The sequence below is a fragment of the Bradyrhizobium sp. USDA 4454 genome (assembly GCF_054822705.1).
This window is the reverse complement of the sequence record NZ_JBTRCN010000001.1, coordinates 1,762,435-1,818,027: the sequence shown is the minus strand read 5'-3', so window position 1 is coordinate 1,818,027 and position 55,593 is coordinate 1,762,435. Positions and strand designations below refer to the sequence as shown.

53 protein-coding genes, 1 tRNA gene and 3 pseudogenes are annotated in these 55,593 nt (G+C 64.0%); 24 read left to right on the top strand and 33 right to left on the bottom strand.

Annotated features, from left to right (window positions below; translation table 11 throughout):
- Window positions 1-104 precede the first annotated feature (104 nt).
- Window positions 105-425 carry an NIPSNAP family protein gene (locus ACVIW0_RS08195; protein ID WP_461351852.1) on the top strand — a complete coding sequence of 107 codons (321 nt, stop codon included), beginning with the start codon at window positions 105-107 and terminating at the stop codon, window positions 423-425.
- Window positions 426-477: 52 nt separating this feature from the next.
- Here the strand turns inward: ACVIW0_RS08195 and ACVIW0_RS08190 are convergent, their stop codons facing one another.
- From ACVIW0_RS08190 to ACVIW0_RS08175, 4 genes are all read right to left on the bottom strand, one after another.
- Entirely contained in the window at window positions 478-1,770 is a 1,293-nt protein-coding gene (locus ACVIW0_RS08190; RefSeq protein WP_461351851.1) for an NAD(P)/FAD-dependent oxidoreductase, read from the bottom strand.
- Between the two features lie 86 nt (window positions 1,771-1,856).
- Window positions 1,857-2,588 (bottom strand): amino acid ABC transporter ATP-binding protein, encoded by a 732-nt coding sequence (locus tag ACVIW0_RS08185; RefSeq protein WP_461351850.1) that lies wholly within the window; start codon window positions 2,586-2,588, stop codon window positions 1,857-1,859.
- Window positions 2,585-3,238 carry an amino acid ABC transporter permease gene (locus ACVIW0_RS08180; protein ID WP_461351849.1) on the bottom strand — a complete coding sequence of 218 codons (654 nt, stop codon included), beginning with the start codon at window positions 3,236-3,238 and terminating at the stop codon, window positions 2,585-2,587. The genes ACVIW0_RS08185 and ACVIW0_RS08180 overlap by 4 nt, the downstream gene beginning before the upstream one ends.
- A 171-nt stretch (window positions 3,239-3,409) precedes the next feature.
- A complete protein-coding gene (locus ACVIW0_RS08175) occupies window positions 3,410-4,177 on the bottom strand; it encodes an ABC transporter substrate-binding protein (RefSeq protein ID WP_461351848.1) in 768 nt (255 codons plus the stop codon).
- A gap of 164 nt (window positions 4,178-4,341) precedes the next feature.
- Here ACVIW0_RS08175 and ACVIW0_RS08170 point away from each other — a divergent pair, with 164 nt between their 5' ends.
- Together ACVIW0_RS08170 and ACVIW0_RS08165 are read left to right on the top strand one after the other, a co-directional pair.
- The gene (locus tag ACVIW0_RS08170) at window positions 4,342-5,055 is read left to right on the top strand and encodes a cupin domain-containing protein (protein ID WP_461351847.1); all 714 of its coding nucleotides are present in this window, start codon (window positions 4,342-4,344) and stop codon (window positions 5,053-5,055) included.
- Between the two features lie 202 nt (window positions 5,056-5,257).
- Window positions 5,258-6,247: pseudogene (locus tag ACVIW0_RS08165) on the top strand (IS30 family transposase); the annotation flags it as partial.
- 55 nt (window positions 6,248-6,302) lie between these two features.
- On the opposite strand, the gene ACVIW0_RS08160 reads toward ACVIW0_RS08165, so the two are convergent.
- The 3 genes from ACVIW0_RS08160 to ACVIW0_RS08150 are packed head-to-tail and all read right to left on the bottom strand — an operon-like array spanning window position 6,303 to window position 10,114.
- Window positions 6,303-8,570, bottom strand: coding sequence for a xanthine dehydrogenase family protein molybdopterin-binding subunit (locus ACVIW0_RS08160; protein ID WP_461351846.1), 2,268 nt, complete (start codon window positions 8,568-8,570; stop codon window positions 6,303-6,305).
- A gap of 3 nt (window positions 8,571-8,573) precedes the next feature.
- Window positions 8,574-9,620: an FAD binding domain-containing protein gene (locus tag ACVIW0_RS08155; RefSeq protein ID WP_461351845.1), complete on the bottom strand. Its 1,047-nt coding sequence runs from the start codon at window positions 9,618-9,620 to the stop codon at window positions 8,574-8,576.
- Entirely contained in the window at window positions 9,617-10,114 is a 498-nt protein-coding gene (locus ACVIW0_RS08150; protein ID WP_461351844.1) for a (2Fe-2S)-binding protein, read from the bottom strand. The genes ACVIW0_RS08155 and ACVIW0_RS08150 overlap by 4 nt, the downstream gene beginning before the upstream one ends.
- A 155-nt stretch (window positions 10,115-10,269) precedes the next feature.
- Here ACVIW0_RS08150 and ACVIW0_RS08145 point away from each other — a divergent pair, with 155 nt between their 5' ends.
- The gene (locus ACVIW0_RS08145) at window positions 10,270-10,908 is read left to right on the top strand and encodes a TetR/AcrR family transcriptional regulator (protein WP_461351843.1); all 639 of its coding nucleotides are present in this window, start codon (window positions 10,270-10,272) and stop codon (window positions 10,906-10,908) included.
- Window positions 10,909-11,045: 137 nt separating this feature from the next.
- Here the strand turns inward: ACVIW0_RS08145 and ACVIW0_RS08140 are convergent, their stop codons facing one another.
- From ACVIW0_RS08140 to aptA, 4 genes are all read right to left on the bottom strand, one after another.
- The gene (locus ACVIW0_RS08140; RefSeq protein ID WP_461351842.1) at window positions 11,046-11,405 is read right to left on the bottom strand and encodes a hypothetical protein; all 360 of its coding nucleotides are present in this window, start codon (window positions 11,403-11,405) and stop codon (window positions 11,046-11,048) included.
- 163 nt (window positions 11,406-11,568) lie between these two features.
- Window positions 11,569-12,021, bottom strand: coding sequence for a GNAT family N-acetyltransferase (locus ACVIW0_RS08135; protein WP_461351841.1), 453 nt, complete (start codon window positions 12,019-12,021; stop codon window positions 11,569-11,571).
- Between the two features lie 21 nt (window positions 12,022-12,042).
- Window positions 12,043-13,308, bottom strand: coding sequence for a D-amino acid dehydrogenase (locus ACVIW0_RS08130; RefSeq protein WP_461351840.1), 1,266 nt, complete (start codon window positions 13,306-13,308; stop codon window positions 12,043-12,045).
- A 106-nt stretch (window positions 13,309-13,414) separates the two neighbouring features.
- A complete protein-coding gene (gene aptA / locus ACVIW0_RS08125) occupies window positions 13,415-14,743 on the bottom strand; it encodes an omega-aminotransferase AptA (protein ID WP_461351839.1) in 1,329 nt (442 codons plus the stop codon).
- Between the two features lie 147 nt (window positions 14,744-14,890).
- Here aptA and ACVIW0_RS08120 point away from each other — a divergent pair, with 147 nt between their 5' ends.
- From ACVIW0_RS08120 to ACVIW0_RS08110, 3 genes are all read left to right on the top strand, one after another.
- Complete coding sequence (locus ACVIW0_RS08120) at window positions 14,891-15,439, top strand: cupin domain-containing protein (protein WP_018273259.1); 549 nt, start codon at window positions 14,891-14,893, stop codon at window positions 15,437-15,439.
- A 67-nt stretch (window positions 15,440-15,506) separates the two neighbouring features.
- Complete coding sequence (locus tag ACVIW0_RS08115; RefSeq protein WP_461351838.1) at window positions 15,507-17,033, top strand: lysozyme inhibitor LprI family protein; 1,527 nt, start codon at window positions 15,507-15,509, stop codon at window positions 17,031-17,033.
- A gap of 95 nt (window positions 17,034-17,128) precedes the next feature.
- Window positions 17,129-17,533: a DUF4864 domain-containing protein gene (locus ACVIW0_RS08110; protein WP_461351837.1), complete on the top strand. Its 405-nt coding sequence runs from the start codon at window positions 17,129-17,131 to the stop codon at window positions 17,531-17,533.
- Here ACVIW0_RS08110 and ACVIW0_RS08105 read toward each other — a convergent pair.
- The 3 genes from ACVIW0_RS08105 to ACVIW0_RS08095 form a co-directional block, all read right to left on the bottom strand.
- Entirely contained in the window at window positions 17,511-18,692 is a 1,182-nt protein-coding gene (locus tag ACVIW0_RS08105) for an alpha/beta hydrolase (RefSeq protein ID WP_461351836.1), read from the bottom strand. The two genes, ACVIW0_RS08110 and ACVIW0_RS08105, sit on opposite strands and share 23 nt — an antisense overlap.
- A gap of 459 nt (window positions 18,693-19,151) precedes the next feature.
- Window positions 19,152-19,553, bottom strand: a complete 402-nt coding sequence (locus ACVIW0_RS08100) for a MarR family winged helix-turn-helix transcriptional regulator (RefSeq protein ID WP_461351835.1) — start codon at window positions 19,551-19,553, stop codon at window positions 19,152-19,154.
- Between the two features lie 588 nt (window positions 19,554-20,141).
- Complete coding sequence (locus ACVIW0_RS08095; RefSeq protein ID WP_461351834.1) at window positions 20,142-21,695, bottom strand: porin; 1,554 nt, start codon at window positions 21,693-21,695, stop codon at window positions 20,142-20,144.
- A gap of 314 nt (window positions 21,696-22,009) precedes the next feature.
- Here ACVIW0_RS08095 and ACVIW0_RS08090 point away from each other — a divergent pair, with 314 nt between their 5' ends.
- Window positions 22,010-22,501 (top strand): MarR family winged helix-turn-helix transcriptional regulator, encoded by a 492-nt coding sequence (locus tag ACVIW0_RS08090; RefSeq protein WP_461351833.1) that lies wholly within the window; start codon window positions 22,010-22,012, stop codon window positions 22,499-22,501.
- 43 nt (window positions 22,502-22,544) lie between these two features.
- On the opposite strand, the gene ACVIW0_RS08085 is transcribed toward ACVIW0_RS08090, so the two are convergent.
- Together ACVIW0_RS08085 and ACVIW0_RS08080 are read right to left on the bottom strand one after the other, a co-directional pair.
- Complete coding sequence (locus ACVIW0_RS08085) at window positions 22,545-23,792, bottom strand: MFS transporter (protein ID WP_461357275.1); 1,248 nt, start codon at window positions 23,790-23,792, stop codon at window positions 22,545-22,547.
- Between the two features lie 98 nt (window positions 23,793-23,890).
- Window positions 23,891-24,436 carry a hypothetical protein gene (locus ACVIW0_RS08080; protein ID WP_461351832.1) on the bottom strand — a complete coding sequence of 182 codons (546 nt, stop codon included), beginning with the start codon at window positions 24,434-24,436 and terminating at the stop codon, window positions 23,891-23,893.
- 142 nt (window positions 24,437-24,578) lie between these two features.
- Between ACVIW0_RS08080 and ACVIW0_RS08075 the strand changes: the two genes are divergently transcribed.
- The 4 genes from ACVIW0_RS08075 (at window position 24,579) to ACVIW0_RS08060 (ending at window position 28,146) form a co-directional block, all read left to right on the top strand.
- A complete protein-coding gene (locus tag ACVIW0_RS08075; RefSeq protein WP_461351831.1) occupies window positions 24,579-24,788 on the top strand; it encodes a hypothetical protein in 210 nt (69 codons plus the stop codon).
- Between the two features lie 96 nt (window positions 24,789-24,884).
- On the top strand, window positions 24,885-25,181 hold the full coding sequence (locus ACVIW0_RS08070; protein WP_461351830.1) for a hypothetical protein: 297 nt from the start codon (window positions 24,885-24,887) through the stop codon (window positions 25,179-25,181).
- 312 nt (window positions 25,182-25,493) lie between these two features.
- Entirely contained in the window at window positions 25,494-27,626 is a 2,133-nt protein-coding gene (gene flhA / locus ACVIW0_RS08065) for a flagellar biosynthesis protein FlhA (protein WP_461351829.1), read from the top strand.
- Between the two features lie 319 nt (window positions 27,627-27,945).
- Window positions 27,946-28,146, top strand: a complete 201-nt coding sequence (locus ACVIW0_RS08060; RefSeq protein ID WP_229188127.1) for a hypothetical protein — start codon at window positions 27,946-27,948, stop codon at window positions 28,144-28,146.
- A 220-nt stretch (window positions 28,147-28,366) separates the two neighbouring features.
- On the opposite strand, the gene ACVIW0_RS08055 is transcribed toward ACVIW0_RS08060, so the two are convergent.
- From ACVIW0_RS08055 to fliI, 4 genes are all read right to left on the bottom strand, one after another.
- Complete coding sequence (locus tag ACVIW0_RS08055; protein ID WP_461351828.1) at window positions 28,367-29,341, bottom strand: anti-sigma factor; 975 nt, start codon at window positions 29,339-29,341, stop codon at window positions 28,367-28,369.
- Window positions 29,342-29,344: 3 nt separating this feature from the next.
- Entirely contained in the window at window positions 29,345-29,890 is a 546-nt protein-coding gene (locus tag ACVIW0_RS08050) for a sigma-70 family RNA polymerase sigma factor (protein ID WP_461351827.1), read from the bottom strand.
- A 235-nt stretch (window positions 29,891-30,125) separates the two neighbouring features.
- A complete protein-coding gene (gene fliJ, locus ACVIW0_RS08045; RefSeq protein ID WP_016848565.1) occupies window positions 30,126-30,545 on the bottom strand; it encodes a flagellar export protein FliJ in 420 nt (139 codons plus the stop codon).
- Between the two features lie 105 nt (window positions 30,546-30,650).
- A complete protein-coding gene (gene fliI / locus ACVIW0_RS08040) occupies window positions 30,651-31,976 on the bottom strand; it encodes a flagellar protein export ATPase FliI (protein ID WP_461351826.1) in 1,326 nt (441 codons plus the stop codon).
- 367 nt (window positions 31,977-32,343) lie between these two features.
- Here fliI and ctrA point away from each other — a divergent pair, with 367 nt between their 5' ends.
- The 4 genes from ctrA to ACVIW0_RS08020 all read left to right on the top strand — a co-directional run bounded on the left by ctrA (window position 32,344) and on the right by ACVIW0_RS08020 (window position 35,227).
- Window positions 32,344-33,045, top strand: a complete 702-nt coding sequence (ctrA, locus tag ACVIW0_RS08035) for a response regulator transcription factor CtrA (RefSeq protein ID WP_016848562.1) — start codon at window positions 32,344-32,346, stop codon at window positions 33,043-33,045.
- A gap of 143 nt (window positions 33,046-33,188) precedes the next feature.
- Window positions 33,189-33,593 carry a DUF350 domain-containing protein gene (locus ACVIW0_RS08030; RefSeq protein WP_461351825.1) on the top strand — a complete coding sequence of 135 codons (405 nt, stop codon included), beginning with the start codon at window positions 33,189-33,191 and terminating at the stop codon, window positions 33,591-33,593.
- A 15-nt stretch (window positions 33,594-33,608) separates the two neighbouring features.
- Window positions 33,609-34,037, top strand: coding sequence for a hypothetical protein (locus ACVIW0_RS08025; protein ID WP_461351824.1), 429 nt, complete (start codon window positions 33,609-33,611; stop codon window positions 34,035-34,037).
- 32 nt (window positions 34,038-34,069) lie between these two features.
- Window positions 34,070-35,227, top strand: coding sequence for a glutathionylspermidine synthase family protein (locus ACVIW0_RS08020; protein ID WP_461351823.1), 1,158 nt, complete (start codon window positions 34,070-34,072; stop codon window positions 35,225-35,227).
- A 170-nt stretch (window positions 35,228-35,397) separates the two neighbouring features.
- On the opposite strand, the gene ACVIW0_RS08015 is transcribed toward ACVIW0_RS08020, so the two are convergent.
- The 6 genes from ACVIW0_RS08015 to chpT all read right to left on the bottom strand — a co-directional run bounded on the left by ACVIW0_RS08015 (window position 35,398) and on the right by chpT (window position 42,030).
- On the bottom strand, window positions 35,398-36,270 hold the full coding sequence (locus tag ACVIW0_RS08015; protein ID WP_461351822.1) for a CheR family methyltransferase: 873 nt from the start codon (window positions 36,268-36,270) through the stop codon (window positions 35,398-35,400).
- A complete protein-coding gene (locus tag ACVIW0_RS08010; protein ID WP_461351821.1) occupies window positions 36,267-37,433 on the bottom strand; it encodes a protein-glutamate methylesterase/protein-glutamine glutaminase in 1,167 nt (388 codons plus the stop codon). The genes ACVIW0_RS08015 and ACVIW0_RS08010 overlap by 4 nt, the downstream gene beginning before the upstream one ends.
- 75 nt (window positions 37,434-37,508) lie before the next feature.
- On the bottom strand, window positions 37,509-37,874 hold the full coding sequence (locus ACVIW0_RS08005; RefSeq protein ID WP_021081912.1) for a response regulator: 366 nt from the start codon (window positions 37,872-37,874) through the stop codon (window positions 37,509-37,511).
- A 54-nt stretch (window positions 37,875-37,928) separates the two neighbouring features.
- Window positions 37,929-38,399 (bottom strand): chemotaxis protein CheW, encoded by a 471-nt coding sequence (locus ACVIW0_RS08000; protein WP_461351820.1) that lies wholly within the window; start codon window positions 38,397-38,399, stop codon window positions 37,929-37,931.
- A 23-nt stretch (window positions 38,400-38,422) separates the two neighbouring features.
- Window positions 38,423-41,179, bottom strand: a complete 2,757-nt coding sequence (locus ACVIW0_RS07995) for a hybrid sensor histidine kinase/response regulator (RefSeq protein ID WP_461351819.1) — start codon at window positions 41,177-41,179, stop codon at window positions 38,423-38,425.
- A gap of 203 nt (window positions 41,180-41,382) precedes the next feature.
- Window positions 41,383-42,030, bottom strand: a complete 648-nt coding sequence (chpT, locus tag ACVIW0_RS07990; RefSeq protein ID WP_461351818.1) for a histidine phosphotransferase ChpT — start codon at window positions 42,028-42,030, stop codon at window positions 41,383-41,385.
- 151 nt (window positions 42,031-42,181) lie between these two features.
- Here chpT and cysQ point away from each other — a divergent pair, with 151 nt between their 5' ends.
- A complete protein-coding gene (gene cysQ, locus ACVIW0_RS07985; RefSeq protein WP_461351817.1) occupies window positions 42,182-43,006 on the top strand; it encodes a 3'(2'),5'-bisphosphate nucleotidase CysQ in 825 nt (274 codons plus the stop codon).
- Here cysQ and ACVIW0_RS07980 read toward each other — a convergent pair whose 3' ends face one another.
- Entirely contained in the window at window positions 43,007-43,471 is a 465-nt protein-coding gene (locus ACVIW0_RS07980) for a YHS domain-containing (seleno)protein (RefSeq protein WP_461351816.1), read from the bottom strand.
- A 153-nt stretch (window positions 43,472-43,624) separates the two neighbouring features.
- On the opposite strand from ACVIW0_RS07980, the gene ACVIW0_RS07975 reads away from it, so the two are divergent.
- From ACVIW0_RS07975 to ACVIW0_RS07965, 3 genes are all read left to right on the top strand, one after another.
- A complete protein-coding gene (locus ACVIW0_RS07975; RefSeq protein WP_461351815.1) occupies window positions 43,625-44,227 on the top strand; it encodes a DUF1134 domain-containing protein in 603 nt (200 codons plus the stop codon).
- 146 nt (window positions 44,228-44,373) lie between these two features.
- Window positions 44,374-45,669, top strand: coding sequence for a hypothetical protein (locus ACVIW0_RS07970; RefSeq protein WP_461351814.1), 1,296 nt, complete (start codon window positions 44,374-44,376; stop codon window positions 45,667-45,669).
- 108 nt (window positions 45,670-45,777) lie between these two features.
- Window positions 45,778-45,852 (top strand) — tRNA-Val (locus tag ACVIW0_RS07965).
- Between the two features lie 1,420 nt (window positions 45,853-47,272).
- Here ACVIW0_RS07965 and ACVIW0_RS07960 read toward each other — a convergent pair.
- Window positions 47,273-47,791 (bottom strand): hypothetical protein, encoded by a 519-nt coding sequence (locus tag ACVIW0_RS07960; protein WP_461351813.1) that lies wholly within the window; start codon window positions 47,789-47,791, stop codon window positions 47,273-47,275.
- A gap of 125 nt (window positions 47,792-47,916) precedes the next feature.
- On the opposite strand from ACVIW0_RS07960, the gene ACVIW0_RS07955 reads away from it, so the two are divergent.
- From ACVIW0_RS07955 to ACVIW0_RS07945, 3 genes are all read left to right on the top strand, one after another.
- Window positions 47,917-48,546, top strand: coding sequence for an FMN-binding negative transcriptional regulator (locus ACVIW0_RS07955; protein WP_461351812.1), 630 nt, complete (start codon window positions 47,917-47,919; stop codon window positions 48,544-48,546).
- 664 nt (window positions 48,547-49,210) lie between these two features.
- Entirely contained in the window at window positions 49,211-49,891 is a 681-nt protein-coding gene (locus ACVIW0_RS07950) for an HAD family hydrolase (protein ID WP_461351811.1), read from the top strand.
- Window positions 49,892-50,137: 246 nt separating this feature from the next.
- On the top strand, window positions 50,138-51,046 hold the full coding sequence (locus tag ACVIW0_RS07945) for a TauD/TfdA dioxygenase family protein (RefSeq protein ID WP_461351810.1): 909 nt from the start codon (window positions 50,138-50,140) through the stop codon (window positions 51,044-51,046).
- 176 nt (window positions 51,047-51,222) lie between these two features.
- Here the strand turns inward: ACVIW0_RS07945 and ACVIW0_RS07940 are convergent, their stop codons facing one another.
- Window positions 51,223-51,459: a DUF2274 domain-containing protein gene (locus tag ACVIW0_RS07940; RefSeq protein ID WP_461351809.1), complete on the bottom strand. Its 237-nt coding sequence runs from the start codon at window positions 51,457-51,459 to the stop codon at window positions 51,223-51,225.
- Between the two features lie 4 nt (window positions 51,460-51,463).
- A pseudogene (locus ACVIW0_RS07935) lies at window positions 51,464-51,901 on the bottom strand (TraB/TrbI/VirB10 family type IV secretion system protein); the annotation flags it as partial.
- A gap of 435 nt (window positions 51,902-52,336) precedes the next feature.
- Here ACVIW0_RS07935 and ACVIW0_RS07930 point away from each other — a divergent pair.
- Window positions 52,337-52,509: pseudogene (locus ACVIW0_RS07930) on the top strand (DUF736 family protein); the annotation flags it as partial.
- On the opposite strand, the gene ACVIW0_RS07925 reads toward ACVIW0_RS07930, so the two are convergent.
- The 3 genes from ACVIW0_RS07925 to ACVIW0_RS07915 all read right to left on the bottom strand — a co-directional run bounded on the left by ACVIW0_RS07925 (window position 52,424) and on the right by ACVIW0_RS07915 (window position 55,219).
- Entirely contained in the window at window positions 52,424-52,798 is a 375-nt protein-coding gene (locus ACVIW0_RS07925) for a hypothetical protein (RefSeq protein WP_461357555.1), read from the bottom strand. The pseudogene ACVIW0_RS07930 and the gene ACVIW0_RS07925 overlap by 86 nt on opposite strands.
- Before the next feature lie 60 nt (window positions 52,799-52,858).
- Window positions 52,859-53,782 carry a DUF2493 domain-containing protein gene (locus tag ACVIW0_RS07920; protein WP_461357274.1) on the bottom strand — a complete coding sequence of 308 codons (924 nt, stop codon included), beginning with the start codon at window positions 53,780-53,782 and terminating at the stop codon, window positions 52,859-52,861.
- Between the two features lie 375 nt (window positions 53,783-54,157).
- A complete protein-coding gene (locus ACVIW0_RS07915) occupies window positions 54,158-55,219 on the bottom strand; it encodes a DUF7146 domain-containing protein (protein WP_461351808.1) in 1,062 nt (353 codons plus the stop codon).
- Between the last annotated feature and the right edge of the window lie 374 nt (window positions 55,220-55,593).

Sequence of the window (55,593 nt, the reverse complement as noted above, 5' to 3'; positions counted from 1 at the left end):
CTGTGAATCAGACACCGCTGCGTGGTGAGAGCTCCGCCGCCGCGCTATAGTGAGAGGCCTTGATAGTGAAATATCCTGGTCAACATGCGCTGGAGCACCGCGGAATGATTACCTGTTACGTGCGCTATGAGGTCAGGCTGGGCAAACTCGCCGAGTTCGAAGCTTACGCGGCGATGTGGCTTGACCTGCTGCCGCGGTTTGGCGGCATCCATCACGGCTACTTCCTGCCGTCCGAAGGCGCGAGCGACGTCGCGCTGGCGATGTTCAGCTTTCCGAGCCTTGCGGCCTATGAGCAGTATCGAAAGGATTCCGCCGCCGATCCGGACGTGCAGAAGGCGATCGCCTTCGCAAAGGAGACCGGCTGCTTCACGCGCTATGATCGGTCGTTCTTCCGGCCGTTGTTTCCGAAGACGGCTGAGGTCTGAGACATCTGCTGCGCGATCATTCGCGCCGATCGATCGCTCCGCCGACGATCGCCTACACCCCGAGCTTGTCCCGCACCCGCCCTGTCAGCACCGCGGCGGCGACGCCGACCCGCCAGAATGCGTGCATCGGCATCGGCTTGATGCCGGTCACGGGCATGTCGATCTCGGCCTTCGACCCGCCGATCAGGCGGCGGGCGAGTTGCGCGCCCATCGCGGTCGAGAGCGCGACGCCGCGGCCGTTGCAACCGAGCGAGATCAACAGATTCTCCGCGGGCTCGTGGACATGCGGATAGTGATCGGGGGTGATGGCGAGGCGGCTGTTCCAGCCGTGAGTCCAGGCCGTGCCCTTGAGCTGCGGCCACAGCCGCTCGGCATAGCGGATCAGATAGGCGACGTCGGTCGGCTTGCTGATCCAGCGCATCGGACCGCGGCCCCCCATCAACAGCCGGTTATGCTGGTCGATGCGGTAGTACACCGTGATGTACCCGCTCTCATAGAGCACCGGGCGGCCCGGCATGATCGCACGCGCGACCTCCTCGGACAGTGGCGCCGTGGCTGCGATCGAGGAGAACACCGGCACGATGCTGCGGCGAAGCGCGGGCCAGAGGTCGTCGGTAAAGCCGTTGGTCGCGAGCAGCACCTTGTCGGCATGCACGATGGCGCGAGGGGTCTCGATCCGCCAACGGCCGCCGTCACGGCGGAGCCGCAGCGCCGGCGTCTCGCCATGGACGGCAACGCCGGCCCCGATCGCGGCGCGCGCAAGGCCGCGGGCGTAGCTCAGCGGATGCAGATCGCCGCCGCGGGCATCGAGCATGGCGCAGAGGTAGCGGTCGCTGCCGGTCATCGCGCGCAGCTCGGCGGCGTTGAGCAGCTTGACCGGCATGCCGCGCCGGATGCACTGCTGCGCCGTGGTCCCGATCGCCGCGGCACTGGCCTCGTTGTAGGCGGCACGCAGCGTACCGTTCTGCCGCGCCTCGCACGGGATCTGGTAGCGGCGGATCAGGTCATGCGTGAAGTTCGTCGTGCCGTAGGAGAACTCGATCATGCGGCGGCCGAGATCGGCGCCGAAATCCTGCTCGATCTGGTCGGGGTCGTGCTTCAGCCCGGGATTGGTCTGCCCGCCATTGTTGCCGGAGGCGCCCCAGCCTGGCTCCTGCGCCTCCAGCACCGTGGCGAGCACGCCCTGCTCGGCAAGATGCAGCGCGGTCGACAGGCCGGTGAAGCCGCCGCCGATGATCGCGACCGGCACGCTCTTGTCCGACACCAGCGGTGGTGTCGGCGTCGCCTCCACCGCGGTGTCGGCGTAAAGGCTCGGTGGGAGAGGAAGGCGGGTGGGCGTGGTCATAACGAGAGCTCAGGTTTCACCTCTCCCACAAGGGGAGAGGTAGATCATCGATGCTGAAACGGCTTTGACCAAGCATCACTAACCGATCACAGCGGATGCAGCACGCGGCGCAGGAAATCCTGGGTGCGCGGGTGCTGCGGTTGGTTGAGGACGGATTTGGCGGCGCCCTGCTCGACGATGACGCCGCCGTCGATGAACAGCACGCGGTCGGCGACGTCGCGGGCAAAGCCCATCTCGTGGGTGACGACGACCATGGTCATGCCGTCATCGGCGAGCTTGCGCATCACCGACAGCACCTCGCCGACCAGCTCCGGATCGAGCGCGGAGGTCGGCTCGTCGAACAGGATCGCCTTCGGCTGCATCGCCAACGCCCGCGCGATCGCGACGCGCTGCTGCTGTCCGCCGGAGAGCTTTGGCGGATGCACCTCGGCCTTGTCGGCGAGCCCGACTTGCGCGAGCAGCGCGCGGCCGCGCGCGATCGCCTGCTCGCGCGGCTCCTTCTTTACATAGAGCGGCCCTTCGATGACGTTCTCGAGCGCGGTGCGATGCGGAAACAGGTTGAAGCGCTGGAACACCATCGAGACCTGGGTGCGGATCGCGACGATCGAGCGGTCATTGCTGTCGACGCGCGCGCCCTCGACGCTGATCTCGCCGCGGTCGTAGCTTTCGAGCCCGTTGATGCAGCGCAGAATGGTCGACTTGCCGGAGCCGGACGGGCCGATGATGCAGACCACCTCGCTCTTGCCGACCGAGGCGGTGATGCCCTTCAGCACCTCGACCTTGCCGAAGCTTTTGTGGACGTCGTTGAGCTCGATCATTTGCGGTTCGCCTTGTTCTCGAAGTGCCGAACCAGCAGGATGAGCGGAATGCTCATGGTGAGGTACATCAGCGCCACCAGCGTGAACACGCTGGTGTTCTTGAAGGTCGATGAGGCGATCAGCTTGCCCTGCAGCGCCAGCTCGGCGACCGTGATGGTGGAGGCCTGCGAGGAATCCTTCAGCATCATGATCATGATGTTGCCGTAGGGCGGCAGGATGATCCTGACCGCCTGCGGCAGCACCACGCGGCGCATGGTGAGCCACCAGCCCATCCCGATGGTCTGCGCCGCCTCGATCTGGCCCTTGTCGATCGCCTCGATGCCGGCGCGGAAATTCTCCGCCTGATAGGCCGAATAGGCGATGCCGAGCCCGATGATCGCGGCCTGCAACGCCGAGAGCGCGAGGCCGAAATCGGGCATCACGAAATAGATGTAGAACAGCAGCACGATGATCGGGATGCCGCGGATGACGTTGATCAGCGCGGCGCTGAGGCCCGTGAGGATGCCGATGCCGGACACCCGCATCAAGGCCCACAGCAGCCCGAGCACGGTCGACAGCACCAGCGAGCCGATCGTGACGACGATGGTCAGCCAGACACCCTGCAGCAGGATCGGCACGAACTCGACGGCGTCATGGAAGAATTTTTGCATCGGCTCAAACGTATCCAGTCCCGACACTATTCGAACGTTACCTCCGTCATCCTGAGGAGCGGCGTCTTCGCCGCGTCTCGAAGGATGTACGGCCCGGCTGGTGGCCGTCGACCCTTCGAGGCTCGCTTCGCTCGCACCTCAGGGTGACGGATCACTTCGGGACATGAATACTCACGATGCGTTGGCCTTCTGGCCCCACTTTTCTAAGATCTTGGCGATCGTGCCGTTCGCCTTCAGCTTGGCGAGCGAGGCGTTGATCTTGGCGAGCAGTTCCGTGTCGCTCTTGCGCACGCCGATCGCGACGGTGCCGACGGTGACCGGCTTGTAGCCGTCGACGAGGCGCACGTCGGCGAAATTACCCTGCTGCAGATTGTAGGCGAGGATCGGATAGTCGGCGAAACCGGCCTTGAGGCGGCCGGCATTCACATCGCGCAGGATGTCGGGAATGGTGTCGTAGACCTTCACCTCGCTGAACAGCCCGGTCTTCTTCAGCGCGTCGACAAACGCAGTGCCGACCTGGGCGCCGACCACCGTGCCCTTCAGATCCTCCTGCGAGGCATAGGCCTTGGTGTCGGACTTCGGCACCACCAGGCCTTCGCCATAGGTGTAGACCGGCTCGGAGAAGTCGATCACCTCCTTGCGCGCGGCGGTGGCGAACATCGCGGCCGCGATGATGTCGATCTTGTTCGCAGTCAGCGAAGGGATCAGCGCCGAGAACTGCATCGGCTCGATTTGCACGGTAAAGCCGGCGTCCTTGCCGATCTCGGTGGCGAGATCCACCATGATGCCCTGGATCGAGTTGGTCTTGGTGTCGAGGAAGGTGAAGGGGATGCCGGTCGGCGTCGAGCCGACCTTGAGCACCTGCTGCGCCGGCGACGGCGCGCTCACGGCAAGGGCAAGCGCCGCGACCGCGGCCTGGACGAAACGCTGAAAGGACATCGCACCACCTCCCAAGATCGGCCCCGGTGCCGCTGCGCCCGCTGTGTCAGCGCTTTGGGTTGCGGGCGACGCCGTTCCGGCCTATTTTCACCAATATGAAATTGTGGCCACGAAACCGCGGCCAATGCAAGCGATTTTCATGCACATGAAGGAAGCGGACTGACGTGAGCGGCAGCAGGAGATTGCGCAAGGGCGCGGCAGCGAAGCCTGCGACGGCACGCCGCGTCGCCGGAAAGCCGGCCAAAAAACCCGCGAAGAAACCTGAGAGGAAACTGAACAACAAGTCGGCCAAGAAGCCGGCCGAGCCCGCGATGGATCTCGCGGTCGGACGCCGGATCCGCGACCTGCGCCGCGACAAGGCGATGTCGCTGGAGACGGTTGCCGCGCGCACTGAGCTCTCGATCGGCTTCATCAGCCAGATCGAGCGCGGCCTGTCGTCGCCCTCGCTGCGCGTGCTGGCGACATTGGCCGACGTACTCGGCGTCGGCATCGCCGCGCTGTTCGGCGCGACGCCCAGGGATGACGGCGCCGGCGGCATCGTGACCCGCGAAGTGCAGCGCGCCGAGCTGAAACTGTGGCGCAGCGGAATCTCAAAGCAGCTGCTGAGCCCCGCCGGCAGCGAGAGCCGGCTCAACCTGTTCCTGGTGCATCTCGACCCCGGCGGCAGCACCGGCGACGAGTTCTACACCCATGACGGCGAGGAAGCCGGCCTTGTGCTCGAAGGCGAGATGACGCTGACGGTGGACACCGAGACCTGGACGCTGAAGCAGGGCGACAGTTTTAGATTTGCCAGCCGCCGCCCGCACCGCTTCTCCAATCCGACGCGCGATGGCAAGGCCGTGGTGCTATGGGTGAATTGCGTGACGGCGGCGGGGTAAGGCCCCGCTCTCTCCCGCGTCGTCCCACGTCGTCCCGACGAAGGCTATCCTGCGTCGTCCCGGCGAAAGCCGGGACCCATTACCACAGGGCTGTGTTGTGAAGAAGGCTGCGGCCCCAGCGTCGCGCAGCAACTCACATTCGTGGTTATGGGTCCCCTGAGTTCACAAACGAAGTGCAACACTTCCGACTGGAGGTGTTGCGATGGGCCGGACTTACAAGCAGCTGTCACTGGACGAGCGATGCGAGATTGCCAGACTTTCGGCCAATGGGGCCTCGATCCGGCAAATCGCTGCAGCTTTGGATCGCCCGCCATCAACGATCTCTCGGGAGATGAACCGTAATCATGGCGTTCAGGCCGGCTACAAGGCCGACTATGCCCAGCAACGGATGCGAGCGCGGCGCTGGACGGGCGGACGCCTCGAACGGGAGCCCGTCCTGCGCCGCGCGGTGTTGGATGGCCTTCGCCGTGGCTGGTCGCCCGAACAGGTCGCCGGCCGGCTGGCCATCGAGCATGGACGCAAGGTGATCTCCTACGAGAGCATCTACCGCTTCATCTATGCCCAGATCAGACGCACCACGGACGGCAGCTGGCGGCACTATCTGCCACGCGCCAAGAGCAAGCGCGGCCGCCGTGGCAAGCGGGGCGGAAGTCCCGCAAGCTTCATCGAAGGCCGTGTTTCCTTGGATAAACGGCCCGTCGAGGTCGCCGATCGCAACACTCCCGGCCATTGGGAGGCCGATCTGATGATGTTCTCCAAATACCGTCAGCAGATCCTGGCCGTGCACGAGCGCACCTCCCGCCTGCTGCTCGGCGTCCGCCTCCCAAGCAAGCTCGCTTCCGGTGTCGCAAGCTATCTCGTGCGTCTGTTCAAGGCGCTGCCAGAGCAGATGCGCCAGACCGTCACCTTCGACAACGGTACCGAGTTCGCATCTCACCTTTCCTTGCAAAGCCTCTTGATGAAGACCTTCTTCTGCGATCCGCACGCCCCCTGGCAGAAAGGTGGCATCGAGAACGCCATCGGTCGCATGCGACGCTTCATCCCGCGCAAAACCGATCTCGACAAGCTCCCAACCCGACGCCTCAGCAAGTTCATCGCCGCATACAACAACACCCCGCGCAAATGCCTTGACTTCAGGACCCCAGCGGAGACCTTTGCTGCTCAAGTGTTGCATTTCGAGTGTGAATCCACCTCCCGGCCTTCGCCGGGACGACATCGTTTGTGCCGAGCCCTCGCGTCAGACCGCATCACCTCAGCCCCATCACCACTTCCTCGATCTTGATCGGGAAATTCCGCACGCGGATGCCGGTGGCGTGGAAGACGGCGTTGGCAACGGCGCCGGCGCTGCCGGTGATGCCGATCTCGCCGACGCCCTTGATGCCGAGCGGGTTCACATGGGGATCGTGCTCGTCGACCGTGATCACCTCCATCGGCGGCACGTCGGCATTCACGGGCACATGATACTCGGAAAGGTTGGCATTCAGGATGCGGCCGGACCGCTTGTCCATCACCGCCTCCTCGTGTAGCGCGAAGGAAAGGCCCCAGATCATGCCGCCGCGCAGCTGGCTCTGCACCATCAACGGATTGATGATGCGCCCTGCGGCGAACGCGCCGACCAGCCGCGTGGCGCGGATCTGGCCGAGCTCCGGATCAACCTTCACCTCGGCAAAGACAGCGCCATGCGCGTGCATCGCATATTGCGATTGCGCCGCCGGATCGGCCGCACCCGTGCCGGAGGCCTCGACCTCGGCAACGCCGGCGCGCGCCAGGATCTCGGCGTAGCTTTCGCTGCGCGCATCATCGTCGCGGCGATGGAGCCGCCCGGCCCGCGCCACCACGCCGGCATTGCCAGCGCCGAACAGCGGCGAGCGCTGGTCCGAGGTCGCAAGCTCGGCGAGTTTTGCGATCACCGCCGCACCGGCATTGTGGATCGCGGCACCGACCGTTGCGGTGTGCGCGGAGCCGCCGGCGATGCCGGCATCCGGCAGGTCCGACGTGCCCGACAGGAACGAGATCTGCTCGAGATCAAGCGCCAGCGCATCGGCCGAGATTTGCGTGAGCGCGGTCCAGGCGCCCTGCCCCATGTCATGCGCGCCGCTCTCCATCACGCCGCGTCCGTCGGCGCGGATCACGGCCCGGGCATTGCCCTGGAACATCAGCGCCGGGAATGTCGCGGTGCCCATGCCCCATCCGACCAGAAAGCCGTTCTCGTCACGCATCTGCCTTGGCTGCAGCGGACGCCCCGCCCAGCCGAAACGTTCGGCCGCCTTGGCGTAGCACTGGCGCAGCGCTTTGGAGGAAAACGGCTTGCCGGTGGTCGGCTCGACCTCGGCATAGTTCTTCAGCCGGAATTCCAGGGGATCGATGCCGCAGGCGAACGCCGCCTCGTCGACCGCGCTTTCCAGCGCGATCGATCCGGTGGCCTCGCCCGGCGCGCGCATGAACAGCGGCGTGCCGGTGTCGACGCGCACCGCTTCATGCGCGGTGCGGATCGCGGGGCTGGCATAGAGCGTGTGCGAGGCGTCGGCGGCGGGTTCGTAGAAATCGTCGAAGCTCGACGTCGTGATGCGCGCCTCATGATCGATCACGGTCAGCCGGCCTGCATCGTCGCTGCCGATCCTGATGCGCTGCCTCGTCGCCGAACGATGGCCGACCGGGCCATACATCTGGCTTCGCCGCAGCACCAGCTTGACCGGACGCCCGACCAGCTTCGCCGCCATGATGCCGAGCACCTGCGGCCCGGAAACCAGACCTTTTGAGCCGAAGCCGCCGCCGAGGAACGGGCTGTTGATGTGGATGTTGCCGGGCGGAATTCCGAACAGCCCGGCGATCCGCATCTGCGCCATCGCCATGCCCTGGCTCGGCGTATCCAGGAACAGGCGGTCGCCATCCCACACCGCGACGATGGCGTGCGGCTCCATCGCGTTGTGATATTGCGCAGGGGTCCGGTAGGTCGCGTCGATCCGTTTCGAGGCCGCCGCGAAGCCCGCATCGATGTCGCCATGGCGGACTTCGGCGGGATTGCCGATCCCGACCACCGGCGGCGCATAGGCCTCGGTGGCGTCGAGGCCGACGCGTGCGATCTCGACCTGGTAGCGCGGCGACAGCAGCGCGGCGCCTTCGGTGGCGGCCTCCAGCGTCTCGGCGATCACCACCGCGATCGCCTGGTTGGCGTAGCGCACCTCGTCGCTCTGCAGCAGCTCCATGCGGAACGCGAACGGATTGCCCTTGGCGTCGGGGTCTTCCGCGAGCGGCGGCTTGTGCGCCGGCGTCATCACGTCGATCACGCCGGGATGGCGCTTGGCGGCGGCGACGTCAAGCGATTTGACGCGGCCGCGCGCGATGCAGCTGGTCGCGATCACGGCATAGACCATGCCGGGCGGATGATTGTCGGCGGCATACCGCGCCTTGCCGGTCACCTTCAGCACGCCTTCGCTGCGGGTCAGCGGCTGGCCGATATTCGAGCCATGGCGGAGATGGGCGGGGTCGCGGGTCAGATTGAGTTCAACCGTCATGCGTTACGCTCCTGCAACGGATGAGAAGGGAGAGCCCGGCAGCGCGGCAATGCGATCCGGCGTGCCTGCGGCAGCAAGGGTGAGGGCGCGCACGACGATGCGCTGCGCGAGCTCGATCTTGAAGGCGTTGTCGCCGGACGGTTTTGCCTCAGACAGCGCGGTGCGCGCCGCCTCGCGGTAAACCGCGGCATTGGGCGCAGCGCCTGCGAGCACCTGCTCGGCGTCGCGCGACCGCCACGGTTTGGCGGCGACGCCGCCGAGCGCCAGCCGCGCCTCGCGGATCTTGCCGTCCTCGATGCGCAGGCTAGCTGCGGCCGAGACCACGGCGAAGGCGTAGGACGTGCGCTCGCGGACCTTGATGTAGCGGGCATGCCCGGCGAAACCTTTCGCATCGGCCGGCAGCCGCAGCGCGACGATCAGATCGCCCCGCTCCAGCGCGGTCTCGCGCTCCGGCGCATCGCCGGGCAGACGGTGCAATGCTTCGAGCGGCAGCTCGCGCCGGCCGCCCCTGCCCTCGATCTCGACGATCGCATCGAGCGCCACCAGCGGCACGCAGAAATCCGACGGATGGGTTGCGATGCAGCCCTCGCTCCAGCCGAGCACCGCGTGCAGGCGGTTCTCGCCCTTCAGCGCGTCGCAGCCGGCGCCCGGCCAGCGCCGGTTGCAGGCGCTGCCGGCGTCGTAGAAATAGGCGCAGCGTGTCCGCTGCATCAGGTTGCCGCCGACGGTCGCGGCATTGCGCAGCTGGGCGGAAGCACCCGACAGCAGCGCCTCGGCGACCGCCGGATAGTTGCGTGCGAACTCGGCGTGATGCGCGAGATCGGCGTTACGCACCAGCGCGCCGATCCGCAAGCCGCCGTCGGCCAGATGCTCGATGCGGTCGAGCCCCGGCAGACGCGTGACGTCGACGAGAAGGCTCGGCCGGCTGACGCCGCCCTTCATCAGGTCGAGCAGATTGGTGCCGGAGGCGAGATAGCTCGCGCCCTTCTCGGATGCCGCCGCGATCGCGTCCGCGACGCTGGCCGGCCTGACATAATCGAAGTTCATCATGCGGAGCGCCTCTGCTTGGTCGCGTTGATGTCGGCCTGCGCCTCGAGCACGGCCTCGGTGATTCCTTGATAGGCCCCGCAGCGGCACAGATTGCCGCTCATGCATTCCCGCACGCGCTCCGGATCGTCGCCGGCCTGGCCTTCCTGGATCAGGCCGATGCCGCTCATGATCTGGCCCGGCGTGCAGAAGCCGCACTGGAAGCCGTCATGGGCGATGAAGGCGGCCTGCACCGGATGCAGCTGGTCGCCGCGCGCGACGCCTTCGATGGTTGTGATCTCGGCGCCGTCATGGCTGACGGCAAGCGCGAGGCAGGAATTGATGCGGCGGCCGTCGACCAGGACGGTGCACGCGCCGCACTGGCCGCGATCGCATCCCTTCTTGGTTCCGGTGAGGTCGAGCCGCTCGCGCAGCAGGTCGAGCAGCGTGACGCGAGGGTCGTCGAGGACCATTTCCCGGCGGACGCCGTTGATGGTGAGACTGAGTGGGAGATTCATGCAAGGCGCTCCGATCCGTGTATGGTCGGGTTGAATCGAGGCAACGCGAACCCGTGGCCGCCGATCCAGGGATCGGCGCGCCTTGTCAGGCCCGGTGCTGGTCGCCATATACGGAGGCATCCTCCGTTTACAAGGGAGGGTGAAAAGAAAAAGCGATGGCCGCTCGATCACCAGAAATTGCACGCAAGCCCCGCGCCGATGCGGTGCGCAATCGCGAGCGTGTGCTGGAAGCGGCCAAGGCCGTGTTCTCGGCCGGCGGCAGCGAGGCGAGCCTGGAGGCGGTGGCGCGCCATGCCGGCGTCGGCATCGGCACGCTGTATCGCCACTTCCCGACCCGCGAGGCGCTGTATGAGGCGGTCTATCGCCGCGAGGTCGAGCAGCTCGGCGACCTGGCCGAGCAGTTGCAGAACGCGCCCGAGCCGGTCGCGGCGCTGCGGCGTTGGCTGCGCGCCAATGTGGAGTTCGTCGCCACCAAGAAGGGCATGGTCTCGGCACTCGCGCTGGTCGCGGCCGGCTCGACCGAACTGCACGCCTATTCGTTCGACCGCCTGACCAAGGCGATCGGCACCCTGCTCGCGCGCGCGGTTGCGGCCGGCGCGATCCGCGACGACATCAGCGCCGAGGACGTGCTGCGCGCGCTGATCGGCATGTGCTACATGCACGACCAGCCGGGCTGGCAGACCACCGCGCTCAGGCTATTGGATGTGTTCGTGGATGGTCTGCGCGTGCAGCCGGCGGACAGGGCGACAAGGCCAGCGAAGAAGGCCCGCCCAAAACCAGCGCGCCAAGCATAACCCGCAATCCGTTGACGCTCACGACATGCCCCAGATATCGCTGCGCTCATCCGGGCTACACTTGCGGTGCCGGCCGCCCGCTTGCGTCAGCGGAAGCGGCAAACGAAAAGCCCCGCGCGAGGCGGGGCCGTTCGCAATCAGCGCGGATTGGTTCGCGTTCCACTGTTGTTGCCGGGCAGATTCGATGTCCCGGTCCCGGTCGCGGGATTGTTATTCGGATCGCTCGAATAGTTCGGCGTCGAGGTGCCGGGATTGTTCATGTTGCCGGTGGTGCTGCCGGGCGGATTGCTCATTCCCGAACCCTGGCCCATGCCGGTGGTGCCGCCGGCACCGGTACCGGTTCCCGTGCCCGAACTTCCCGTTCCTGCGCCTGCACCCGCCCCGCCCGCCGATCCGCCGCCGGCGCCACCGCCACCTGCGCCGCCGCCCTGAGCGAACGCGAGCGACGTGGACAGCGTCATCGCCGCAGCCAAACCAATCGTTACTAGTTTCTTCATCTGGGGTCCTTTCCTGGTTGGACCCGGAGCAACGTGTCCCGCAAGGCGAGCGTTCCTAAGCCGTGAGATCACACCGTTCGACGGGTTGTCGTACCCGCATGAGCGAAGCGACATCCGGGACGAGGAACCCCGGACATCGCTGCGCTCATCCGGGTTACATGCGCTACACTTGCGACAAGCGGTAGATATCCGGCCGGAGAATCTCCATGAAGCGCGACGGGCTGCCGATCGGCTCGAAGCCGAACTGGCTGTACAATCCATGGGCGTCCGAGGTCAGCAGCAGGAAGCGCCGCAGGCCCTGCAGCTCTTCATGCTCGACCACGCAGCGCATCAGCCGCTTCGACAGGCCCCTGCCGCGGTGGGCTTCCAGGATGAACACGTCGGCGAGCAATGCGAAGGTGGCCTTGTCGGTGACGACACGCGCAAAGCCGACCTGCGCCGTACCGTGATAGACACCGAAGCACAGCGAATTTGCGATCGCGCGCGCCACGGTCGATTTCGGAATGCCCTGCGACCAATAGCTCTGCTCCGCCAGAAAGGCGTGAATGACGTCGAGGTTCAGGCGCTCTGGATCGGCCGATATCTCGTAATCGGCAAGCTCGTGCTGCAGCGGCATTCGCGCCTCCTTATCAGGCCATCACCCGAAACGATGATTGTAGCGGGTGATCGACAGCTCCTTGGTGTCGATCTCAGGCGTCTTCCCGGAGAGCATGTCGGCCAGCACCCGGCCCGAGCCGCAGGCCATGGTCCAGCCGAGCGTGCCGTGGCCGGTGTTGAGATGCAGATTGGCGTAGCGCGTCGCGCCGATCACCGGCGGGCCGTCCGGCGTCATCGGGCGCAGGCCGCACCAGAAGGTGGCCTTGGCAAGATCGCCGCCGCGCGGGAACAGATCGGTGAGCGAGTGGTCCAGCGTCGCGCGCCGCGCGGCATAGAGCTTGGTCGAATAGCCTGAGATCTCGGCGGTGCCGCCGACACGGATGCGATCGCCGAGCCGGGTGATCGCGACCTTGTAGCTCTCGTCCATCACGGTCGATTCCGGCGCGCCGGACGCGTCCTTGATCGGGACTGTGATCGAATAGCCCTTCACCGGATAAACCGGCAGCGAGATGCCGAGCGGCCGCACCAGATGCGGTGAGTAGCTGCCGAGCGCCAGCACATAGGCATCGGCGGTCATCACGCCGGCGCTGGTCGCAACGCCGGTGATGCGGGTCGCATCGGCGTTCAGCCCCTCGATGCCGACATTGAAGTTGAAGCGCACGCCGAGCTTCTCGGCTTCCAGCGCCAGGGCCTGCGTGAAGATGTGGCAGTCGCCGGTCTCGTCATGCGGCAGCCGCAGCCCGCCGGCGAACTTCTCCTTCACGCCGGCGAGCGCCGGCTCCGCCTTGATGCAGCCCTCGCGGTCGAGCACCTCGAACGGCACGCCATATTGCTTCAGCACCGCGATGTCGTCGCCGGTGCCATCGAGCTGCGATTGATAACGAAATAGCTGCAGCGTGCCCTGCGCGCGCTCGTCGTAGCGGATGCCGATCTCGCTGCGCAGCGCCTGCAGGCAATCGCGGCTGTATTCGGCGATCGGGATCATCCGGCTCTTGTTCACCGCATAGCGCGGTGTGGTGCAGTTGCGCAGCATCTTCAAAAGCCACAGCCACATCACCGGATCGAGCTTGGGACGGATCACCAGCGGGCCGTGCTTCATCAACAGCCACTTCACCGCCTTGACCGGCACGCCGGGGCCGGCCCAGGGCGACGAATAGCCCGGCGACACCTCGCCGGCATTGGCAAAGGAGGTTTCCAGCGCGGGCTTCGGCTGACGGTCGATCACCGTCACCTCGTGTCCGGCACGCGCAAGATAATAGGCCGAAGTGACGCCGATCACGCCACTGCCGAGAACAAGGACCTTCACTTTTCCTCACATCCTGCAGCGAAAACGCAATCGCCGCTGCGAAACCACTCTGCTTCGCAACGGCGACAGCAATTTGTAGAGCTAGCGACTATCCAGCTAGCAATTATCAGGCCACGCGCTTGATCGAGTCGCCGAGGATCGAGACGATGTCGTCGATATGCGACTTCTCGACGATCAAAGGCGGCGACAACGCCAGCGAGTCGCCGCTCATGCGGAAGTAGAGGCCGCTGTTGAAGCAATCGACCATGACGTCGTAGCCGCGCACGCCGACCACGCCGTCACGCGGCGCGAGCTCGACCGCGCCCATCAGGCCCTGGTTGCGGATGTCGACGACGTTCGGCACGCCCTTCAGCGAATGCAGCGCATCGCGCCAGTACTCGGCGATCGAAGCGCCGCGAGTCAACAGACCCTCGTCCTTGTAGATGTCGAGCGTGGCGAGACCCGCCGCGCACGCCACCGGATGCGCCGAATAGGTGTAGCCGTGGAACAGCTCCATGGCGTTGTCGGGGCCGACCATCAGGCCGTCATGGACCTGGCGGCTGGCGAACACCGCGCCGCATGGCACGGTGCCGTTGGTGATGCCCTTGGCGGTCGTCATCATGTCGGGCGTCACGCCGTAGAAATTGGCGGCGAACGGGGTGCCGAGACGGCCGAAGCCGGTGATGACCTCGTCGAAGATCAAGAGGATGCCGTGCTTGGTGCAGAGCTCGCGCAAGCGCTGCAGATAGCCCTTCGGCGCCGGCAGCACTGCGGTCGAACCCGGCACCGGCTCGACGATCACGGCTGCGATGGTGTCGGCACCATGCAGCGCGACCATCCGCTCGACATCGTCGGCGAGCTCGGCGCCATGATCCGGCTGGTCCTTGGCGAAGGCGTTGCGGGCGAGGTCATGGGTATGGCGGATGTGGTCGACGCCCGGCAGATGGGTCGCGAACTGGCGGCGGTTGGCGACCATGCCGCCGACCGACATGCCGCCGAAGCCGACACCGTGATAGCCGCGCTCGCGGCCGATCAGACGGGTGCGGGTCGGCTGGCCGGCGGCGCGGTGATAGGCCAGCGCGATCTTCAGCGCGGTATCGACCGACTCAGAGCCCGAATTGGTGAAGAAGATCCGGTCAAGCCCCTTCGGGGCGATCTCGGCGAGGCGCTCGGCGAAATCGAACGCCAGCGGGTGGCCCATGTTGAACGAGGGCGCGAAGTCCAGCGTCGAGAGCTGCCGCTCGACCGCGGCCGCGATCTGCGGGCGGCCATGGCCGGCGTTGACGCACCACAGACCGGCGGAGCCGTCGATCACCTGCCGGCCGTCGACCGAGGTGTAGTACATGCCCTTGGCTGAGGAGAACAGCCGCGGCGCTTTCTTGAACTGCCGGTTGGCCGTGAAGGGCATCCAGAACGAGTCGGTCTTGATGGTGTTCGGAATCTGATGAACGGTCACGGCGGCGCTCCATTATGGGTTTCCATAGTCGGACCACGCTTCCCTGCACTCAACAAGTCCTTTTCTGCCGCAGCACAAGCCATTGATCTTGTTGAGGCGGTCTGCGAATATTTGTTCGATCCGCAACACCTGCAACAGGGACTTGTCATGAGCGTCGATATCGGCGGACGGCTGCGATTCATCCGCGCGCGGCACAAGCTGTCGCAGCGCGAGCTCGCCAAGCGCTCCGGCGTCACCAATTCGACGATTTCGCTGATCGAATCCAACCAGATGAACCCGTCGGTCGGCGCGCTGAAGCGGATCCTCGACGGCATCCCGATGGGGCTCGCCGAATTCTTCGCGATCGAGCCGGAGCGGCCGCGCAAGGCGTTCTACCGCGCCGACGAGCTGACCGAGATCGGCAAGAAGCCGATTTCCTACCTGCAGATCGGCGATAGCCTGTTCGGACGCGCGTTGCAGATCCTGAAAGAGCGCTACGAGCCCGGCAGCGACACCGGGCGGGTGCCGCTGGTGCATGAGGGCGAGGAAGGCGGCATCGTGGTCTCGGGCCGGCTCGAGGTCACGGTCGACGACGAGCGGCGGGTACTCAACGCCGGCGACGCCTATTATTTCGAGAGCCGCCGCCCGCACCGCTTCCGCTGCATCGGCGCCAAGCCGTGCGAGGTGATCTCGGCCTGCACGCCGCCGACATTTTGAACCCGGCGCGCACGCCCGGCGACCCAAGGCGCAAGAGCCGCGTGGCGCGGCCTCGCGGGTGACGACGATGCCTTGCTCCTTACGGCTTGCGGCCGCCGTGGCGGCCATCGCGGTCCTTGCCTCCGGCCCGTCGCTGGCGATGGACGATGATCTGCGCGCCTCGAGCAGCGCGCCGACCGCGATCAGGCTGTGCGGCAATAGCGGCGATGATCGGATCAAGACCGCCGACTGCAAGAAGGCCGGCACCGACAAACTCGTGGCGCAGATCGACAAGGCGTTCGACGCCGCACTCGGCAAGCTGCCGGCGAACGTCAGGCCGCTGCTGAAGCGCGACCAGGCCTGGTTCAACGAGATGATCATCGATGCCGCAGAGGTGCTGGCGGACGCCAACGAGGACGAGCTGAAGCAGGCGTTTGCCGAGGCGTTGCGGCGCCGGGCGGCAGCCCTCAATGGAATCGTATCCGGCCGGCCCGGCCTGTCCGGCACATGGGTCAACGCCTTCGGCAGCATCACATTGACGCCGGCCGATGGTGGCGGCTATCGCCTCGCCGCCGATCTGCGCGGCGATTATGGCGGCGACCGCCGGCGAAACTGCAAGCTGACCGCCGCGTTGAAGCCGTCGCAGACTGGCTGGCTGTCCGGTCCCGTGGTGATCGAAGCGGACGCATCCGCCGACAAAGCGAAGACGGACACGGCGGCAGCTCCCACCAAGCCGCCGTCATTAAAACTGCGCCGCCAAGGCGAGACCTTGCGGATCGTCGGGAGCATCGATGACGAGGACTTCGACGGGCTCAACGACTGCTCGTCGATGTGGCAGATCACCGGCAGCTATTTCGCCGCCGGCAAGGACAATGCATCCGACAAGGCCGATACCACCTTCGTCGCCCCGACGTTCGACTGCACCAGGCCGGAGAGCGCGACCGACGAGGAGATCTGCGCCGATCCTGATCTCGCCGACAACGACCAGCGGCTGAACCGCGCCTGGAAGGCGCTGCAGCCGCGGCTCGACGACGCGACCCGGCGCGCGCTGATCGACGACCAGCGCAACTGGGTGAAGAGCCAGACTGCGCAATATCCGGAATTCCTGCACCCGGCCTGGAACAAGCATTCATCGCAGGTCCACTTCACCGTCGACGCGCGCGATCACGTCAACGCCTTGCAGCGCGAACGGCTGGCGCTGCTCGAGGGCTTTGACGACAAGCGCAGCGGGCTTGCCGGCATCTGGCTCGCCTACAACGCCATCATCAAGGTCACCGCCGACACGGACGGCGCCGTCAAGGCGGCGGGATGGAAGTGGGACCAGGGCGACTGGAAGGCCGGCTGCGACTACGAGATGACTGGCAAGATGGTCGGCGGCGCCTTCCGCTCCGACGAGCAGCGCAAGAACCCCGACACGCTGGAGCGCGACCACGCCATGCTGATCGTCAACCGGCAGGACGACGCCTTCGCCAGGAAGCGCACCGGCAAGGACGGCAGCGAGGACGGCGCCGACGAGGCGAAATGCAGGCGCCGGCTCGACAATTCCTCGACCGCACGGCTGTTTCCCGCCCGCCCCTCGCCGGACATCGACAATTTCAAGGGCTCGATCCGCTGAGGAGGTAGCCGGCGCGCCGCCTGGGATCATCTCAGCCGACGGAAACCGCCCTGTGATAGGATGCGTATCTGCCGGTATCCGAGATGGAGTCCTGCATGCGCGCGATCGCCCTCATTGCCGCCATTCTGTTCGCCCTCGTCTCGTCTGCCGTGGCCGACGACATCGGTGCCGCGCAGGACGTGATCCGCGCCCAGGAGCAGGCGTTCGGCCGCGACGACGCCGCCGGCGCCTATTCCTACGCCGCGCCCGCGATCCGGCAGATCTTTCCGCAGGCCGACATCTTCATGTCGATGGTGCAGAACCAATACGCGCCGGTCTATCGGCACCGGAGCTTCGAATTTGGCGAGGCGCAGAGCGCGGGCGACCGGATCGCGCAGCGCGTCCACATCGTCGACGCCAATGGCGAGGCGTGGGAGGCGCTTTACACGCTGGAGCGGCAGGCGGACGGCAGCCTGAAGATCACCGGTTGCTCGCTGCTCAAGGCCGGCCAGGCGGTGTGATCGCGGGATCGGATCGTTGCGCGAGGCCCTTTCGAAGGCCGAGCCTGTCCTCGAGCCAGTCGAAGATGACCTCATTGGCCAATGTCGGGTTGTCGATATGTCCCTGCATGGCGGCGGTTTCGCCACGCCGGAACAGGATCAACCTGGCGTCGCGATGGATGCTGCTGAGCTGGTCGCCGAATTTGGCCAGAGCACCCGGCAACAGCCAGCCGGCTTCACCGGCCGTGACGAGCAACGGGCAGTCGATGCCTCGTGAAATCGCGTTGGCTTCTTCGATCCAGCACATCTGCCTGTCGGCGCCGGCCTGCCGATGGAAGAAGCTTCTCTCGTGCAGGTCCCACATTCCGGCGTCGCAAACCGCCGCGGCAAACCGGGCATCGCTGGCCGCCGCACGTGCGACGAGGGAGGAATTGCAGGCATCCGCCACGATCGCGATCCGCGTGCGATCGACGCCCGGCATCTCGGAAAGAAAGTCCAGCACACGGCTCATCGCGGCTTCGAACTTGTGGCCCTCGAGCCGTTCCGGCGGCAAGGCCGTCTGGGTACCCAGCAGATCCACCGCGAGCAGCGCGAAGCCGCGCTCGTTGGCGTGCGCAGCGTATTTGGTGATCAGCTCTTCCTTGTAGGAGCCCGGCTCGCCGATGCAGACGATGACGGGTCCATCGTCGCGAACAGCCGACGGCAGATAGCAGGCCTGAAGCGACAGGTCGTCGGTCCAGGGAATCGAGAGCAGCCGGCCGGCGGGAACGCGGTTCTCCAGGAACTTGATCGCGCTTCGCCGCATGCCGTCGACGGCACGTTTCAACAAATCGTTGGAGTAGCCGGGAGGCCTCGCGGCGGCATGAAAGTAAGTCGTGGCGCGAAGCCAGTTGCGACGGGCGGTTATCATGTTGCCGCTTCGCGCCGAATGTTCGGCTCTCGCCTCGTTCAGCTCCGCGGTCTTGATCCACTCTGTCGACCACGAGTTCTCCGAAGCGAGGTCGATCTTGCTCAACGTCAACCAGCATTCGGAAACCGTCGAGCCGCCCTCCTGTGCTGCGGCCAGCAGCTTGATGAATTCCGCCGACAGATCCTCGCGATCCGGCCAGGCAGGCCAGCCCTTGTCATCGAACTCGACGCCGCTTGACGAAGCGCCCCGCGCCTCATGGTGGTCATGCATATTTCGTCAACTCGTTCACACGCGGCTCTGCTGCCGGTACGCGTGATCGATACGAGTCCGCCAATTCGTTTCGACGATTCGCTGCTTCGGCTGCCGCGCGACGCTGGCGGCGAAATCGCAAACGCCAGTCACCCAGCTCTCCCAAGAAATTATTCCAATACGGCTTCATTTAATTGAAGTAATTCGGCGCCAGCAATCGTTGATATGGCGGCGCAGGAATGCATTGCGCTTATGCCTGAGGGGCCGAATGTTGCTGCGGCAATCATTTGCCTAGCGGATGCTCAGTAGACCGCCCCTGTGTTGTCCAGTTCGCCTGTCGCGTGTGGCGAACTGCTCTCGGCGCAGGCACGCTCACGGGATCGCGAGAATTGGCAGGGCTCCGGTCACTCGACTGTGACTCCGACACGCAAGCGGCACCGACGCGCGACGGCATGGCGCCGTTCGATCAGCACCCGACAGCTAGAACGCGACGGCGTCGTTGTCCTTGACGAGGTAGCCTTGCACCGCCAGCGCGCGATCGCTCGATTTGATGAATCGCTCGACGAGATCAAGAAAGATCGAGAACTCCTCATCGTTCATGCAATCGAGCCAAACGTCATTGACGTCGGATTGCATCGGCCCGAGCGAGTCGAGAAGGACGCAGCCGGCGGGCGTGACGGTCAGCTTGGTCCGGCGCCGATCAGCCAGATCACCGGCCTTCTCGACCAGCCCAAGCTCGCTCAGGTGCTGGATCGCCTTGGTGACACCCGCGCTGGTCAGCCGGAGATAGGCAGCGACCGTGACCGGGAAGACGTCGCCCCTGGTCTCGAGGTAACGGATCGTGGTCAGGATCGTGTACTGAAATGCCGGCGATGCCGGCACGCGCCGCATAACCCTGGGTCAGGTGGTGGTGGCGCGACGACAGCGAATGCAGGCAACAGGTAAGGCGCTGCAATTGCAGCTCGGTCGTCTTCGCGGAAAGGCCCACCGAAGGTCTGCGATGGTGGTTTGATCTAGCAACTGCCTTCGGCATACCGTGCCTACACTCCCGATCAACCTCAATTAGATGACATAGTCATATAATATTTTTCGCGTGTCGCGCATCACGATGCGGAGCAGTTTTCGATCCGGGCTTCACGAGTACGTGCGTCGCGGCAGCGACAGTTTTGCACCGTGGGATCGCTGCGCATTCCCGAAGCGGGCGATCGGGTCGCTCAAACGAAGAACCTCCGGCAGGGCATTGCCGGAGGTTCTGGAGGTTAGTTCATGAAGATGTGTAATGTCTCCTCATCATCATGGTCGGCAGAGCAACCGACGTCTAGTTTGTATACTAATGTTAGTAAATCATACAACAGACTCTTCTTTCAAAATCGCAAGCCGCCTTCAAATCGAAAGCCGCTTTCAAAATCAAAGCCCCGAGAGTTTCCCGTCGAGGCTTTGCTTGGCGATCAAGTTTGGATCAACCGGATATTACCAGTTGCGCTGCGCGCGGAGCAGCAGGGTCAAGGTGTCCTGATCCTTCAGCTCGTACACCGCTGCCGGCTTGCCGATCGAGGCGCTGCCGGGGAAGGTGATCGTGCCGGCGTACTTCTGATCGAGATGGGTGTAGGTCAGGTCTGCCGAGAAGGTCAGGTTCTTGACCGGTGTCCACTGCGTCTGCGTGCCGATCTGCGCGATGTTGTAGTCCGGGTTACACGAGGTCAGGCCCGCGGTGCCGAACACGGCGCCGAACGAACCGCCAACGCCGCTGCCGGTTGGTCCACAGATCGCAGACTTCGACGTATCGTTGTAGTGAATGCCCGCGTAAGCACCATAGATGCTGGTGTTCCAGTTGGGGCTCCAGTTATGGATATACGCACCGCTCATGCCCCAGGTCTGGATCAACTGCTGCTGGCCGCCGCTGACGAACACGCTGTCCGGAGCCATGCCGAAGCCGATGCTCTGATAAGCGCCGGGAATGTTGGTCCCACCGAAGTAGGTGACAGCACCGGAGATCGACAGATCCTGGATGTTGTAACGGGTTGCACCGTCGGTATAGACGCCCTGGATGTTGATGGTATCGCCGGGTCCGGTCGGGATGTTCTTGATCGACAACGCCAGCTGAGCAGCCCAGCCCCACTTGTCGTCCGGATGACCGGTCAACTCGGTGCCGCCATAGTATGCTGCGTGGTTGTCATGCGCCGCGAACGACGCCTGGAACAGACCCCAGGCCTGGTCGACACGGAGAGCCGCGACGAGGTCCGGAGAAATCGTGCCGGCATAGTCGCTTGCGCCATAGGCACCGAGAGCACCGCTACCCAGCGTGCCGAGATTCTGCACGCCGGCCTGATAGTACTGGGTCTGATCCTGCGCCGACAGGGCCAGCGACACGCCGTTGCCGAACTGCGCGGTGTAGGTGAACTGGTTGACACCCGTGACCGTGCCGCCGCCGCCGACGAGACCGTCGAAGTTGTTGCCCGGATAGTTGGTCCACGGCGTCGAGAACTGCGAGACCGCCTTACCGATGGTGAAGCCCGCGAACTGGATGAAGGCGTAGTAGACGCCAAGCGTACCGGCAGCAACGCCGCCGGAGGTCGCGTTGTTCGGAGCAGCCGCCGTCCCGATTGGCGAGTAAACGGTCGCGCCGTTGCCTTGCCCACCGTAGGTGTCCGACGTCCAGCTGAAGGTCAGGTCGACATAGGTGCGAACCACGCCGTACTCGGTCGCGGTGCGGGTGTCGACGTTCAGATCTTCACGCGAGCGCCACGTGTAGCCGTTGGTGAAGCGATTCTGTGCGCCACCGGCGCCTGACGTGTTGCCGGAGGCGTCCGAGTTCGTGTTCGCGAGAACGTCGGCGCGCAAATAGCCGCCCAGCTTGATGCAGGTGTCGGTGCCGGGGATGAAGTAGAAGCCCGGACCATAGAGCGAGCAGACCTTCACGTACTCGACTGCCTTGGCCTTGACCGGAAGGTCGGCCGCCATGGCGCCGCTGCTTGCGACGAGAGTTGCCACCGAGCCCAACAAAAGGCCCTTAACGATCTTCATGCTATCCTCCAAGTGATGCCTTGCACTGTTGGCAAAGCGACAAAAGTTCCCGTTCCCGAAAACCGCTGCCGCGCAGCCATTTTCAAGATGCTCGTGGTCAACTCGGCCACTGCAGGCGTGAGATGGTGGATGCCCCCCATCTACGATGCGGAACAATGCAATTGGGCAGTCACATATTCAACTTATATTAGTTAGTCATTCTATGTTTGCGCACCCCCTGTGTCATTCAGGCAACGCACCAGCCAACATTTTTGTCAGGCCAGCTTCAAAAATCGCTCGATATCTGTGAAGATGAATTTTTGTTAAGGATCGTCATGAGCGAGCGCAAATCGACCGACAAACTACAGGACGCAGCCGAGCGATTGGCCTGGGAGATCGTGTCGACCAGCATCCGGCTGGATGAACTGCGCAGCATCTGGGCCAAGATGATCGGAATCACCGGTCCGCAATGGATGATCATGACCGTGCTGGCGAATGCCGAGGACCGCAATGTCGGCCTGCCCGTCGGCGCGGTGTCGCGGGCGCTGCGCGTCGATCAGTCGTTCGTGGTGACGCAGTCAAAACTGCTCGAAAAGAAGAATCTGCTGCGCCGGAAGAGTTCGACCGAGGATGCCCGGGTCGTGAACCTGTCGCTGACCGAGCACGCCAAGAAACAGATGGCGAACCTGTCCGCGCAGCGCAGGGAGTTGAACGAGTTCGTCTATGCCGACCTCGATTTGCGCGAGCTGCTGCAACTGACCGGCAAGATGGATTCGATCAAGAACCGCCTGGAAAAGGCGATCGCAAGGATCTCGGTCGACCTTTAGATCATGATGCGTTTTCCACTTTTCCGGATCATGCTGTAGTGGATCAAGCGACCGCCAGCCGCTGCCGCGCCCGCATCAAGAGCAGCAGGATGATGCTGACATTGAGCAGGTTCCAGGCGAGGCCATTGGCGAAGGCTGCGGCATAGGAGCCGGTGGCGTCGAAGATCACGCCCGAGATCCAGCCGCCGAAGGACATGCCGAACACCGAGGCGAAGATCACGATCCCGATCCGGGTCGCGGCCTCCGAGGCCGGCATCGCCTCGCGCACGATGATGGCGTAGCTCGGCACGATGCCGCCCTGGAACAGGCCGAACATCGCCGAGATGATGTAGAGCGAGGTCAGGCTGTCGAAGAACAGATAGAACAAGAGAGCCGCGCCCTGCGCGATCGAGCCGATCAGGAGCGTGCGGATGCCGCCGATCCGGTCGGCGAGGAAGCCGGAGCCGATCCGGCTGATGATGCCGAAGCCGAGCATCAGCGACAGCATCTCAGCGCCGCGCGCCACGCCGTAGCCGAGATCGCCGCAATAGGCGACGATGTGCACCTGCGGCATCGCCATCGCCACGCAGCAGGAGATCGACGCCAGCGACAGGATCGCGGTCAGCGCATTGGTGGACAGGCGGAGGTCGATCCGCGGCGGCGCCGCGTTGGCATGGCTGCGCCGGGTCGCCGCCCCCATCAACACACGCAGCACCATGAGCGCGAGCGTCATCGTGACCACGGTGAAGATGCCGATCGCGATATGGGTGGTGCGCCATCCGACGCTCTGGATGCCGAAATTGACCAGCGGCGGCCACACCGTGCCGCCGACATAATTGCCGCTGGCGGCAATCGCGACCGCGAGGCCGCGGTAGCGCTCGAACCAGTGCGAGGCTTCAGCCATCAAGGGGCCGAAGGTCGCGGCTGACGACAGGCCGATGGCGAAATGCAGCAGGATGAAGGCCCAGACCGACGGCGCGTAGCCGGCACCGACATAGCCGAGGCCGAGGATGCCGATCCCGGCGCCGATCGCGGCGACGATGCCGTAGCGATCGCTGATCTTGCCGGTCACGACCTGGCCGATGCCGAAGCCGAGCATCACCATCGTGAAGGCGAGCGAGGCCGTTCCGCGGGTCGCGCCGAAATCGGCTTGCACCACCGGCAGCGCCACCACCACCGACCACATGCCGACGCTGCCGAGCGAACCGATCACCACGGCGACGACAAGGCGCAGCCAGGCCCGGCGCGAGTCGGGAATGAACGCAGCGGTAACGGGGGAAAATTTAGAAGAACCTTCCACGGCGCGCGCAATTTCGTCGGCAATTGCCTCCCGGTCAAGCGGCATTGCTGAGAGATTAGGCATGCAGCAGCAGGGGGGCCAGCGGCGGCCTTGCGGGCATGCGCGACGGTTCAATTGCCGAAATTCGGATCCTGCGACTGGAACGGGCCGCACTTGACGTGTTTGGCGAACCGCTGGTCGAAGTCGACGGTGCCGCCCGCGACCGGAATGCGGGTCGGCGGCAGACCCCGGAGGTACTGATCGACGGTCACGCTCTTCTCGTCCGCGCTCAGGGTGACGCGTACCGGCTCAAGCGGCTTGCCCTTGTTCACATCAGTCAAATCGAGCGTGTAGTAGCCGATTGCCGATTGTCCGCCCCGCATATGGCGATCGAGCGATTGCGGCAAATAGACCTCCATCCGGACGCCCTCGCCCTCGCAAGCCAGCATGCGGATCATCACCGCCTCGGCGCCGGGTGGCTTTGCGGCCGCGGCTGTCGCAACGCAAAGAGAAACGGCTGCGACGAGGCTGCACGGCACCAGCCCGCGCCTGTCAGTCACTGCAATGGTGCGGCGCATCCAGCATCCCCGAAACGAAGTCCAATCTGCATTAGGTCGGGCGGCGGGCCCGGCCAGTTCAATCGTGCCGCGCGCAGCGAGTTTGGGAATATCGGCCATCGCACCGCGATCCATTCTGACGAGAAAACTGCTACAATGCGAGCCGGTTCACACTGGCGGCTCGCCACCGGACCTATCATCCCGCCGGATGGCGCGTAGCTCGCACGATAAGGATCAAAGCGCATATCGTTGGAGGATCGTCATGCATTCGTCGTCAGCAGAGTGGTTACCCGTTGCGTCGGCGCCATCGGACCGTGAGCTCGAAGTCTGTGTCCTCGATTATGATGGCATGGTGCATGCGCTGATGTTCCCCTGCCACCGGGATGGCGCCGAATGGGTCGACCATGCCGGCAGCAAGCATCTCGACATCCAGCCGACGCATTGGCGCAAATGGATGGAATCGGCCAATTGAAGATCGACCCGAGACGGCCATCGACGATCTCGCGCCGGTTCGGATATTGAGCTAGAATTGCCACGCGAGGTTCAAGGGTGGGCCAGGAGGCTCGTCATGGAATCACACGTGATCCCTTTTGAAAATCGCTGGGCCAATGGCAAGCATGCCTGGGAGTGGCATTGCGAGCTCGAGCGGCTTGGTGTGCCGGTCGTTCGGACGATGTATTGCGAGCATGAGACGCACCGCCGCAACAAGTCGACGGTGGTGTTCGATATCCCTGCGGGTTTTGTCCACGACTGGCTGGCCTTCCACGACCGGCGCGACGCCCGGCGGCAATTGCTGTGGCGCGCCAGCGTGATCACGCTCGGCCTCATCGCCGCGTCGGGCGCCGTGCTCGGTGTGCTGAGATAGGGGCCGCGATCCCGCCCCCCGGAACAGCCGGACGGTCCGCCCCGCCCTTTCCGGCCAGGAATCCTTGTGCCAATCCCCCTGCCCGAACGCCTGCGACGTCCCGCGTGGCCCTTCCACGGCACTTATTAACCCTTTGCTAACCATACACCCGGCAAGAATTGCCGAGTGAAGTCGAGTGTCGTCGAACGCGTCTAACGGGCGGAGATCCCCGTGAACGCCAGCGCGGTGCCTCACTTTCGGAACGGCGGCCCTGCGGCCGTCGCGCAGACGCTTGGCGGCCGCAGCCGCCAGTCGCGGGGGAGAGCGGCTAGCATGGTCGACGTCACGGCGGGTCAGGGCACGGCAGGCAAGAGCGGATTGCCGAGCCTCGGCGAGATCGGCGACATCTTAAAGCGCGGCGACATCGCGCTGGCGATCGGCGTCCTCACCATCCTGGTGGTGCTGATCCTGCCGCTGCCCTCGATCGTGCTCGACCTGTTCCTCGCGGTCTCGATCACGGTCTCGATCCTGATCCTGATGACCTCGCTGTTCATCCAGGCGCCGCTGGAATTCTCGTCGTTCCCGACCATCCTGCTGATCTCGACCATGCTGCGGCTGTCGCTGAACATGGCCTCGACCCGGCTGATCCTGAGCCATGGCCACGAGGGCACGGCCGCCGCCGGCCACGTCATCGAGGCGTTCGGCAACTTCGTGATGGGCGGCAACTTCGTGATCGGCATCATCGTGTTCGCGATCCTGGTGATCGTGAACTTCGTGGTCATCACCAAGGGTTCGGGCCGCATCGCCGAAGTCGCGGCGCGCTTTCAGTTGGACTCGATGCCCGGCAAGCAGATGGCGATCGACGCCGATCTGTCCGCCGGTCTGATCGACGAGAAGGTCGCCAAGGAACGCCGCAAGGCGCTGGAGGACGAAAGCGGCTTCTTCGGTGCGATGGACGGTGCCTCGAAATTCGTCCGCGGCGACGCCATCGCGGGCCTTTTGATCGTCGGCATCAACATCGTCGGCGGCATCATCATCGGCGTCGCCCAGCAGGGCCTCTCCTTCAGCGAAGCCGCCCGCACCTACACCGTGCTGACGGTCGGCGACGGCCTCGTCACCCAGGTGCCGGCGCTGATCGTCTCGACCGCCGCCGGCCTGCTGGTCTCCAAGGCCGGCATTACCGGCGCCGCCGACAAGGCGCTGATGCGCCAGCTCTCCGGTTATCCGCAGGCGCTCGGCATGTCGGCCGGCGTCATGCTGGTGCTGGCGCTGCTGCCGGGCATTCCGACGCTGCCGTTCCTCGCGCTCGGCTCCGGCGCTGCGATGCTGGCCTGGAACGCGCGCAACCAGAAGCGGGCGGCGAAGGCCGCCGAAACAGCGGCAGCGGCCGCACCGGCTGCGGCCGCAGCGGCAGCCGCTGCCGCCGCGGAAGAGCCGATCGCCGCCGCGCTCAAGATCGACGACCTCAAGATCGAACTCGGCTACGCGCTGCTGCCGCTGGTCAACGGTCCCGACGGCACCGACCGCCTCACCGAGCAGATCAAGGCGCTGCGCCGCTCGCTTGCGATCGAGATGGGTTTTGTGATGCCGGCGGTGCGCATCCTCGACAACGTCCAGCTCGAGGCCAACAGCTATGTCATCAAGATCAAGGAAGTCGACGCCGGCACCGGCAAGATCTGGCCGAGCCAGTTCATGGTGATGGACCCGGCCGGCAATCAGGTGCAGCTGCCCGGCATCCACACCATGGAGCCGACCTTCGGCCTGCCCGCGACCTGGGTCGATGCCGGCCTGAAGGAAGAAGCCGCGCTGAAGGGCTACACCGTGGTCGATGCCGCCACCGTGCTGTCGACCCATCTGACCGAGCTGCTCAAGACCAACATGGCGGATCTGTTGTCCTATGGCGAGGTGCAGAAGCTTCTGAAGGACCTGCCGAAGGAACAAGGCGAGCTGATCAAGGACATCGTGCCGAGCCAGGTCACGGTGTCGGGCATCCAGCGCGTGCTGCAATTGCTGCTCGCCGAGCGGATCTCGATCCGCGACCTCTCGACCATCCTCGAGGGCATCGCCGACGCGCTGGCGTTCTCGCGCAACCCAGCCACCATGGTCGAGCACGTCCGCGCCCGGCTGGCGCGGCAGATCTGCGCCCAGAACACCTCGCCGAACGGCTATCTGCCGCTGATCGCGCTGTCGGCGCGTTGGGAGCAGGCGTTCGCGGAATCGATCGTGGGCCAGGGTGACGACCGCAGCCTGGCGATGCAGCCGTCGAAACTGTCGGAGTTCATGACCGCCGTGCGCAATGCCTTCGAACAGGCGGCACGCGAGGGCGAGGCGCCGGTGCTGGTGACGTCGGCCGCAATCCGGCCGTTCGTTCGCTCACTGGTGGAACGGTTCCGCTCGCAGACCACCGTGCTGTCGCAGGCCGAGATCCATCCCCGGGCCCGGCTGAAGACCGTCGGCAGCGTGTAGAGTCCGCAAATCATTTGCGTTTTCGCCTGTGTTTTCTCGCCACAGGCAACTGATTTATGTGGAACAGCCCGGATCGGCCCCATCTGGGATGCAGCATTCCAGCGCCGGTTCAAGATACTGATATTACGAACCTTTAATACGATGCGGGATTACCAAAAGGTCATTTCGATCGCGACTGATCACGTCTCATCACGGCCTTGTGATGGCCTCTAGGGAACGGAATCGGCAAATCCTACGTTAGCGAGGCACGAGACGTTGAACCGGGCAACAGACCAGACCGACAGATTTACTGAGAGTAGGAAGCCGGCAGGAGACTTCCATGAACCACTCGATCTACAGCGCTGATCGTACGACACACCTGAAAATTGTGGTCGTGGCGTTGGTCGCCGGTATCCTGGTCGCTGGTTTCGGCATCTCGGCGCACAATTCGTCGGACGAGGGTTACACCCAGACGGCACGTGTCATGAAGGCCGGCAAGCCGGTCGCGATCACGAGTTCGGGCACGTCGCTGGTCCGCTAACAGGAGAGATTCACGAATTCACGTGGTGTTCTTTACAGCCCCCCAAAGTCGCCACGTGGATATTTAAGACCCCCAACTACCCCCAAGTTGACTATCGAAAACGCCCGCTCCCCACGGGCGTTTTCTTTTTGTGCGGGGTGGCCGATCAGACTCACTCCTGCGCAACGCGCAGCTCCACGTCATTGCGAGCCAACCGGTCGGCGCGAGGGAGCGGCAACGTCTATCGCGGCGTGTTCGATGCGCCCGGCACGGTCTCGATCAGCTTGCCGGTGAAGATCGGCGCCGAGGTCGGCTGGCCGTTCGGCGAACCGCCGGCCTGCTCCACCGTTACCGCGTAGGTCGCGCCATTGACCACGTCGGGGTCGTAGCCCGAGAGGACGGGCCGCGCGGTGAAATCGTCGGCGCCGATCACGCCGAGCGAGCGCGGCTGCGGCAGCTTGTCGGAGATCAGCCAGAGCTCAAAGCTCTTGCCGGGCTCGGAGGTGGCGCCGACCTTGCGGACGGTGAAGTTCTTGGTCGCGCCGTCGATGGTCATGATGAAGGCCGGCCCGCCATTCGGCCCCTGCAACAGCGCGACATATTGTGCCGACGGCGTGAGTGCCGGCGCCGGCGTCTTCACTTCCACGGTCTGGATCCGCGGCTTCGGCCGGATCGCATTGGGCAAGGCGTCGGGCTTGTAGATCTGCAGGCCGAGCGTCACGAGCAGTGCTGCCGCGATCGCGGTCGCCGCCGACGCGATGCCGCGCCAGCGCCTCACGCGGCTCGCCAGCGCGATCATGTTGGTGCCGTCGTTGACGCCAAAACGTGGCTGGACCGGTGGCCGCCTGATCTCGGCCGGCTGCGGGATTTCTGATGACTGAGCAGGCTCCGGATCGAACGCCGAGCCGAATTCGGGATCGTCGGCGAGCGACGGCGGCGTGGTCGTCGCGGCCGGCATCTCGGGCAGCACCAGCGGCGCCTGCGGCGCGCCGGCATGGCCGATCGCCGCCCTGATGTTCTCCCAGACCACCGGACGCGGCTCGACCAGGCCGACCATCTGGTTCAGCGGCCCCAGCCTGAACTCCCAGGCCTGCACGAGCGCGGCGAACTCGCTGTCGACGGCCATCATGGCCTCGACCTGCGTGCGCTCATCGGCATCGAGCGTACCGAGCGCATATTCTGCGGCGAGCGCGATATGGTCTTCGCTAGTGGCCATCAATCAGAGTCCAAGACACTCCCGGATATCCATCAGGCTGCGGCGCAGCCAGGTCTTCACCGTGTTCACCGGTGTCTCGAACTTTACGGCGAGTTGCTCGCGGCTCCAGCCGTTGTAATAGGCGAGCAGCACGAGCTTCTGACGATCCGGCTCCAAACGACCGACGCACTCCAGCAATCGCTTCAACTCTTCCGTCATCTCACGCCGCGCCAGGGGATCGGGCTGCTCGGCGGCAACCTCCATCGCAGTCGGCTCTTCCTCCAGCGAGGTTTCGCCACGCTTGCGCACCACGTCGATGGCGCGATTGCGCGCGATCGACGTCATCCACGTGATCGGGGAAGCCAGCGCCGGATTGAACTGCCCAGCGCTGTTCCAGATCTTGACGTAAGCCTCCTGAATGACCTCCTCGGCGAGGTCCTGTCGCCGCAAGATACGGAGCACGACACCGAAGAGTTTCGCGCGGGTCGCGGCGTACAGCCGCTCGAAGGCGGCCTCATCGCCCCTGGCGACGGCGGCGATCAGCCAGACCAGCTCAGCCGGCGTCAGCATCTTGCGCCCCCCAAGCCTGCCCCCAAGCCTGCATCCCCCATCGCTGCCTTGCCACCCGTGCTGCCGATCATGGTCCGGACCGGTGGTAGCATATTTTGGGACACCACCATCCGCCAAGTGGCTGACGAGTGGCCGACAAGTGGCCGAGAGGCGGCCGGCTTGTGGACGGCGCCCAGCAAAAAGCCCGGGCGATCGGCCCGGGCTCGCAAATCTGGTCAGCGGAGGGAGCGAGACTTCAGGCGATGACGCCGAGACGGGCCCGCATCAGGCCAATCGAATCCATGTCGGCTTGCTCGCGGGCGCTCTCCTCCGCGCGTTCGCGCGCCTGGTCGCGCTCGTCGAGCAGTTCGACCTTCTTCAATTCCTCGAACGCCTCCGACAGAAGCGCCTTGGCGTCGTCGAGCTGGGCGCGCAGTTCGTCGGCCGAGCGGGTCAGGTTTTCCCGGCGCTGGATCGCGGCCTTGGCATAGGTCGGATAGGCGAAGTGCGTGGGATCGTTGATCCCGGCGCGCTCCTGCTCGGTCTGGATCTCGCGCTCAAGTTCGACGGACATGCGCTGGAAGTCGGCGATCATGCCCTCGATCTGGGTAACCCGACGGCGCTTTTCATCGACCTGAAATTTCTTCAGGCGGATCAGCGTTTCACGTGACTTCATCGACTCATACTCCCCAGAAGTCCCAAATCTGAACGCGGGACAGAGCCGGCTCCCCGCTGGGCCCCGCCGGCATAGCTATGGTCCGGAGATGATGGCCTGACAAAGTTAGCGTTCCGTTTCCAAACCCGACAGGATTTGAGCGAGTTGCCGGTAGCCGTCGCCGAGGCTGGTCGCCTCCTCCTTGGCCTGGCGCAGATAGGCCTCGAGCGGCTCATGCAGCCGGATCGCCTCGTCGACCGCGGCGCTGGAACCCGGCCGGTAGGCGCCGAGCCGGATCAGTTCCTCCATGTCGGCGTAAGTCGCCATCACCTGCCGCGCCTTATTGATGAAGGGCAGGTAGTTTGGATCGGCCGACTTCGGCATGGTGCGCGAGACCGATTTGAGGATGTTGACCGCCGGATAGCGGCCGCGTTCGGCGATCGCCCGCTGCATCACGATATGGCCGTCGAGGATGCCGCGCACCGCGTCCGCAATCGGCTCATTGTGATCGTCGCCGTCGACCAGCACCGTGAAGATCGCAGTGATGGTGCCATTGCCGGTGCCCGGCCCCGCCCGCTCCAGGAGCTTCGGCAGTTCGGTGAACACGGTCGGCGTGTAGCCCTTGGCGGTCGGCGGCTCGCCGGCCGAGAGCCCGATCTCGCGCTGCGCCATCGCAAACCGCGTCACCGAGTCCATCAGGCACAACACGTCCTGATCCTCGTCGCGGAAATACTCCGCGATGGCGAGCGTCAGATACGCCGCCTGGCGCCGCATCAGCGCCGGCTCGTCCGAGGTGGCGACCACCACGACCGAGCGCGCCAGCCCCTCCTCGCCGAGATCCTCCTGGAGGAATTCCTGCACCTCGCGGCCGCGTTCGCCGATCAGCCCGATCACCGAGATCGCGGCATCGACGTTGCGTGCCAGCATCGACAGCAGCACCGACTTGCCGACGCCGCTTCCAGCGAAGATGCCGAGCCGCTGGCCGCGGCAGCAGGTGAGAAAGGTGTTGAGGCCGCGGACGCCGAGATCGAGCGGCGGACCGACCCGCTTGCGCGAATGCGCCGGCGGCGGCGAGTTGCGGTAGGACATCGGCGAGGCGCCCTGCGGCAGCGGGCCCTTGCCGTCGATCGGCTCGCCCATCGCATTGACGACGCGGCCGAGCCAGGCCGGCGACGGCCGCACCTGGCTCGCCGCATTGGCGATCACGGCGCGGCAACCGCGCCTGACACCCTCGAGCCCGCCGAACGGCATCACCACCGCGTTCTCGCCGGAGAAGCCGATCACCTCGGCCGGAATGAAGCGGCCTGCGCCGACATCGATCACGATGCGGGCGCCGACCGACATCGCGTGAATCGGGCCTGCGATCTCGACCATCAGGCCGCGGACACCGACCACACGGCCATATATATTGACGCCGTCGATGTCGCCGATCTGCTCCGCAAGCGCCTTCATTGCGAAAACCTTAAGTTTCCGCGATTTTGCTCCAGCCGCTTAACTTCGTGTTTACCCGCATCATTAATCATTGCGTCACTGTCTTTGGTGACTGAGGTCGCTTGCTCATCAGAAGAAGGGCGAGTCGCGAGAGTCGGTTAGGCCCGGCTCTTAATGTGGAATCTGAACGGGCACGGTTAGGAAAAGCTTCTTCTACGCAATATCTTAGGGCGATTCGACAAAAATTGCACGGTTAGAGCTTGCGTGAAGGAATCAGTTTTTGTTAACCATATCTCGTCAGGATCCGAATCAGTTGTTCAAAGGCGTTTTGTGAGTGCCGCAAGTGCGGCCGACCTGACGCCCGGAGCGGCGACGATAGGGGACTGGCATGCGCGTTTTGCTGATTGAAGATGATAGCGCCGTCGCGCAGTCGATCGAATTGATGCTCAAATCCGAGAGTTTCAACGTCTACACGACGGACCTCGGTGAAGAAGGCGTCGATCTCGGCAAGCTTTACGACTACGACATCATCCTGCTCGACCTCAACCTGCCCGACATGTCCGGCTACGACGTGCTCAAGCAGCTCCGGGTCTCGAAGATCAAGACTCCCATTCTGATCCTCTCCGGCCTCGCCGGCATCGAGGACAAGGTCAAGGGTCTCGGCGTCGGCGCCGACGACTACATGACCAAACCGTTCCACAAGGACGAGCTGGTTGCCCGCATCCACGCCATCGTGCGCCGCTCCAAGGGTCATGCCCAGTCGGTGATCCAGACCGGCGATCTGGTGGTCAACCTCGACACCAAGACGGTCGAAGTCGGCGGCCAGCGCGTGCACCTCACGGGCAAGGAATACCAGATGCTGGAGCTGCTCTCGCTCCGCAAGGGCACCACGCTCACCAAGGAAATGTTCCTCAATCATCTCTACGGCGGCATGGATGAGCCAGAGCTGAAGATCATCGACGTCTTCATCTGCAAGCTCCGCAAGAAGCTCGCCAACGCCTCCGAGGGCCGCAACTTCATCGAGACCGTGTGGGGCCGCGGCTACGTGCTGCGCGAGCCGCACGAGGCCGACGAGCGCATTCCCGCCTGACGCTTTCTGCAGCAAACCTCCTCGACCCCGCCGCAAATGGCGGGGTTTTTGTTTGAATTGAACCCGCTGCCGGCATGCGCCGACCAAGGGAACGTGCAATCCTCCGTCGCGCGAATCCCGACAAACTCCCGGACCGCCCCGACATGATCCTGCAATCCCTCGCCGGCCTGCCGGCGTTCCTGGTCTATTTCTGCACCGCGCTGCTTGCCGTGGTCGCCTATTTGTTCGTCTACACGCGCGTCACCCCGCATGACGAATTCCAGCTGATCCGCGACAATGATTCCGCGGCGGCGATTGCGCTGGGCTTGAGCCTGCTCGGCTTCGTGCTGCCGGTGGTCAGCGCCATCGCCCATTCCGCCAACGTGATCGACTGCCTGATCTGGAGCATCATCGCGCTGATCGTGCAGATCATCGTCTATTACATCGTGAAGATCCCGGTGCCGAACCTGTCGGGGCGGATCGCCTCCGGCGAGGTGGCGGCGGCGATCTGGCTTGGGCTGTCCTCGCTGGCGGCGGGCGCGCTGAACGCGGCCTGCATGATCTACTGAGCCACGAGCCGAGCCATGGCGCGCAAACCCAACCCGGAATTCGGCAAGCGGCGGCCGGCCGTGCCGGCGGTATCGCCGCGGCCGGAGCCGCCGTCCAAGCGCTCCAACCATGTCGCGCTGCTGATCATGGGCACGCTCGCGGTCGGCGGCAGCGCCTATGCGCTGATGCCGCGGCCGAATTGCCAACCCATCCAGCCGACGCCGCCCGGCGTGACCGCACCGGGGGTCACCGCGCCGGTGCCGCCGCAACCCGGCGCCGATTGCGCACCGCGCAGTTCATCATCCGGGTCGGGCGGCGGCGGCAGCTCGTCGCGCAGCAGCTTCTACAGCGGCGGCTCCTCGTCGAGCGGCTCGTCATCCTCGTCGAGCTCGTCGTCAAGCTCATCGGTGAGCCGCGGCGGCTTCGGCTCGTTCGCGCATGCGTTCGGCTTCGGCGGCGGCTGATGCGAAGTTGACGAACAATCACGGTCCCCATCATGCAACGCATCGCATGCCCCGAACGCGACGATTGGCAGACCACCGCCGAGAACGCCGGCTTCACCTTCCACACCATCGACGGCGAACGTTACTGGGACGAGCGCGCCTATTACGCCTTCACGCTCGACGAGATCGAGCGCGATATCGAGGCGCCGACCGGCGAGATCGATGCGATGTGCCTCGAACTCGCCGGACGCGCGGTCAAGGACGAGCAAGTTCTGCGCCGGCTGAAAATACCGCAAGCGTTCTGGGATCTGATCGCGGCGAGCTGGCGCCGCAAGGACCCGAGCCTGTACGGCCGGCTCGACCTCAAATTCAGCGGCAGCGGCCCGGCCAAGCTGCTCGAATACAATGCCGACACACCGACCTCGATCTTCGAGGCCGCGGTGTTTCAATGGACCTGGCTCGAGCAGGCGATCGAACGCCACATCATCCCGAAGCGCGCCGACCAGTTCAACTCGATCCACGAGCGGCTGATCGAGGCCTGGAAGACGATCGGCGCCAACCATCCGCTGCATCTCACCGGGCTGACTGGAAACGCCGAGGACGCCGGCACGCTCGCCTATCTCGCGGACACCGCGGCGCAGGCCGGGCTGAAGACCACGCTGCTCGACATCGAAGAGATCGGGCTGCGCAGCGACAATCAATTCGTCGACCTCGACGAGATCCCGATCAGGCTCGCATTCAAGCTCTATCCGTGGGAGTGGATGTTTCACGACGCGTTCGGCAAGAATCTCGGCTCCGCGCCGACGCAATGGATCGAGCCGCCGTGGAAGGCGATCCTGTCCAACAAGGGCATCCTGCCGCTGTTGTGGGAGATGTTCCCAAACCACCCCAATTTGCTGCCGGCCTATTTCGAGGATGACCCGCAGGCCGCGCAGCTCGGCACCTCGTTCGTGCGCAAGCCGATCTATTCGCGCGAGGGCGCCAATGTCGAAATGGTCAGCGCCGGCCTCACGCTGGTGGCGGAGCAAGGCCCCTACGGCGCCGAGGGCTTCATCCGCCAGGCGCTGGCGCCGCTGCCGAATTTTTCCGGCCAGTATCCCGTGCTCGGCAGCTGGCTGGTCGACCACACGCCGTGCGGGCTCTCGATCCGCGAAGACGAGAACCCGATCACCGGCAACACCTCCCGCTTCCTGCCGCACGCGATTTTGTAGCGCGTGAACGATGAGGATGAACGCATCTCTTTCTCCGTCATCCTGAGGAGCCGCGCAGCGGCGTCTCGAAGGATGCACGGCCGGCTGGTGGCCGTCGACCCTTCGAGACGCCGCTGCGCGGCTCCTCAGGGTGACGGTGAGAGAGCGGAACTATCCTCGGAAAAATCGGGTCACCGCGCCGCTGACGCGACCGCCTTCAGCGCATGAACCGCGGCGCCGGCGCGCGCGACCGGGACGATGCTCGGCTGGTAGAGCCCGCGCCGCTCGGGATAGGGCTTGAACAGGGTCGTGATGCCGACCACCGACTCCGCCGCACCGAGCGCCAGCACGCCGTCGGGCTCGAGCATCCGTGCGATCTTGCCGAAGATCGCGGCCTTGGTGCGCTGATCGAAATAGATCAACACGTTGCGGCAGAAGATCACGTCGAAGGTGCCGAGATGCGAGATGTCCCCAAGCAGATTGAGCTGGCGATGCTGCACCATGCCGCGGATGTCGGCGTTGAGCTGCCAGAGCTCGCCCTGCTGCACGAAATACTTCACCAGTAGCTGGATCGGCAGGCCGCGCTGCACCTCGAACTGGCTGAACAGGCCGGCCTTGGACTTTTCCAGCACCGCCTGCGACAGGTCGGTGGCGACGATCTCGATGCGCCAGCCGGCGAACAGCGCGGTCATTTCCTTCAGCAGCATCGCAATCGAATAGGGCTCCTGCCCGGTCGACGACGCCGCGCACCAGATGCGAAGGCTGCGGCGCGCGGCGCGGGCCTGCGCCAGCGCCGGCAGCACGGCGTCCTTCAGATGGTCGAACGGGATCTTGTCGCGAAAGAAGAAGGTCTCGTTGGTGGTCATCGCCTCGACCACGTCCGACGTCAGCGCCTCGGCGCCGCCCTTCAGCCGCTGCACGAGCTCGGCGATACCGGCGAGGTTCGACCTGCGCGCCAAGGGCAGCAGGCGGCTCTCGACGAGATATTGCTTGCCGGCGGACAGATCGAGGCCGGAACGCTCTTTCAGCAGCCTACGCAGATACTCATAGTCCAGCGGCGTCACGAACGATCTCCCGCAAATACGCGAACAAGCTTCGGTGCGATCTGATTGAGCGGCAGCACCGCGGCGCAGATGCCGGCATTGACCGCAGCACCTGGCATGCCCCAGACCACGCTGGTCGCTTCATCCTGGGCGATCACGCTGCCGCCGGCGGCGACGATGTCCTTGCCGCCGCGCATGCCGTCAGAGCCCATGCCGGTCAGGATCACCGACATGATGCTGCCCTGCCAGACATCGATCGCGGAGGTGAACATCGGATCGACCGCGGGCTTGCAGAAATTGACCGGCGGCCCGTCGTCGAGCGCGATCACCGCATCGATGCCGTGCCGCGCGATGCGCATGTGGCGTCCGCCCGGCGCCAGGTAGATCCGGCCGGGCTTGATGCTCTCGCCCTCGATTGCCTCATGCGCCGGCCGCTTGCTAGCGCGCGCCAGATGCTCGGCGAGAATCGTGGTGAAGGTCGGCGGCATGTGCTGGGTGATCAGCACCGGGACGCGGTCGATCACCGAACCGATCTCCGCAACCAGCGACATCAGCGCCTGCGGGCCGCCGGTCGAAGAGCCGATCAGCAACACCTTCGGTGCCAGCAGGCCGAACGCACGGCGCGAGATCGGAGCCGGCGCGGCATGCGGAGGCGCGGGCGCCACGATGCGCGATTTGTCGTGACCGGGGGCGAGCGGCGGGCTTGCCGTGGCGTGCACGGTGCTACGGCGCGCCCTGGCCCCGAGATGACGGATCTTCTGGATCAGGTCGTGGCGGAAGGTTTCCGCGGCGGTGGGCTCGCGCGTGCTCTCGGGCTTTGGAATGTAATCGGAGGCGCCGAGCGACAGCGCCTTCAGGCTGATCTCCGCGTTGCGGCGGGTCAGCGTGGAGGCCATGATGATGACGAGATCGCGCTTCTTCGCGAGCAGCTGCGGCAGCGCCGAGATGCCGTCGAGATCGGGCATCTCGATGTCGAGCACCGCGACATCGGGATTGAAGCGCTCGAGCTGGTTGACGGCGTCGAGGCCGGTGCGCAGCGAAGCCACGACCTCCATGTCGGGCTCGGCGCCGATCCAGCGCGAGATCATCCCGCGGATCACCACGGAATCGTCGACCACCATCACCCGCACCTTGTCGGTGCGGATCGATGCCGGGACCGCAGAACTTGTCAACGCAACACTCATGACTTCACCAGCGACGCAACACGACGCACAACAACCGTTGAGCCGAAGGCTTCTGCCGCCGGATCGAACAGAAACTTAAATGAGCCCGACTTCCTGGAACTTCGCGGTGACGATGTCCCGATCGAACGGCTTCATGATGTATTCGTTGGCACCGGCATGCAGCGCACGAGCGATATGCGCGACGTCATTCTCGGTGGTGCAGAATACGACCTTGGGCTGATCGCCACCGGGCATGCGGCGGAGATTGCCGAGAAACTCGTAGCCGTCCATGACAGGCATGTTCCAGTCGAGCAGCACGGCTTCGGGCATCGCGCGCTTGCAGGCTTCGAGCGCCTTGGCCCCGTCCTCGGCCTCGACGATCGTGAAATCGAGTCCTTCCAGGATGCGGCGGGCGACCTTGCGAATGACGCTTGAGTCATCGACTACAAGACAGGTTCTCATCTGCGACCTCTACTTCCTCATCCCCGGTGGGATGTTTCAGTTGTTCAGTTCTGCTCACGCCGCTTTGGCGTCGGGCACCAGTTCGAGCACGCGATCGACATCGAGGACGACCATGAGCTGGCCGTCGAGGCGGTGGACGCCGCCGGCGAGCTTGGCCATGCGGGGATCGAGGTTGACCGGGTTGTCCTCGCGGCTGTCGTCGGGCAGCCGCAACACCTCGCCGATCTGGTCGATCAACAGGCCATAGGATTCGCCGCGCTGGTCGACCCCGACCGCCATCGGCGGCTTATCGTCATCGGCCCTCGGCAGCCCGAGCCGGGCGCGCATGTCGACCACGGTGACGATGCGGCCGCGCAGATTGAGCACGCCGGCGATCTCGCTGGAGGACAGCGGCACCCGCGTCAGCCGCTCCGGCATGAACACGTCCTGCACCCGGGAGATCGGCAGCCCGAACAGCTGGCCGCCGATCACGGCGGTGACGTATTCGGCGACAGCGCCTTCACTGGTCTCAGTCTTGCTGGTCATCGATGCTGGTTCCCTGGATCCCGTCATGCCGCTTTCCGGATCTCGGCGGTCTGCTCCTTCAGCGCCGCGATCAGCCCGGGACGGTCGAACTTGGCGACATAGTCGTGGAAGCCGGCCTGCCGGCCGCGCTCGATCGCCGCCGGCGACACCATCGCCGACAGCGCGATGATCGGCAGCTGGTTCAGATTGTGGTCGCTGCGGATGGTCTCGGCGAACTCGAAGCCGTTCATCTCGGGCATCTCGATGTCGGTCAGCACGACGTCGAAGGCCTGCCCCGAGCGCAGCGCGGCGAGGCCCTCCTGCGCGTTCGGCGCGGTCCGCACCTTGTAGCCGGCGGCTTTCAAGACCGGCGCCAGCATGTTGCGGAAGAACGCACTGTCGTCGACCAAGAGCACTGACTGTGCAGACGCCGACGGGCGCATCTCCTTGCGCGAGAACCAGTCGGCGAACGCCATCGGCAGGAAGTGGCCGACATCGATCACCTCGGTGGCCTGGCCCTTGATCACGGCCGAGCCCAGAATGCCGTCCTGCGAGCCTGCGACCTCGATGTTGAGCCGTTCCTCGACGATGTCGATGATCTCGTCGACCACGAGCCCCATCGAGCGGCCGTCGTCGGCGAACACCAGGATCGGCTGGGTGCCTTGGCTCTGCACCTCGACGCCCGCCATCTGCACCAGCGGCATCAATTGCTCGCGGTACTGCACCATGTAGCGGCCGTTACTGAGCTCGATCTTGTCGGTTGCGATCTCCTCCAGCCGGGTGACGAGACCGAGCGGCACCGCCTTGGGCTGCGAGGAGCCGGCGCGGAACACCAACAGCGAGGTGAGTTGCTCGCCGCTTGCGGCATGCGCATTGGCATTGTCGTCGGCCATGTCATGGGCCGAGGAGCCGGAGGCGCCCAAGGCCTTGGCGATGCCGTTGGGATCGATGATCATGATCACGGCGCCATCGCCCAAAATGGTGTTGCCGGAGAACATGTCGATGTGCCGCAGTTTGGTCGACATCGGCTTGACCACGATCTCCTCGGTGTGGAACACGCCGTCGACCACGATGCCAAAGGTCTGGCTGCCGACTTGCGTCACCACGATGAAGCCGTTCTCGGCATCGCTGGCGCTGGCGCCGTCGTCGATCTTCAAGAGCTTCTTCAGATGGATCAGCGGCAGCAGCTTGTTGCGCAGGCGCAAGACTGCGGTGTCCTTGATCCGCTCGATGCGGTGCTCGGAGTTGGCGCGGGCCCGCACCAGCTCGACCACGGACAATTGCGGGATCGCGAAGCGGTCGCCGCCGGCTTCGACGATCAGGGCGGAGACGATCGCCAGGGTCAGCGGGATCTTGATGGTGACACTGGCGCCCTCGCCGGCCACGCTCTTGATGTCGATGGTGCCGCCGATCTGGTCGATATTGGTGCGCACCACGTCCATGCCGACGCCGCGGCCGGACACCGAGGTGACTTGGGCGGCGGTCGAGAAGCCCGGCGCGAAGATGAACTTGTGGATCTGGGCTTCCGTCATCTTCTCGAGCTCAGCCTCGGTGACGAGGCCGTTCTGGAGCGCCTTGGCCTTGATCCGCTCGGTGTTGAGGCCTCGGCCATTGTCGGCGATGCAGATGATGATGTGGCCGCCCTCGTGATAGGCGGAGAGCCGAATGGTGCCCTGCTCCGGCTTGCCGGCGGCGAGGCGCTCGGCGGTGGTCTCCAGGCCATGATCGGCGGAGTTGCGCACCATGTGCGTCAGCGGATCCTTGATCAGGTCGAGCACCTGGCGGTCGAGCTCGGTGTCGGCGCCGTGCATCTCCAGCTCGATCTGCTTGCCGAGTTCGCCGGAGAGGTCGCGGACGATGCGCGGCAGCTTCTGCCAGGCATTGCCGATCGGCTGCATCCGCGTCTTCATGACGCCCTCCTGCAGCTCGGCGGTGACGTTGGAGAGCCGCTGCAGCGGCACCTTGAACTCGGTGTCCTCGTTGCGGCGGGAGATCTCCAGCAGCTGGTTGCGGGTCAAGACCAGCTCGGAGACCATGGTCATCAGATGTTCGAGGGTGTCGACATTGACCCGGATCGACTGGTTGGCGATCTTGTCGCCTTCCTGGACATCGGTCTCGGCGGCGGCCTTGCGGGCCGGCTTCTTGGCGGCGTCAGCCGGCTCGGCCGCGGGCGCAACAGCCACCGGCTTGGCGGCCGGTGCCGGGGCAGGTGCGCCGACTTCGGTCTCGGTCTCGCGGAAGGCGCGCTCGAGCTCGTCGAGCGAGACCTCGCCCGGACGCAACGGACGCTCCAGCGTCTGCACCACCAGCGTGCCCTCGGTCATCGCTTGGGTCATATCAGCCTGCACGGACGGCGCTTCGACCACCGGCACGTCCTCTTCGGCAGCAGCCGGCATCGACTGCGTCGAGCCTGACATTGCGGCCATGCCGCGCTCGACCATGGCTTCCAGCTGATCGATCAGGTCGCGGTCGTTGCCCTCTGGCTCGGCTTCGGTCGCCTCGAGCCCGGCCAAAATCTCCTTGATGCGGTCGATCGAGGACAGGATCAGCGTCACGGCTTCGGCCTTCACCGGCATGCCGTCGCGGAATTTGCCCATCAACGTCTCGCCGGCATGCGCCAGCGCTTCCAGCCGCGGCAGCCCGAGGAAGCCGCAGGTCCCCTTGATGGTGTGCACAAGGCGGAAAATATTATCCAGGATCTTCGCGTTGTTCGGATCCTGCTCGAACTGCACCAGCTGGTTGTCGACCGTATCCAGGCTCTCGCTGCTCTCCGTCAGGAACTCGCGCAACAGATCGTCCATGAAACCAACCTTCGAAAAACGCCGAAAACGCAGGCAGCGCGCGACATCGACGCGCCTGACGGAACCGAGGTCAGCTTCTCCGCAAAGCGTTTAAGTTTGGTTGAGTAATTGGAAAAGAACGGGATCAACAAAGAGATAAGGCCGCACGATTGAAACGCGCGGCCGGTCGTAACCTTTGATTAATGATCTTTGCGCGGCCGCGTTCAGGCCGCGGCGACAATGACCTTGTCGCCGTCGAGCGTGAGCGTCACCTTGAGCCCGCAGGCTTCTGCCAACAGGCGCGTGTAGTATGGCTGCACCGCATGCGCATCGACCGTGTTCGTCGACGTCCCGCTGAGGATATCGACGATGTTCTGCGGCACGCGGGCATTGAGCCCGGCGGATGTGATCCGGAACATCGTCGCGTCGCCCTCGCCGACCGGATCGACGGTGAGCGTGCCGCCGCGCGGGATGGTCTGCTGCGCGACCACCAGCATGTTCAGCAGCAGCTTGACGCGGTTCTTGGGCAGCAGCAGCCGCGGCAGATTCCAGACCAGCGTGACCTTGCCGTCCTCGATGTGCCCCTTCGCCATGTTCTGGGCGTCGCCAAGATCGATCTGCGCGCCGGAGGAACCGGCCGCGCCGAACGCCAGCCGGCAGAACTGCAACCGGGCCGACGCGGTCTTGGCGCTCTTGCGGATCAGATCGAGCGCGAAGTCGCGATCTTCGGGCTTCGGATTGTCGTCGAGGACCTCAAGCCCATTGACGATCGCGCCCACCGGACTGATGAGATCGTGACAGACCTTCGAGCACAGCAGCGCTGCGAGCTCGAGTGCATCGGGAGCGGGACCGGGAGACGAAGTGCCAGACATCAATTGTTTCCTGGAAAGCCGCACGCCGACCGAGGAGTGCGAATCACGCATGCCTGTCGGCTTGATACACCGCGCAGACGGATGCTGCCAGCTTGCGGCGGGACTGGCATCATGATCTCAGGGGAAGACCAACAGGATATGAGACCCGCTCATGAATAAGGCACAATCGGCCGTCGACTGCGACAAGGCCGCCACGCTGCTCGAATCACTCACCGGACTGGTGATCCGGGCCGGCGAGGCAATTCTCGCGGTCAACCGTTCCGCCATGAACGTCACCGGCAAGAGTGACGGCTCGCCGGTCACCGAGGCCGATCTCGCCGCCGACCACATCATCGTCGAGGGGCTGACGCGGCTGACACCGCACGTCTCGCTACTGTCGGAAGAGCGCGTCCATCTGGCGACACCGCCCTACAAGGACAGCTTCTTCCTGATCGATCCGCTCGACGGCACCAAGGAGTTCGTCGCCGGCCGCAATGAATTCACCGTCAACGTGGCGCTGGTCACGCATGGCGTGCCGCTGCTCGGCATCGTCGGTGCGCCGGCACTCGGCTTGATCTGGCGCGGCATCGTTGGCAAGGGCGCCGAGCGGCTGACCCTGAAGGGCAATAAGGTTTCGCAGGCCGTGCCGATCAAGACTCGTCGCTGTCCGCCGCGCGGCGCGCCATGGACGGTTGCGGTCAGCCGCTCGCATGGCGACGCGCGCACCGAAGCCTTCATCGACCAACGCGGTGGCGCAGTCCGCGCCGTGCTGGGATCGGCCGTCAAGTTCGGCCGTGTCGCCGAGGGCGAGGTCGACATCTATCCGCGGCTGTCGCCGACGTCGGAATGGGATGTGGCGGCCGGTCATGCGGTGATCGTGGCGGCCGGCGGCAAGGTGACCGATTCGCACGGGCACCCCTTGCATTTCGGGCTCGGCCGCGAAGACTTTCTGGTGCCGGAATTCATCGCCTGGGGCGATCCGGCCGCCGCGCCGTGACTACTGCGCGAGGCTTTCTTCCAGCTCCGGCCAGCGCGCCACGGCTTCCTTCAGGAAGCGCGCGGGATCGGCGGTGAAGGCATCGCGGCCGTGTTCCCGGTTGAACAGATAAAGCCTGTTCCCGACGACAGCCCAGAAGCGCGGATTGCCCGCGCAGGTCACGCCCCGCACCAGATCGGTCGGATCGTAGCCGCCGAACTGCGGGCCATAGATCTCCGGATGCGCCACGAACGAGGCGCGGTTGCCCTCGTTACGGAAACGCCAGACCACCCCGCTGTCGGCGGCCTCGAATTCCGGCCGCCCCAAGGCGGCGGTGGCGTCGGTGAAATAGGCAACGGGATCGAATCCTTCGATCGCCAGTCCAGAGTAACGGTTCGTCACCACGCGTTCGGTCGTCGTGGCCTGAACCGGCAAACTGGGCCCGATAGCCGCCAAAATGCCCGCCAACAGGCCGAAAAACGCCATGCCCCGGCACGATCGATATCTTTCCTGCCGTTGTGCCGTCATAGTTGATACCGATAACATCCGAGTCGAGGGGACACTGGGCGCAACCTAGAGCCGTGCCTGTTGGCATCAGGTTAAAGGGCAGCGCCCAGATTTCGATAGCAGGGGTTCTTTATGACTTTCGCATCACGCCTTGCCGCGGTCGCGTTCGCCGCGCTGATGTGTTGGAGCGTAGAGGCGTCCGCGCAGCAGCCGCCGCCGCAATATCCGCCGCCGCAGCGTGAACCGACCCCGTATACTTACGGGCCAGATGAACTGGTCGGTGCCGGACACAAGTTCTTCGGCAACGTGTCGCGCGGGCTCGCCTCGGTGATCGAGCGCGCGGTCAGCCAATGGGGCCTGCCCAACGGCTATGTGCTCGGCGAGGAAGGCTCCGGCGCGTTCGTGGCCGGCCTGCGCTACGGCGAAGGCACGCTTTACACCAAGAACGCCGGCGACCTCCGGGTCTACTGGCAGGGTCCTTCGGTCGGCTTCGATTGGGGCGGCGACGGTGCCCGCACCATGACCCTGGTCTACAACCTGCCTTCGACGCAGGCGATCTATCAGCGCTTCGTCGGCATCGACGGCTCGGCCTACATCGTCGGCGGCTTCGGCATGACGGCGCTGACTGCCAACAACATCGTGCTGGTCCCGATTCGCTCGGGCATCGGCCTGCGGCTCGGCGCCAGCGTCGGCTATCTCAAATACACCCCGCGCGCGACCTGGAACCCGTTCTAGGCCGCAAGGCCCCGGCCCTGTGATGCGCCGGGCGCGTCGGCACCATTAGCGATTCACCTTAACGCGGCAAACGGGCTGGCCTTTGGCCGGCCCGCCGTGGCATTGTGATTAACAAATTCTTTCTTCTGTTCTCGGAGTGATCCTTCATGATCGAGCCGATCATGTACGCGGCGATCGGTTTCCTGATCTCGATGCTGTGTGGCCTGATGATCGTGCCGCTGGTGCATAACCGGGCGGTGCGGCTGACCACGCGCCGCATGGAGGCGGCCACCCCGCTGTCGATGGCCGAGATCCAGGCCGACAAGGACCAGCTCCGCGCCGAGTTCGCGATGTCGGCCCGCCGGCTCGAGATGAGCGTCGAGCAGCTCAAGAGCAAGACCACGAGCCAGCTCGCCGAACTCGGCAAGAAGACCGATGCGATCAACCGCATGAAGATCGAGCTCGGCGAGAAGAACGCCGCGATCTTCGCGCTGGAGGCGCGCGAGAAGGCGATGAAGGAGCAGCTTCGCGCCACCGAGGAAGAATTCGGCGCCAAGAGCGAGCTGCTGCGCACCGCCGAGCAGGCGCTGACCGACAAGCAGAGCGAGCTCGGCAAGATCAACGCCGAGCTCAGCGACCGCTCGATGACCGCCGACAGCCGCCAAGTCGAGCTGGTCGCGGTGCGGACCCAGGTCGAGGAGTTGAAGAACCGCGTCGGCGACGCCGCCAGGGAGTTCGCGGCGACCGAGGCGCGCCTCGCCCAGGAGCGCAGCCAGTCCGAGACTGTCGCCCGCGATCTCGCCGACGCGCGCGGCAAGGTCGAGAACCTGAGCCAGCGCGTCACCGATCTCGATCGCCAGTTGGTCGTCCAGGTCAAGGAAGCCGAGATGCTTGGCAACCGCGTCACCGATCTGGAGACGCGGCTTGCGACCCAGGGCAAGCTGCTCGCCGAGCGTGAATTCGAAAACAGCCAGCTCAAGCAGGCCAACGCCGCCGCCGAGCGGACGGTGCAGGAGCTGCGCGAGGAGCTCGCAGCGGCAGGCGGCGGCAAATCCCCGGTGCTCGAGAAGCTGCGCCAGGAGAAGGCCGCGCTCGAGGAGCAGCTGCGCATAGCCCGCGACGAGCGCGGCAAGCTGCAGCGCGACGTCAACGCGATCCAGCAGCAGGCCGAGAGCTCCTGGGCGACCGAGCGGATGGAGAACGCGCTGCTGCGCGAGCGCATCAACGACATCGCTGCCGAGGTCGCCACGCTCGCGATCCAGCTCGAGGGTCCCAATTCGGCGATCGAGGCCATGCTGGCGGCGGAGCCGACCGTGCCGGCCAAGGCTGCCGCCAAGCCTGCCAACGGTGCCGCCAATGGCGCCGCACCGGGCAACGGCGTGCCCGAGGGCGGCGGCACACTCGCCGAGCGCATCCGGGCGCTGCAATCTCACGCCTCCCGCGCCCGCCAGCAAGGCGCCTGATGACGCAGGGTTTGGCTTGACACCCCTACCCGGCACTTCGTAAATCGCACGCTCTGACGAAGCGCCACTTTTCGACCGGCCGGCATCGGCCGTCGGCAGTCAGATCCCGGACGCATAGCTCAGCGGGAGAGCGTTCCCTTCACACGGGAGAGGTCCAAGGTTCGATCCCTTGTGCGTCCACCATTTATCCCGAGATTTCAATGACTTACTGGATTCATTCCCTTAGCGTGTACCCCAGAGGAGTCGGGGCACAACGAGGGCACATCGCTTGCGGCACGGCTGGAACCGCCTCCCGTCCCAGCCGCCGCAATTTCGAGGCCGATCAATGCGCTTGGCTGACCCCTTGGCCAGGCTGCTCCTACGAGCCTGCCAGCAGCGTCTTCGGTGCTGTTGCGCAGGCGTCACGCGCGACGAACTGGGTTTTCGCGCGACAGGAGAACTGACGCCGATGCGACGGGAGAGCCCGCCCGGCGTCCCCCGGCGTTCGAAGGATTCGATTCCATGGACGACAGGAAGCCGGAAACCGGGTGCGAGCGGGCCCGCCGGCGGTCCGGTTCCGCATCCGCTCCGATTTCCAATCCTTGGAATGCGGGTTCCCAGGATGGCTTCGCGCCGACCCCGAACCGAAGATTCCGGCCGCCCGACACGGCGCCTCCGACGCCCGGCGCGCCGGTCAGGAATCGGCGCATGTGCGCCAAACAGCGTCTTCGCAAGGAGATCGTGAGGAAGGCAGGAAGCAGCCGAGAAATCTAGCAGAAAGGACGCTGACCACGAGGATTGAATAGCGCGTGTCGCGAGCTGATCGTTCGCTGGCGCGATCTCACCGCCTCGCCTTCTTGGGTGGGGATCAGCCGGTGGAAAACGACTCGGAAAACACCAGCCACCCAGCCTGCTGATCGGCGCGCCCCGGCCACTCGTTCTCTGCAGATAGGCCTCTCAAACTCGGCACTCTGGATCTTGCCGGACGAAGACCTGCTGTCCTTTGGGACGCAAGTCGACGATCGGATGCCCCAAGGCAATGCGGAACGACCGTGCGGTCTACACCCATCGCCGCAAAGCAGTCCTCAAGCGTAGTGTTATCATCGACGGCATGGTGCCTGCCGCGGACGAGATAATAGCCCTTCATCCCGGGCTCCCGGGCTCCCGATCCTCGGCGCGCTCTACCACGGCGTATCTCGGAATGTCCCGAATGTCCGGAGGCAAGCGCTCGCCGTCCTCAGACGGGGGGAGCCGACGCCATCTGAACCGCGTCCGAGACTCGCCGGAAACCGAATTTCTCGATCCAATCCGAGAATGCGTTGGCCCAACCCGGGCCGAGCGGCTCGTCGGGCCAAGCCTTGTGTTCCCACATGTTGCGCAATTGGCGAGCCGCAGCCCGCCATTCCGGGTTGGATGCCATAGTCGTTCGCCTGTGGACAGACAGTTCGAATCGTGTGGCGTCCTACGCCCGGTGGCTCTCGCGAACCAGCTATGTTCATGCGGATATTGGTAGAAAAATATATGTTGGGACGGGCCAGCGACTCTTGGATCGGATCGGTGAATTGCGGGGAAAACGATTCGACAAACCCACCGGACGAAACTTCATAGACCGACAGGCGGAGCCCTATCCAGCCCAGCCACGTCTATCTTTCAGGAAGATCATCCCGTCGAACGCGGCCAGTTTGGCCTTCGCTTCGGATTCATATCGCCGTCTCGCCGTAACGAAGCGTCCTGCGGCTTTTTCGGTGAGCCTGCCGCCCCATAAACCATCCCCGTTCTGGAAGATGGTGATGTTGTGTTCATCGGTATTGACGAAGCTGTTGCCAAGCGACGAGATCCTCCAGCGGCGGTCGAGCCAACGGCTCTTGCGTCCAGCGGCCCCTCTCAGTGCGTACTCGCGTCGCGCCGGCTCGCAATCATATCCGTGAGGCACCGCCGTATTCTCTGCCCTCAGCAATCCGCTGTTGTAGATTCCAAGTTGAGAATATGGCTCGGGCAACGGGCAGCAGTTCAAGGAAAGCCAGACGTTCAGAGCGACGAATAAAACCGAGCTACCGGTGCACCCGGACTTGCCGCCTGGTCCATTACAATTGCCTTGCTCAGCTTCTTCACGGCCCCAGAAGTGCGTGAGGGGTGCGATCATCAGCCGGCCGGGCCACGAGCAAGGCGGCTCGATCCAACGTGGAACCTCTACGGGCCGACTGAAACTGGCAGTTTTTTAGCATACTGACCTGGGTTTATCTCGACGACCTCCAACGGAGAACGTTCATGTACATACCACCCCACTTTCGAGATGACGACCTGGAGAACATTCGCGCGACAATCCGGTGCGCCCGATTGGCCAACCTGATCACGGCCACGTCAGACGGCCCCCTTGCGACGCCTCTTCCGCTCTTTCTCGATGAGAGCGAAGGCGAACACGGCGCGCTGTACGGCCACCTAGCGAAGGGCAATCCGCAATGGCGCACGCCCCCGATCGGAGAAGCTCTCGCGATCTTTGCTGGCGCAGAGGCTTATGTGACGCCATCCTGGTATCCCAGCAAACGACAATCTGAACGTGAGGTACCGACATGGAATTATGTCGCGGTCCACGCCTATGGGCCGACCGAGTTCTTCGAGGATCCCGATCGCCTTCTTGAAATCGTGACGCGTCTGACGAATATCCATGAGACGTCACGAGCGACGCCTTGGGCCGTCAGCGATGCTCCCGCGGATTTCATCGCCGCCCAGTTGAGTGGGATCGTCGGCGTGCGCATCCCCATCACCAGGGTCGAAGGCAAGCGCAAGATGAGTCAAAACCGTCCCGCTCCTGACCGCCTTGGTGTCGCCACCGGCTTGGCGGCGAGCAAACTGCCACGGGATCAGGAAGTTGCAGCTCTTATCCTGGTTCAGGGCTGAGGCGACAATGTGCATGACTAGCGCCAACAGGGCCGGTCGACAGAAAGCCTACATCTGCAGCTCTCACGGGCCCCAGCGGCATTAGTCTTGCCGTGACGCCGGTCGAGGCATTAAGGATTGGCTGCAGCGGCGGCCTCTCAGTCGAAAGTTGTTCAACACCCCGGAGCTTCGACTTAGTATTCCGAGAGTCTGAGAATCCAATTTGCCTCACCAGAGTGAACCGATCTCGGAGAGATCAACCTGACCCATCAATTAACTCGCAAAATTCACTTACGGAACGGTCAGCTCGAACTTACCTCACCATGTAGACTCTTGTCCGTATTCTGACAGAGACGCAGTGTCGTGTCAGGTCCAGTGCAGCGCGCATAGTAAGCGTTGAGACTTTCCAAAGCCCTTCCGGCCTTATTGCATGCCAACGCTGGCTGGCATGGCCATTGCTTCAACTAAATCAATCCAGAAATAGAGCTACAGAAGCAGCAATGCTCACGCTCTCCACCCGTCCTCTCGCCTCGGAAGAACGGTCCGCCTGTTCAGCTCACTGGCGCGCGTTGCACCCGTGACGACTCTGTTCGAACCGCGACGATCGCCCCAGACATGTAGACGAGTAAATATCTAAGTCTCGAACGCATTCGATCGCACGATCACATTTGCCTTAGGTTCATGCATGAAATCCGCAATTATTTTCGACTGGAATGGCACGCTGCTCGATGATGCCAACGCAGTGCTGCAAACCATCAATGCAATTTTGACCCGCTTCGGTCGCGCAGCTGTGGATATGCACAAGCTTCGAGAGAAGTTCGAACTTCCTCCTTCGGCTCTTTTCCGCAACCTAGACATGTCGAAAGATGAAATCGAAGTCGTACAGAGCAACGACAACGCCATTTTTCACGACACTTATGAGTTCCTGGCGCGCAACGCGGCCTTACGCAAAGGGGCTCGAAATGTTTTGCTCGCCGCTGATCAGCGAGCCATCCAAACCGTCATTGTCAGCAACCACATTGTTGGACCAATTCGCACACAATTGCGAAGACTTGGGATCAAGACTCACGTCACCGACATTTTGGCATTTGAGAGCCGCGCAACTCAGTTTAGGAGCATGAGCAAGCAAGAACGGCTGCGCTTGTATATGCAGGCCAATGATCTTTCCTCAGAAAGAACTGTCATCGTGGGCGATATGCCAGTTGAGACCGAGATTGCCCGCAATCTTGGCCTTATCAACGTATCAATCGTGGGCGGATATGTTTCCGAAGGGCGCTTACGCGCGGCAGGGCCCGACTACATGATTTATGATCATCATGAATTATTACCAATCTTACGGAAGCATTGCCTTTTTGAGGACAGTTGAGTGATTACAATAACATAACCGAATGTCTTCCGTCGGCTGCCGCTCTCTTTGCCCCATATTCGGTGGGTGAGGTCGACGATCGAGCTTCTTTGTCGCTCGGTCGAATCATCGGTTGGTCCGAGAACTCGCGCCAATTAGCGCAATTCGTTGCCATAGGGGCTACATGTTCTTCTTTTGCCTGGCACGTTGCTGGCTGAAGATCATCCACCCCGAGAAGCAGAAACTTCAAGGGCTTGGAAAAACAACATGAGCACAACGACTTTGATCGGTGACGTCATTCCGGGCGCCGATGTTCTGAAACGCGCAGCGCGCATCGGTGCCGAAGTCAAAAATATCGAGCTATCGGGCGATCTACCGGACCGCACGATCGCTGCGATCAACAGCTTGCTGCTCGAGCACAAGGTGATCTTCTTCCGCAACCAACGACATCTCAATGACGTTGAACAGGAGCGCTTTGCTGCTCGTCTTGGAAAGCTAACGCCTCATCCGATGCTCGGCGCCGCCAGGGGGACGGCCTCGCTCCTCGAACTGGACTCCACTCGCGGCGGCGGTCGTGCCGATGTTTGGCATGCGGATGGGACCTTCGCCGATGCCTATCCCAAGATTTTAGTCCTGCGGGCCGTAGTAATGCCAGCTTGCGGAGGCGACACCGTGTGGTCGAACACAGCTTCCGCGTATCTCGATCTGCCGCCGCCGCTACAACGGCTTGCCGAAGAGCTATGGGCCGTTCACAGCAACGTTTTCGATTACGCCGGGATCGCGCGTGTCCGCGAGGTCGACAAGAAACACTTTGACGAGGTATTCACCAGAACGGTTTTTGAGACCGAGCATCCCGTCGTGCGCGTCCACCCCGAAACAGGCGAGCGGACGCTAGTGCTCGGTGCTTTGGTGAAGCACTTTGTTGGGATCTCCAAATACGACGGACAAAAGCTCTTCGATCTGTTCCAGTCTCATATCACCGCGCCCGAAAACACTGTGCGCTGGAACTGGTTAGAGGGCGATATCGCGATATGGGATAACCGCGCAACGCAGCATTACGCCGTCAACGATTACGGGGACGGGCATCGCGTCGTACGTCGGGCGACAATCGAGGGCGACGTGCCTATCAGCGTCGATGGCCGGAGTAGCGTACCGCGCCTGAAGGTGACCGAATAAATGCCCATCGACGCCAGGCGCTCTTGCGTCTGAAGATAGAGAAAGCCCGGTAATCGGCCTTAATTCGGGGCAGACGCAGGAACACGCTTTCCGACACGATATCTTAGCTCACGGGCCAAACCCGGCAGCGTACTGTTAGCTTTGACCGGCAGCTCGAGAAGCCTTGAGCATCACTGTCATTCGCCGGCTACCGGTACGCTGCCGCCACGTTTCAATTTAGAAAATCCTCGATCCGTGGCCATAAAGCGCGCCAACATGGGAGCGATGAGCTTAGTCGGTTCGACCACTTGACCACCTTGAAGCGTAAGGGCTTCTGCATATGCGATGAGATCGCGATGCACGGCCGCCGGCAGTTCCGCACTCACTTTGACCGGCTTGTCGTCTGGAAGCTCTCCTATTTTGAGCTTAGGCATGTTGTCACCCTCTATACGGCGTAAGTATGAGGTCACGATTGACAAGAACACGAACCGGGAAACCAGGTCGTACGGTCAAAGTAGGCTGGATGTTGAGACTGCGTCGAACCACCTGCTGTCCGGTTTGGTTTAGGGAGTCGGAGGCACCGTGTCGTAATGCCTGGATGATCGCGCTGTCGTTGCTGTTGGTGTCCGAGCCGGCCCCCAGTTCAGTCCCGACCGCCAGAAACGTCGATAGTGCCGCAGCCTTGAACAGCTCGCCCCAGTGATTATCGACCTGATCTTCGAGACCTGCATATCCGGCAGCGTCAGCGCCAGGTTGTCGCTCGAGAACAATGGAACGTCCATTCGGCATGATCAGCCGGGTCCAGACGAGTAGAACGCGTGACTGGCCGAAAGTGACCTGGCTGTCGTAGACCCCGATCAGACGCGCGCCCTGCGGAAAGTACCGATGTTAGCCATGTCACTTCTCCTGTTGTGTTTCGAGCCCGCGACCACCGCGGCCTCGATGGCGATCTAAAGGCCGAGGACGATCGGCGACGCACCCCTTGCGGGCCGGAGCGCAGCGGAGGACGCCGTTGTGGCGACTATCTTGCCTCGCGAGGAATGGGCGAAGCCCAGGGGAAGAAAGTCGCATCAACGGCGTTGCGGCTCAGACGATCGAGGCGAAGCCGGTCTTCGGCCAGATCAAGCCATCCAAGAGGCCACGTGCGTCCGCGGGACGGACCGCAAGCTCGGGAGAAGAGACTTGGCAAATCTCGGTTGGGCTGCACAAGAAGCTGGAACGGCTCGGCGAACAAAGAGAAACAACCTGCCGCAAAGGGCGGTGTCGTCATGAGAGAACGATCGAGAACGACTCTACGTGCCAAGCGACGAGGTGGGCCGAGCCGAGATCGGCGCAGCCTGGTCGAAGCGTTCCGAAGAGGGCCGCGATACCTCTCACTCGAGTCACTTACCCCCCGGCTCAATATGGCGATCCTGCGCAACCTGTTTGGTGAGGAAGGTGACGAGGGATCATCCTTCGCGCATGGCGGCCACGAAAATCGTTGAGACTGTTGCTCCACCAGTTCAGCCGGCTCCAACAGGCGGGTCTTCGCAAGCAGGGACAGTCACCTGCGTCCATGTCGCGCGCCAACGCAAAGCGCGTCAGCGGCCCGATCTGCGCAAGCGTGAGCACCAGGTGCGACGAAGGGGCCAGGCCGCCACTGACCGCCCGGCATAACAAGCCAATGCATGATGTGGTAACAACAAGACCAGGCGCGAGCACGGTGGCGGCTTCATCCGGATGGATGACGATCGCGTTTTCCACCACCATCACAAGCCGCAACTTCGGATACAAGGCTGGACGCGCCGGAGTGCCAGGCGTCCAGCTCCGCGCGATGGTTCGAAAAGACGGCGCTCACGCGCCGCCGAATTTCCAGACGGGGATGCCGAAACGCCTCGCCTTGTCGGCGAGGTTGTCCTGAATTCCCGAACCCGGGAAATGCATGACGCCGATCGGAAAGAGCTCGAGCATGGCGTCATTGCGCTTGAAGGGTGCCGCCTTGGCGTGCTTCGTCCAGTCGGGCTTGAACGCGATCTGGGGCACCTTGCGGGTCGTCGCCCATTTGGAAGCGATCATTTCGGCCCCCTTGGGTGAGCCGCCATGGAGCAGGACCATGTCGGGATGCTTGGCGTGAACCTTGTCGAGGCGATCCCAGATGAGGTGGTGGTCGTTGAAGTCGAGCCCGCCGGTGAGTGCGATCTTCGGTCCTGCCGGCAACATGACCTCGGTCTGGGAACGGCGCTTGGCAGCGATGAAGTCCCGCGAGTCGATCATGGCTGCCGTGAGCGTGCGGTGGCTCACCAGCGAGCCCGACCGCGGACGCCAGGACGAGCCGGCGTGAACCTCAAATTGCTGCATCGCCTGGTCGCGGAAGAGCTCCAGGCAATTTCGGCGCTCGATCAAGGTGATGCCCTCCGCCGTGAGGCGCTCGAGCTCGACCGATCGCACCTCTGACCCATTCTGCTCCCGCTGGCTCTTGTGCTGCGCTTGTTCATTGTCGTCGAGCTGGCGTTCGATGCGATCGACGGCCCGATGGAACAGATTGACGGTTGACCAGAGGAGTTCGCTGAGATCCGGTTCGAGCCGTGTATCGCTTAGCGCGGCAACCAGGATGTCGAACATATCGACGATGGTAGCGGCGATCATCTGGCTCTCGGGGAGAGGTCTTGGATCGGGCTGATCGTCGAAGGGGCGATAGCCGAACAGCTGCAATTCGCTGAGGACGTGCTCGGTCGGAGACGGGGCGTGCGTCGATTCGATGTCGTCGTGGTCGGTCATCGCAAGAGATCCTTTGGCGGAGCGGCCGCGCCCATCGCAGCCTTCGTGGCGATCACTCAGACGGCGGGCGGAACGGGCCAGAACCCGGAGCGGCTTGTCCGCCCAGGCCCGCAGGGCGTGGGCGGTAGCGCAGGGCCGAAGCGGCAGCGGAGGATGGCGAAGACCGGCTATTTTGTTTCGCGATGCAAAGCGCGCTCGCCAAATCGCGATCATGCCTTCTCATTGCCTACGCGCGGCGGAAAATAGCCGGACGCAGCCATTGCCGGCCCGGGCCGCTTGCCGTCCAATCGCCCACTAGAAGGCCGAAGGTCGCGTCCGCTCCGCCAATTGGCCTCGGCTATGACCGATCTTTCGCCATCGGTCGAATTACCGCGACTACCCGGCGTCGATCGTGGAGGAGCGCAGGAAGCGGCCGGCATCGTCAGGAACGAGTTGAAGCCGCAACGCTGCCCGGAGAGCCTCTAGGCCGAAGATTTGCAGATCTTCATTGAAGTCGCCGAGCCGAGGCGACAGCGAGATCGCTTCAACGCCGGCGTCCTCCGCGCGCCGGGTAAGGATGGCCCGTACGGCGTCTCCGGCGGCGTCGGCGTCACGGGCGATATAGAGACGACGCAAGCCAGGCGGCAGCAACATGGCTGAGAGATGATTGGCCGAAAGCGCAGCAGCCATCGGCAAAGTCGGCAGGACGCAGCGCAGTGACAGCATGGTCTCGATGCCCTCACCGGCAGCAAGCACGTCATCCACCAGGCCGAAACGAACAGCGTTACCGAGCAGATCGCCCATGGCCCGCCGTGGAGTGTCGATGGGAGCCTTGCCGAGCCGGATGCGATCAAAGCCGTCCGGATCGAGCCAGGTGCGATGCACGCCGCAGATCCGCCCATCAAGATTGGTGACGCTGGCTATCATCGCTGGCCAGGTTTCCATCGGCAAATGCTCGTCCGGTCGATAATAGCAATGCGGATGGAAGCGCAAGCTGCCGCCATGGTGGATACTGACCATTCCGCGACGCCGCAAATAAGCTTCAACCACCGTACCGTCGATGGGCCTGGACATTGCAAACAGGCGACGGGCGGCTTGCTGCGATCCGGCTCGCGCTGCTGGACTGTCGGCTTTCGGGGCGGGTTGCTGCTCGCAACGAGGTAGCGTTAGAAAGCGTCTTGCCTCCTCGGCCACCTCGCGAAAATCGCGTAAAGCCATGCTTTCGCGGATGATGTCGAGCAGGTCCCCATGTTCTCCGGTGGCGGCATCGGTCCACTTTCCGGCGGGCCCCTTCGTCGATTCATGGAGCCGCACGAACAACGAGCGTCCTGGCGTGTTGCGGACATCGCCAACCACCCAGTACCGCCCCACCCGCTTGCCATTGGACAGATAGTGTCGGCATACGCCCTCGGCCTCGCATGCGAGGCGGCGTACCAATTCTGAGACATCAAAGACCATCACGCGCCCTCCCGCTCAACGAAACGGCTCAAGACAAACTTGCTTAAGAGGATGTCGCGCGACGGCGACAGCTTGAGCTTCCAAACGACGCTTGCCATGTCAGCTTCTCCGAACCGGGCGGCCGGAGCCTCTCTCTCGGCCTCCAACCCGTTCGCGGACAAGCCTGTCCAGCTCTCGCTCTGGCTTTCGGCGACAAATGGCGTTCGTTGGCGTGTGCCGCGCTATCGGAACAAACCAGGTCGCGCCGTTCACATCCCGGATCAGATGAAGCTCGAAATGGCCGCCGGCGGTGGCAGAGCCGGTTATGTTGACTGTCCCCGAGGCAATACGTTTGACTGGACGCGAAGCCGAACGCACGCACGAAGGCGGTTCGT

Excerpts from the sequence above, each read along its gene's own strand:
- ACVIW0_RS08195 (WP_461351852.1), top strand. The coding sequence starts at position 105 with ATGATTACCTGTTACGTGCGCTATGAGGTCAGGCTGGGCAAACTCGCC.
- ACVIW0_RS08190 (WP_461351851.1), bottom strand. The coding sequence starts at position 1,770 with ATGACCACGCCCACCCGCCTTCCTCTCCCACCGAGCCTTTACGCCGAC.
- ACVIW0_RS08185 (WP_461351850.1), bottom strand. The coding sequence starts at position 2,588 with ATGATCGAGCTCAACGACGTCCACAAAAGCTTCGGCAAGGTCGAGGTG.
- ACVIW0_RS08180 (WP_461351849.1), bottom strand. The coding sequence starts at position 3,238 with ATGCAAAAATTCTTCCATGACGCCGTCGAGTTCGTGCCGATCCTGCTG.
- ACVIW0_RS08175 (WP_461351848.1), bottom strand. The coding sequence starts at position 4,177 with ATGTCCTTTCAGCGTTTCGTCCAGGCCGCGGTCGCGGCGCTTGCCCTT.
- ACVIW0_RS08160 (WP_461351846.1), bottom strand. The coding sequence starts at position 8,570 with ATGACGGTTGAACTCAATCTGACCCGCGACCCCGCCCATCTCCGCCAT.
- ACVIW0_RS08155 (WP_461351845.1), bottom strand. The coding sequence starts at position 9,620 with ATGATGAACTTCGATTATGTCAGGCCGGCCAGCGTCGCGGACGCGATC.
- ACVIW0_RS08150 (WP_461351844.1), bottom strand. The coding sequence starts at position 10,114 with ATGAATCTCCCACTCAGTCTCACCATCAACGGCGTCCGCCGGGAAATG.
- ACVIW0_RS08145 (WP_461351843.1), top strand. The coding sequence starts at position 10,270 with ATGGCCGCTCGATCACCAGAAATTGCACGCAAGCCCCGCGCCGATGCG.
- ACVIW0_RS08140 (WP_461351842.1), bottom strand. The coding sequence starts at position 11,405 with ATGAAGAAACTAGTAACGATTGGTTTGGCTGCGGCGATGACGCTGTCC.
- ACVIW0_RS08135 (WP_461351841.1), bottom strand. The coding sequence starts at position 12,021 with ATGCCGCTGCAGCACGAGCTTGCCGATTACGAGATATCGGCCGATCCA.
- ACVIW0_RS08120 (WP_018273259.1), top strand. The coding sequence starts at position 14,891 with ATGAGCGTCGATATCGGCGGACGGCTGCGATTCATCCGCGCGCGGCAC.
- ACVIW0_RS08115 (WP_461351838.1), top strand. The coding sequence starts at position 15,507 with ATGCCTTGCTCCTTACGGCTTGCGGCCGCCGTGGCGGCCATCGCGGTC.
- ACVIW0_RS08110 (WP_461351837.1), top strand. The coding sequence starts at position 17,129 with ATGCGCGCGATCGCCCTCATTGCCGCCATTCTGTTCGCCCTCGTCTCG.
- ACVIW0_RS08105 (WP_461351836.1), bottom strand. The coding sequence starts at position 18,692 with ATGCATGACCACCATGAGGCGCGGGGCGCTTCGTCAAGCGGCGTCGAG.
- ACVIW0_RS08095 (WP_461351834.1), bottom strand. The coding sequence starts at position 21,695 with ATGAAGATCGTTAAGGGCCTTTTGTTGGGCTCGGTGGCAACTCTCGTC.
- ACVIW0_RS08090 (WP_461351833.1), top strand. The coding sequence starts at position 22,010 with ATGAGCGAGCGCAAATCGACCGACAAACTACAGGACGCAGCCGAGCGA.
- ACVIW0_RS08080 (WP_461351832.1), bottom strand. The coding sequence starts at position 24,436 with ATGGCCGATATTCCCAAACTCGCTGCGCGCGGCACGATTGAACTGGCC.
- ACVIW0_RS08075 (WP_461351831.1), top strand. The coding sequence starts at position 24,579 with ATGCATTCGTCGTCAGCAGAGTGGTTACCCGTTGCGTCGGCGCCATCG.
- ACVIW0_RS08070 (WP_461351830.1), top strand. The coding sequence starts at position 24,885 with ATGGAATCACACGTGATCCCTTTTGAAAATCGCTGGGCCAATGGCAAG.
- flhA (WP_461351829.1), top strand. The coding sequence starts at position 25,494 with ATGGTCGACGTCACGGCGGGTCAGGGCACGGCAGGCAAGAGCGGATTG.
- ACVIW0_RS08060 (WP_229188127.1), top strand. The coding sequence starts at position 27,946 with ATGAACCACTCGATCTACAGCGCTGATCGTACGACACACCTGAAAATT.
- ACVIW0_RS08055 (WP_461351828.1), bottom strand. The coding sequence starts at position 29,341 with ATGGCCACTAGCGAAGACCATATCGCGCTCGCCGCAGAATATGCGCTC.
- ACVIW0_RS08050 (WP_461351827.1), bottom strand. The coding sequence starts at position 29,890 with ATGCTGACGCCGGCTGAGCTGGTCTGGCTGATCGCCGCCGTCGCCAGG.
- fliJ (WP_016848565.1), bottom strand. The coding sequence starts at position 30,545 with ATGAAGTCACGTGAAACGCTGATCCGCCTGAAGAAATTTCAGGTCGAT.
- fliI (WP_461351826.1), bottom strand. The coding sequence starts at position 31,976 with ATGAAGGCGCTTGCGGAGCAGATCGGCGACATCGACGGCGTCAATATA.
- ctrA (WP_016848562.1), top strand. The coding sequence starts at position 32,344 with ATGCGCGTTTTGCTGATTGAAGATGATAGCGCCGTCGCGCAGTCGATC.
- ACVIW0_RS08030 (WP_461351825.1), top strand. The coding sequence starts at position 33,189 with ATGATCCTGCAATCCCTCGCCGGCCTGCCGGCGTTCCTGGTCTATTTC.
- ACVIW0_RS08025 (WP_461351824.1), top strand. The coding sequence starts at position 33,609 with ATGGCGCGCAAACCCAACCCGGAATTCGGCAAGCGGCGGCCGGCCGTG.
- ACVIW0_RS08020 (WP_461351823.1), top strand. The coding sequence starts at position 34,070 with ATGCAACGCATCGCATGCCCCGAACGCGACGATTGGCAGACCACCGCC.
- ACVIW0_RS08010 (WP_461351821.1), bottom strand. The coding sequence starts at position 37,433 with ATGAGTGTTGCGTTGACAAGTTCTGCGGTCCCGGCATCGATCCGCACC.
- ACVIW0_RS08005 (WP_021081912.1), bottom strand. The coding sequence starts at position 37,874 with ATGAGAACCTGTCTTGTAGTCGATGACTCAAGCGTCATTCGCAAGGTC.
- ACVIW0_RS08000 (WP_461351820.1), bottom strand. The coding sequence starts at position 38,399 with ATGACCAGCAAGACTGAGACCAGTGAAGGCGCTGTCGCCGAATACGTC.
- ACVIW0_RS07995 (WP_461351819.1), bottom strand. The coding sequence starts at position 41,179 with ATGGACGATCTGTTGCGCGAGTTCCTGACGGAGAGCAGCGAGAGCCTG.
- chpT (WP_461351818.1), bottom strand. The coding sequence starts at position 42,030 with ATGTCTGGCACTTCGTCTCCCGGTCCCGCTCCCGATGCACTCGAGCTC.
- cysQ (WP_461351817.1), top strand. The coding sequence starts at position 42,182 with ATGAATAAGGCACAATCGGCCGTCGACTGCGACAAGGCCGCCACGCTG.
- ACVIW0_RS07980 (WP_461351816.1), bottom strand. The coding sequence starts at position 43,471 with ATGGCGTTTTTCGGCCTGTTGGCGGGCATTTTGGCGGCTATCGGGCCC.
- ACVIW0_RS07975 (WP_461351815.1), top strand. The coding sequence starts at position 43,625 with ATGACTTTCGCATCACGCCTTGCCGCGGTCGCGTTCGCCGCGCTGATG.
- ACVIW0_RS07970 (WP_461351814.1), top strand. The coding sequence starts at position 44,374 with ATGATCGAGCCGATCATGTACGCGGCGATCGGTTTCCTGATCTCGATG.
- ACVIW0_RS07960 (WP_461351813.1), bottom strand. The coding sequence starts at position 47,791 with ATGATCGCACCCCTCACGCACTTCTGGGGCCGTGAAGAAGCTGAGCAA.
- ACVIW0_RS07955 (WP_461351812.1), top strand. The coding sequence starts at position 47,917 with ATGTACATACCACCCCACTTTCGAGATGACGACCTGGAGAACATTCGC.
- ACVIW0_RS07950 (WP_461351811.1), top strand. The coding sequence starts at position 49,211 with ATGAAATCCGCAATTATTTTCGACTGGAATGGCACGCTGCTCGATGAT.
- ACVIW0_RS07945 (WP_461351810.1), top strand. The coding sequence starts at position 50,138 with ATGAGCACAACGACTTTGATCGGTGACGTCATTCCGGGCGCCGATGTT.
- ACVIW0_RS07940 (WP_461351809.1), bottom strand. The coding sequence starts at position 51,459 with ATGCCTAAGCTCAAAATAGGAGAGCTTCCAGACGACAAGCCGGTCAAA.
- ACVIW0_RS07920 (WP_461357274.1), bottom strand. The coding sequence starts at position 53,782 with ATGACCGACCACGACGACATCGAATCGACGCACGCCCCGTCTCCGACC.
- ACVIW0_RS07915 (WP_461351808.1), bottom strand. The coding sequence starts at position 55,219 with ATGGTCTTTGATGTCTCAGAATTGGTACGCCGCCTCGCATGCGAGGCC.